Origin of the sequence: Streptomyces sp. NPDC050433, from assembly GCF_044458565.1 — a bacterium.
Taxonomy (GTDB): domain Bacteria; phylum Actinomycetota; class Actinomycetes; order Streptomycetales; family Streptomycetaceae; genus Streptomyces.
In genome coordinates, this window is record NZ_JBITIB010000029.1 from 1 (window position 1) to 57,671 (window position 57,671).

45 protein-coding genes (1 of these 45 running past the window's edge) are annotated in these 57,671 nt (G+C 70.1%); 12 read left to right on the forward strand and 33 right to left on the reverse strand.

Features of this window, described 5'->3' with window-relative positions; all coding sequences use genetic code 11:
* Positions 1-119: 119 nt before the first annotated feature.
* The 3 genes from pyk to pta all read right to left on the reverse strand — a co-directional run bounded on the left by pyk (position 120) and on the right by pta (position 4,997).
* Positions 120-1,556 carry a pyruvate kinase gene (gene pyk / locus ACIBLA_RS29300; RefSeq protein ID WP_363243348.1) on the reverse strand — a complete coding sequence of 479 codons (1,437 nt, stop codon included), beginning with the start codon at positions 1,554-1,556 and terminating at the stop codon, positions 120-122.
* Positions 1,557-1,630: 74 nt separating this feature from the next.
* Positions 1,631-2,857, reverse strand: coding sequence for an acetate kinase (locus ACIBLA_RS29305; protein WP_399200365.1), 1,227 nt, complete (start codon positions 2,855-2,857; stop codon positions 1,631-1,633).
* 52 nt (positions 2,858-2,909) lie between these two features.
* Positions 2,910-4,997 carry a phosphate acetyltransferase gene (pta, locus tag ACIBLA_RS29310; protein WP_363243346.1) on the reverse strand — a complete coding sequence of 696 codons (2,088 nt, stop codon included), beginning with the start codon at positions 4,995-4,997 and terminating at the stop codon, positions 2,910-2,912.
* A gap of 204 nt (positions 4,998-5,201) precedes the next feature.
* Between pta and ACIBLA_RS29315 the strand changes: the two genes are divergently transcribed.
* Positions 5,202-6,227 carry an ATP-dependent 6-phosphofructokinase gene (locus ACIBLA_RS29315; protein WP_363243345.1) on the forward strand — a complete coding sequence of 342 codons (1,026 nt, stop codon included), beginning with the start codon at positions 5,202-5,204 and terminating at the stop codon, positions 6,225-6,227.
* 38 nt (positions 6,228-6,265) lie between these two features.
* On the opposite strand, the gene ACIBLA_RS29320 is transcribed toward ACIBLA_RS29315, so the two are convergent.
* The 6 genes from ACIBLA_RS29320 to ACIBLA_RS29345 all read right to left on the reverse strand — a co-directional run bounded on the left by ACIBLA_RS29320 (position 6,266) and on the right by ACIBLA_RS29345 (position 12,901).
* The gene (locus tag ACIBLA_RS29320; RefSeq protein ID WP_363243344.1) at positions 6,266-7,090 is read right to left on the reverse strand and encodes a carbohydrate ABC transporter permease; all 825 of its coding nucleotides are present in this window, start codon (positions 7,088-7,090) and stop codon (positions 6,266-6,268) included.
* A 23-nt stretch (positions 7,091-7,113) separates the two neighbouring features.
* On the reverse strand, positions 7,114-8,013 hold the full coding sequence (locus ACIBLA_RS29325; protein ID WP_363243357.1) for a sugar ABC transporter permease: 900 nt from the start codon (positions 8,011-8,013) through the stop codon (positions 7,114-7,116).
* Between the two features lie 94 nt (positions 8,014-8,107).
* Positions 8,108-9,460 carry an extracellular solute-binding protein gene (locus ACIBLA_RS29330; protein ID WP_363243343.1) on the reverse strand — a complete coding sequence of 451 codons (1,353 nt, stop codon included), beginning with the start codon at positions 9,458-9,460 and terminating at the stop codon, positions 8,108-8,110.
* A 67-nt stretch (positions 9,461-9,527) separates the two neighbouring features.
* Positions 9,528-10,442, reverse strand: coding sequence for an LLM class flavin-dependent oxidoreductase (locus tag ACIBLA_RS29335; RefSeq protein WP_399200366.1), 915 nt, complete (start codon positions 10,440-10,442; stop codon positions 9,528-9,530).
* A gap of 81 nt (positions 10,443-10,523) precedes the next feature.
* Positions 10,524-11,234: a response regulator gene (locus ACIBLA_RS29340; RefSeq protein WP_363243341.1), complete on the reverse strand. Its 711-nt coding sequence runs from the start codon at positions 11,232-11,234 to the stop codon at positions 10,524-10,526.
* Entirely contained in the window at positions 11,231-12,901 is a 1,671-nt protein-coding gene (locus tag ACIBLA_RS29345) for an ATP-binding protein (RefSeq protein ID WP_399200367.1), read from the reverse strand. Before ACIBLA_RS29345 ends, ACIBLA_RS29340 begins: the two co-directional genes overlap by 4 nt.
* 136 nt (positions 12,902-13,037) lie before the next feature.
* Between ACIBLA_RS29345 and ACIBLA_RS29350 the strand changes: the two genes are divergently transcribed.
* Positions 13,038-14,426 carry a cation:dicarboxylate symporter family transporter gene (locus ACIBLA_RS29350; protein ID WP_399200368.1) on the forward strand — a complete coding sequence of 463 codons (1,389 nt, stop codon included), beginning with the start codon at positions 13,038-13,040 and terminating at the stop codon, positions 14,424-14,426.
* Between the two features lie 242 nt (positions 14,427-14,668).
* Here ACIBLA_RS29350 and ACIBLA_RS29355 read toward each other — a convergent pair whose 3' ends face one another.
* The 19 genes from ACIBLA_RS29355 to ACIBLA_RS29445 form a co-directional block, all read right to left on the reverse strand.
* Positions 14,669-15,967, reverse strand: coding sequence for an amidase (locus tag ACIBLA_RS29355; protein WP_399200369.1), 1,299 nt, complete (start codon positions 15,965-15,967; stop codon positions 14,669-14,671).
* 27 nt (positions 15,968-15,994) lie between these two features.
* The gene (locus ACIBLA_RS29360) at positions 15,995-16,942 is read right to left on the reverse strand and encodes a PDR/VanB family oxidoreductase (RefSeq protein ID WP_399200370.1); all 948 of its coding nucleotides are present in this window, start codon (positions 16,940-16,942) and stop codon (positions 15,995-15,997) included.
* Between the two features lie 8 nt (positions 16,943-16,950).
* The gene (locus tag ACIBLA_RS29365) at positions 16,951-17,457 is read right to left on the reverse strand and encodes an aromatic-ring-hydroxylating dioxygenase subunit beta (RefSeq protein ID WP_363243336.1); all 507 of its coding nucleotides are present in this window, start codon (positions 17,455-17,457) and stop codon (positions 16,951-16,953) included.
* The gene (locus ACIBLA_RS29370; protein WP_399200371.1) at positions 17,447-18,727 is read right to left on the reverse strand and encodes a Rieske 2Fe-2S domain-containing protein; all 1,281 of its coding nucleotides are present in this window, start codon (positions 18,725-18,727) and stop codon (positions 17,447-17,449) included. The genes ACIBLA_RS29365 and ACIBLA_RS29370 overlap by 11 nt, the downstream gene beginning before the upstream one ends.
* Complete coding sequence (locus ACIBLA_RS29375; RefSeq protein WP_363243334.1) at positions 18,724-19,035, reverse strand: hypothetical protein; 312 nt, start codon at positions 19,033-19,035, stop codon at positions 18,724-18,726. The genes ACIBLA_RS29370 and ACIBLA_RS29375 overlap by 4 nt, the downstream gene beginning before the upstream one ends.
* The gene (locus ACIBLA_RS29380; RefSeq protein WP_363243333.1) at positions 19,032-19,502 is read right to left on the reverse strand and encodes a nuclear transport factor 2 family protein; all 471 of its coding nucleotides are present in this window, start codon (positions 19,500-19,502) and stop codon (positions 19,032-19,034) included. The genes ACIBLA_RS29375 and ACIBLA_RS29380 overlap by 4 nt, the downstream gene beginning before the upstream one ends.
* Positions 19,503-19,554: 52 nt before the next feature.
* On the reverse strand, positions 19,555-20,907 hold the full coding sequence (locus tag ACIBLA_RS29385; RefSeq protein WP_399200372.1) for an MFS transporter: 1,353 nt from the start codon (positions 20,905-20,907) through the stop codon (positions 19,555-19,557).
* Between the two features lie 145 nt (positions 20,908-21,052).
* Entirely contained in the window at positions 21,053-21,808 is a 756-nt protein-coding gene (locus tag ACIBLA_RS29390) for an IclR family transcriptional regulator (RefSeq protein WP_363243331.1), read from the reverse strand.
* Between the two features lie 28 nt (positions 21,809-21,836).
* On the reverse strand, positions 21,837-22,475 hold the full coding sequence (locus ACIBLA_RS29395) for a TetR family transcriptional regulator (protein WP_363243330.1): 639 nt from the start codon (positions 22,473-22,475) through the stop codon (positions 21,837-21,839).
* Between the two features lie 15 nt (positions 22,476-22,490).
* Positions 22,491-24,887 carry a glycoside hydrolase family 3 C-terminal domain-containing protein gene (locus ACIBLA_RS29400; protein WP_399200373.1) on the reverse strand — a complete coding sequence of 799 codons (2,397 nt, stop codon included), beginning with the start codon at positions 24,885-24,887 and terminating at the stop codon, positions 22,491-22,493.
* A gap of 3 nt (positions 24,888-24,890) precedes the next feature.
* Positions 24,891-26,165, reverse strand: coding sequence for an MFS transporter (locus ACIBLA_RS29405; protein WP_363243328.1), 1,275 nt, complete (start codon positions 26,163-26,165; stop codon positions 24,891-24,893).
* 551 nt (positions 26,166-26,716) lie between these two features.
* Positions 26,717-27,532: an alpha/beta fold hydrolase gene (locus tag ACIBLA_RS29410; protein ID WP_399200374.1), complete on the reverse strand. Its 816-nt coding sequence runs from the start codon at positions 27,530-27,532 to the stop codon at positions 26,717-26,719.
* 25 nt (positions 27,533-27,557) lie between these two features.
* Entirely contained in the window at positions 27,558-28,772 is a 1,215-nt protein-coding gene (locus tag ACIBLA_RS29415; RefSeq protein WP_363243326.1) for a thiolase family protein, read from the reverse strand.
* Positions 28,769-29,416, reverse strand: a complete 648-nt coding sequence (locus ACIBLA_RS29420) for a CoA transferase subunit B (RefSeq protein ID WP_399200375.1) — start codon at positions 29,414-29,416, stop codon at positions 28,769-28,771. The genes ACIBLA_RS29415 and ACIBLA_RS29420 overlap by 4 nt, the downstream gene beginning before the upstream one ends.
* Positions 29,416-30,174: a CoA transferase subunit A gene (locus tag ACIBLA_RS29425; protein WP_363243324.1), complete on the reverse strand. Its 759-nt coding sequence runs from the start codon at positions 30,172-30,174 to the stop codon at positions 29,416-29,418. The genes ACIBLA_RS29420 and ACIBLA_RS29425 overlap by 1 nt, the downstream gene beginning before the upstream one ends.
* Complete coding sequence (gene catC, locus ACIBLA_RS29430) at positions 30,171-30,467, reverse strand: muconolactone Delta-isomerase (RefSeq protein WP_363243323.1); 297 nt, start codon at positions 30,465-30,467, stop codon at positions 30,171-30,173. Before catC ends, ACIBLA_RS29425 begins: the two co-directional genes overlap by 4 nt.
* 6 nt (positions 30,468-30,473) lie before the next feature.
* Positions 30,474-31,334: a catechol 1,2-dioxygenase gene (gene catA / locus ACIBLA_RS29435; protein WP_399200376.1), complete on the reverse strand. Its 861-nt coding sequence runs from the start codon at positions 31,332-31,334 to the stop codon at positions 30,474-30,476.
* A 51-nt stretch (positions 31,335-31,385) separates the two neighbouring features.
* Positions 31,386-32,489: a mandelate racemase/muconate lactonizing enzyme family protein gene (locus tag ACIBLA_RS29440; RefSeq protein ID WP_399200377.1), complete on the reverse strand. Its 1,104-nt coding sequence runs from the start codon at positions 32,487-32,489 to the stop codon at positions 31,386-31,388.
* Complete coding sequence (locus tag ACIBLA_RS29445; protein ID WP_363243320.1) at positions 32,486-33,394, reverse strand: LysR substrate-binding domain-containing protein; 909 nt, start codon at positions 33,392-33,394, stop codon at positions 32,486-32,488. The genes ACIBLA_RS29440 and ACIBLA_RS29445 overlap by 4 nt, the downstream gene beginning before the upstream one ends.
* A 251-nt stretch (positions 33,395-33,645) precedes the next feature.
* Between ACIBLA_RS29445 and ACIBLA_RS29450 the strand changes: the two genes are divergently transcribed.
* From ACIBLA_RS29450 to ACIBLA_RS29460, 3 genes are all read left to right on the forward strand, one after another.
* The gene (locus tag ACIBLA_RS29450; protein ID WP_363243356.1) at positions 33,646-34,065 is read left to right on the forward strand and encodes a MerR family transcriptional regulator; all 420 of its coding nucleotides are present in this window, start codon (positions 33,646-33,648) and stop codon (positions 34,063-34,065) included.
* Positions 34,062-34,394 (forward strand): thioredoxin domain-containing protein, encoded by a 333-nt coding sequence (locus tag ACIBLA_RS29455; protein ID WP_363243319.1) that lies wholly within the window; start codon positions 34,062-34,064, stop codon positions 34,392-34,394. The genes ACIBLA_RS29450 and ACIBLA_RS29455 overlap by 4 nt, the downstream gene beginning before the upstream one ends.
* A 166-nt stretch (positions 34,395-34,560) precedes the next feature.
* Complete coding sequence (locus ACIBLA_RS29460; RefSeq protein WP_399200378.1) at positions 34,561-36,867, forward strand: HelD family protein; 2,307 nt, start codon at positions 34,561-34,563, stop codon at positions 36,865-36,867.
* Positions 36,868-37,098: 231 nt separating this feature from the next.
* On the opposite strand, the gene glgB is transcribed toward ACIBLA_RS29460, so the two are convergent.
* The 5 genes from glgB to ACIBLA_RS29485 all read right to left on the reverse strand — a co-directional run bounded on the left by glgB (position 37,099) and on the right by ACIBLA_RS29485 (position 46,415).
* Positions 37,099-39,486, reverse strand: coding sequence for a 1,4-alpha-glucan branching enzyme (gene glgB / locus ACIBLA_RS29465; protein ID WP_399200379.1), 2,388 nt, complete (start codon positions 39,484-39,486; stop codon positions 37,099-37,101).
* A gap of 45 nt (positions 39,487-39,531) precedes the next feature.
* A complete protein-coding gene (locus tag ACIBLA_RS29470; protein WP_399200381.1) occupies positions 39,532-40,992 on the reverse strand; it encodes a maltokinase in 1,461 nt (486 codons plus the stop codon).
* A gap of 365 nt (positions 40,993-41,357) precedes the next feature.
* Positions 41,358-43,082 carry a maltose alpha-D-glucosyltransferase gene (gene treS / locus ACIBLA_RS29475; RefSeq protein WP_363243316.1) on the reverse strand — a complete coding sequence of 575 codons (1,725 nt, stop codon included), beginning with the start codon at positions 43,080-43,082 and terminating at the stop codon, positions 41,358-41,360.
* The gene (locus tag ACIBLA_RS29480; RefSeq protein ID WP_363243315.1) at positions 43,079-45,091 is read right to left on the reverse strand and encodes an alpha-1,4-glucan--maltose-1-phosphate maltosyltransferase; all 2,013 of its coding nucleotides are present in this window, start codon (positions 45,089-45,091) and stop codon (positions 43,079-43,081) included. Before ACIBLA_RS29480 ends, treS begins: the two co-directional genes overlap by 4 nt.
* 406 nt (positions 45,092-45,497) lie before the next feature.
* A complete protein-coding gene (locus tag ACIBLA_RS29485) occupies positions 45,498-46,415 on the reverse strand; it encodes an NmrA family NAD(P)-binding protein (RefSeq protein ID WP_363243314.1) in 918 nt (305 codons plus the stop codon).
* A 119-nt stretch (positions 46,416-46,534) separates the two neighbouring features.
* Here ACIBLA_RS29485 and ACIBLA_RS29490 point away from each other — a divergent pair, with 119 nt between their 5' ends.
* From ACIBLA_RS29490 to ACIBLA_RS29520, 7 genes are all read left to right on the forward strand, one after another.
* On the forward strand, positions 46,535-47,500 hold the full coding sequence (locus ACIBLA_RS29490) for an AraC family transcriptional regulator (RefSeq protein WP_363243313.1): 966 nt from the start codon (positions 46,535-46,537) through the stop codon (positions 47,498-47,500).
* Positions 47,501-47,697: 197 nt separating this feature from the next.
* Positions 47,698-49,173 carry a 4-hydroxyphenylacetate 3-hydroxylase N-terminal domain-containing protein gene (locus ACIBLA_RS29495; RefSeq protein ID WP_363243312.1) on the forward strand — a complete coding sequence of 492 codons (1,476 nt, stop codon included), beginning with the start codon at positions 47,698-47,700 and terminating at the stop codon, positions 49,171-49,173.
* Positions 49,170-50,750 (forward strand): MFS transporter, encoded by a 1,581-nt coding sequence (locus ACIBLA_RS29500; protein ID WP_399200382.1) that lies wholly within the window; start codon positions 49,170-49,172, stop codon positions 50,748-50,750. Before ACIBLA_RS29495 ends, ACIBLA_RS29500 begins: the two co-directional genes overlap by 4 nt.
* 210 nt (positions 50,751-50,960) lie before the next feature.
* Positions 50,961-52,151: a monodechloroaminopyrrolnitrin synthase PrnB family protein gene (locus ACIBLA_RS29505; RefSeq protein WP_399200383.1), complete on the forward strand. Its 1,191-nt coding sequence runs from the start codon at positions 50,961-50,963 to the stop codon at positions 52,149-52,151.
* Complete coding sequence (locus ACIBLA_RS29510) at positions 52,148-53,446, forward strand: flavin-dependent oxidoreductase (RefSeq protein ID WP_399200384.1); 1,299 nt, start codon at positions 52,148-52,150, stop codon at positions 53,444-53,446. The genes ACIBLA_RS29505 and ACIBLA_RS29510 overlap by 4 nt, the downstream gene beginning before the upstream one ends.
* Positions 53,447-53,650: 204 nt before the next feature.
* The gene (glgP, locus tag ACIBLA_RS29515; protein ID WP_363243308.1) at positions 53,651-56,248 is read left to right on the forward strand and encodes an alpha-glucan family phosphorylase; all 2,598 of its coding nucleotides are present in this window, start codon (positions 53,651-53,653) and stop codon (positions 56,246-56,248) included.
* Between the two features lie 243 nt (positions 56,249-56,491).
* Positions 56,492-57,671, forward strand: partial view of an alginate lyase family protein gene (locus ACIBLA_RS29520; protein ID WP_363243307.1) — the 5' portion only. Its footprint extends 62 nt past the window's final position; only the first 1,180 of its 1,242 coding nucleotides appear in the window; its start codon is at positions 56,492-56,494; the stop codon falls past the right edge of the window.

Sequence of the window (57,671 nt, forward strand, 5' to 3'; positions counted from 1 at the left end):
CCGCCCCCCGGCTCCCGCTTCCCAAAAAAACCCCCCCCGCCCCCCCCCCGGGGGCCCCCCCCGCGGCCGGCGGGGGGGCCCCCCTTTTTGGGGGGGGGCCCCCGCCCGGCGTCCGGCGTTCAGCTCTGGGCGGTGCGCATGTCGCCCAGGTGGTGGACGCGCACCATGTTCGTCGTGCCGGGCACACCGGGCGGCGAGCCGGCCGTGATGATCATGATGTCCGACTCGTTGTAGCGCTGGAGCTTCAGCAGCTCCGCGTCCACGAGATCGACCATCGCGTCCGTGGTGTTCACATGCGGGACGACGAAGGACTCGACGCCCCAGCTCAGCGAGAGCTGGTTGCGTGTCGCCGCGTCCGTCGTGAAGGCCAGGATCGGCTGGCAGGTGCGGTAGCGCGAGAGCCGGCGGGCCGTGTCGCCGGACTCGGTGAAGGCGATCAGCGCCTTGCCGCCCAGGAAGTCCGCGATCTCGCAGGCCGCGCGCGCGACCGAACCACCCTGCGTACGCGGCTTCTTGCCCGGTACGAGCGGCTGGAGGCCCTTCGACAGCAGCTCGGTCTCGGCGGCCACGACGATCTTCGACATGGTCTTGACGGTCTCGACCGGATACGCGCCGACGGACGACTCCGCCGACAGCATGACCGCGTCCGCCCCGTCCAGGATCGCGTTCGCCACGTCGGACGCCTCGGCACGCGTCGGACGGGAGTTGGTGATCATCGACTCCATCATCTGGGTCGCCACGATCACCGGCTTGGCGTTGCGGCGGCACAGCTCGATGAGGCGCTTCTGCACCATCGGGACCTTTTCGAGCGGGTACTCCACCGCCAGGTCGCCACGGGCCACCATGACGCTGTCGAACGCCGCGACGACCGCCTCCATGTTGGCGACGGCCTGCGGCTTCTCGACCTTCGCGATGACGGGGACCCGGCGGCCCTCCTCATCCATGATCTTGTGGACGTCGTTGATGTCGTCCGCGTCGCGCACGAAGGACAGCGCGACCATGTCGCAGCCCATCCGCAGGGCGAAGCGCAGGTCCTCGACGTCCTTCTCGGAGAGCGCCGGGACATTGACCGCCGTACCCGGCAGGTTGATGCCCTTGTGGTCGGAGATGACCCCGCCCTCGATGACCAGCGTCCTGACCCGCGGACCGTCGACCTCGGTCACCCGCAGCTCGACGTTGCCGTCGTTGATCAGGATCTGGTCGCCCTTGGCGACGTCCCCGGGCAGGCCCTTGTAGGTGGTGCCGCAGATGCCCTTGTCCCCGGCGACATCCTCGGTGGTGATGACGAACTCGTCACCCCGCACCAGCTCGACGGGACCCTCGGCGAAGGTCTCCAGCCGGATCTTCGGGCCCTGGAGGTCGACGAGCACGCCCACGGCCCGGCCGGTGGCCTCGGCCGCCTTCCGGACGCGGTGGTACCGCTCCTCGTGCTCGGGGTGGGACCCGTGGCTCATATTCAGTCGGGCCACGTTCATACCGGCCTCGATGAGCGATTTCAACTGCTCGTACGAGTCGACGGCGGGGCCTAGGGTGCAGACAATTTTGGAACGGCGCATAAGGCGGATCCTATCGTTTTGTTTCCGCGCGGAATATTCCGTCTGGCGGAAAGCACAAATGGGCGGAGTGACGCTCAGGCGTCGACCGCGCCGACCAAGGCGAAAGTCTGGCGGGCGATCTCCATTTCCTCATCGGTCGGCACGACGGCGACGGCGACGCGCGCGTGCTCCGGCGATACGAGGCGCGGCTCGCCGGACCGTACGGCGTTCAGTTCCGCGTCCACGACCAGCCCCAACTCCCCCAGCCCGGCGATCGCCGCCGCCCGCACCGGCGCCGCGTTCTCGCCGACGCCCGCGGTGAACACCACCGCGTCCACCCGGCCGAGCACCGCGTAATAGGCGCCGATGTACTTCTTCAGCCGGTGGATGTAAATGTCGAACGCCAGCGTCGCCGCGGCGTCGCCCGCGTCGACCCTGCGGCGGATCTCCCGCATGTCGTTGTCACCGCACAGCCCCGTCAGGCCGCTCTTCTTGTTGAGCAGTTCGTCGATCTCGTCGGTGCCCATCCCGGCCACCCGCTCCAGATGGAAGACCACCGCCGGATCGATGTCCCCCGAGCGCGTACCCATCACCAGGCCCTCCAAGGGCGTCAGCCCCATCGAGGTGTCCACGCAGCGCCCGCCCGCGACGGCCGACGCCGACGCCCCGTTACCCAGGTGCAGCACGATCAGATTCAGCTCCTCGGGCGCCCGGCCCAGCAGCTCGGCGGCCCGCCGGGAGACATACGCGTGCGACGTGCCGTGGAACCCGTAGCGCCGGATCCGGTGCGCGTCGGCCGTCTCGACGTCGATCGCGTACCGCGCCGCGTGCTCCGGCATCGTCGTGTGGAACGCGGTGTCGAAGACGGCGACCTGCGGCAGATCGGGGCGCAGGGCCCGCGCCGTCCTGATGCCGGTGATGTTCGCCGGGTTGTGCAGCGGCGCCACCGGCACCAGGCGCTCGATCTCCGCGAGCACGGCGTCGTCGATGACCGTCGGGGCGCTGAACTCCAGCCCGCCGTGCACCACTCGGTGGCCGATCGCCGCCAGCTCGGGGGAGTCGATGCCGATGCCGTCCCGCGCCAGCTCCTCGGCGACGGCCTTCAGCGCCGCGTCGTGATCGGCGATCCGCTCCGTACGCTCGCGCTTGCCGGCGTCCGCCCCCTCGCCCGACGGCGTGTGCACCAGCCGAGACGCGCTCTCGCCGATGCGCTCGACGATTCCGGCGGCGAGACGGCTGCCGTCGCGCATGTCCAGCAGCTGGTACTTCACGGACGAGGAGCCGGAGTTGAGCACGAGGACTCGGGTGGCCTGGGAGGTCACGGGCGGGATGCCTTTCGGGGAGGGAGCTGTGTACGGAAGCGGGGGAGCGGCGTCAGGCGTCGTCGCCCTGCGCCTGCACGGCCGTGATGGCGACGGTGTTCACGATGTCCTGCACCAGGGCGCCGCGCGACAGGTCGTTCACCGGCTTGCGCAGCCCCTGCATCACCGGACCCACCGCCACCGCGCCCGCCGAACGCTGCACGGCCTTGTACGTGTTGTTGCCGGTGTTCAGGTCCGGGAAGATCAGCACCGTCGCGCGCCCCGCCACCTCCGAGTCCGGCAGCTTCGTCGCCGCGACGCTCGGCTCCACCGCCGCGTCGTACTGGATCGGCCCCTCGATCCTCAGCTCCGGCCGCGCCGCGCGCACCAGCTCCGTCGCCTCACGCACCTTGTCGACATCCGCGCCCGAGCCCGACGTGCCCGTCGAGTACGACAGCATCGCGATCCGCGGCTCGACCCCGAACCGCGCGGCGGTCGCGGCGGCCTGCACCGCGATGTCCGCGAGCTGCGCGGCGTCCGGGTCCGGGATGACCGCGCAGTCGCCGTACACGAGCACCTTGTCGGCCAGGCACATGAAGAAGACGGAGGAGACGCTGGACGAGGGCGTCAGTTTCTTGCCGGCTTTGATGATCTCGAACGCCGGGCGGATCGTCGCCGCCGTGGAGTGCACCGAACCCGACACCATGCCGTCGGCCAGCCCCGCGTCGACCATCAGCGTGCCGAAGTAGTTCACGTCGGCCACCACGTCGTACGCCAGCTCCACCGTCACGCCCCGGTGCGCGCGCAGCTGCGCGTAGCGCTCGGCGAACCGCTGCCGCAGCTCGTCCTTCGCCGGGTCGACGAGCTGGGTGCCCGCCAGGTCGATACCGAGATCGGCGGCCTTCTTGGCGATGATGTCGACGTCCCCGAGGAGCGTCAGGTCACACACGTCGCGGCGCAGCAGCACGTCCGCCGCGCGCAGCACCCGCTCCTCCGTGCCCTCCGGCAGGACGACCCGGCGGCGTACGGCACGGGCCTGCTCCAGCAGGTCGTGCTCGAACATCATCGGTGTCACCCGGCCACTGCGCGCCACCGACATCCGGGCCAGCAGATCGCCGGTGTCCACGTACCGCTCGAAAAGACCGAGCGCCGTCTCCGCCTTGCGCGGCGTATCGGCGTTCAACTTCCCTTCCAGCGAGAAGAGTTCACCCGCCGTCGGGAAGGAACCCGCGACCACCGAGACGACCGGTGTGCCGGGCGCCAGCTTGGCGGCGAGGGCCAGGACCGAGTCGGCCGGCCGCTCGTCCAGCGTCAGCAGGATGCCCGCGATGGGCGGCGTCCCCGCCGAGTGCGCGGCGAGCGCGCCCACCACCAGATCCGCCCGGTCGCCCGGCGTGACCAGCAGACAGCCCGGCGTCAGCGCGCCCAGCAGATTGGGCAGCATCGCGCCGCCGAAGACGAAGTCCAGCGCATCGCGAGCCAGCCCCGCCTCGTCCCCGAGCAGCACCGTGCCGCCGAGGGCGCGGGTGATCTGCGCGACGGTCGGGGCGGCCAGCGCGGCCTCGTCGGGGAGTGTGTAGCAGGGCACCGGCAGCTGCGCCCCGAGCTGTGCGGCGATCGCGTCGCGGTCCTCGGGGGCGACCCGGTTCACGACCATCGCGAGGACGTCGCAGCCCAGCACCGCGTACGCCCGGTGGGCGTTGCGCGCCTCGGCCTGTACGGACTCGGCCTGCTGGCCCTTGCCGCCGACCACGGGTATGACGGAGGCGCCGAACTCGTTGGCCAGCCGGGCGTTGAGCGCCAGCTCGTCGGGCAGCTGGGTGCCGGCGAAGTCGGTGCCGAGGACCAGGACGACCTCGTACTCCCGCGCGACCTCGTGGAAGCGCCGCACGAGCTGCTGGACCAGCTCGTCCGTACCCCCGTCGGCCTGGATCCGGGCGGCCTCCGCGTAACCGAGGCCGTAGCCGGACGCGGGGTCCTGCGAGAGCCGGTAGCGGGCCCGCAGCAGGTCGAAGAGACGGTCGGGGCCGTTGGCATGGACCAGCGGACGGAAGACGCCCACCCGGTCCACCTGCCGGGTCAGCAGCTCCATGACCCCCAGCTCGACGACCTGCCGGCCGTCCCCGCGTTCGATCCCGGTCACGTACACGCTGCGTGTCACGCGTGCTCTCCTGTTCGACTTCGGCTGTTCGGCGACGATGGTGGGCTGGGGGAATTCCTGTTTCTGCCGTTAGGCCCGTTAGGGTGGCAACGCCCTCTTGACAATACCTGTGGGGGTGGGTACGGCGCCTCCGAGGTGGGTAGGCGGTACGGCCCGTGGCACGGCTCGTAGGCGACACCCCTAGCGACCAGGAGACACAGCTCGATGCGTATCGGAGTTCTCACCGCAGGCGGAGACTGTCCCGGCCTGAACGCCGTGATCCGCTCGGTCGTCCACCGCGCGGTCACCGGGCACGGGGACGAGGTCATCGGCTTCGAGGACGGATTCAAGGGCCTGCTCGACGGCCACTACCGCCCGCTCGACCTCGACTCCGTCAGCGGCATCCTGGCACGCGGCGGCACGATCCTCGGCTCGGCCCGGCTGGAGCGCGGCCGGCTGCGCGAAGCGGCCGAGAGCGCGGACGAGTTGGGCCGCAGGTACGGCATCGACGCGCTCATCCCGATCGGCGGCGAGGGGACCCTCACGGCGGCCCGGATGCTCTCCGACGCGGGCATGCCCGTCGTGGGCGTGCCGAAGACCATCGACAACGACATCTCGTCCACCGACCGCACGTTCGGCTTCGACACCGCCGTGATGGTCGCCACCGAGGCGATCGACCGGCTCAAGACCACGGCCGAGTCGCACCAGCGCGTCATGGTCGTCGAGGTGATGGGGCGTCACGCGGGCTGGATCGCGCTGGAGTCGGGCATGGCGGGCGGCGCGCACGGCATCTGCCTGCCGGAGCGGCCCTTCGAGGTCGACAGCATCGTGAAGATGGTCGAGGAGCGCTTCGCGCGCGGCAAGAAGTTCGCGGTCATCTGTGTCGCCGAGGGCGCGCACCCGGCCGAGGGCTCCATGCACTACGCGAAGGGCGAGATCGACCAGTTCGGCCACGAGCGCTTCGAGGGCATCGGCAACCGCCTCGCGGGCGAACTGGAGCGCCGCATGGGCAAGGAGGCCAGGCCGGTGATCCTGGGGCATGTGCAGCGCGGAGGGACGCCGACGGCGTACGACCGGGTGCTGGCGACACGCTTCGGCTGGCACGCGGTGGAGGCGGTGCACAACGGCGACTTCGGCAGGATGACGGCGCTGCACGGCACACGGGTGGCGATGGTCCCACTCGCCCAGGCGGTCACCCGCCTCAAAACGGTGCCGGAGAACCGGATGTTCGAGGCGGAGTCGGTGTTCTAGGCGGTGTCTTGTCGGTCAGGCCGGGTCCCGTCCGGCGCTCACCCCTTCACCGCGCCGCCGAGCGCGAAGCCCCCGCCCAGCCTGCGCGAGATCAGGATGTAGAGCAGCAGCACCGGTGTGGAGTAGAGGATCGAGAACGCCGCCAGCTGGCCGTAGATCACCGAGCCGTAGTTGCCGAAGAACGTGAAGATCGACACCGACGCGGGCAGTTGGTCGGGGGAGAGCAGCAGCATGAACGGGACGAAGAAGTTCCCCCAGAGCTGGATGAACGTGTAGATCATCACGACCGTCATGCCGGGCCCCATCAGCGGCAGCACGATCCGGGTCAGCGTCTGGAGCATCGAGGCCCCGTCCGTCCACGCCGCCTCCTCCAGGACCGTCGGCACCCCGTCCATGAAGTTCTTCATCAGCCAGATGGAGAAGGGCAGTTGGGACGTGGCGAGGAACAGCGCCGTGCCGTACATCGTGTCGACCAGATTGACCTGGACGAACAGTCCGTACACCGGGACCATGATCGCGGTGATCGGCAGACACGTCGTGAACAGGATGGTCAGCAGATAGGGGCGGCTGAACCGCGAGCGGTAGCGGGACAGCGGATACGCCGCCAGGGCCGCGCACGCCACCGTCAGGAGCGTCGCACTGCCGCACAGCAGCAGGCTGTTGAGCATCGGCGTGAACGTGATCTCGTCGGTCAGGACCGCGCTGAAATTCTCCGTGGTCGGCGACGACGGCAGCCGTACCCGCAGGTCCGCCTCCGCGTCGACGGAGGACAGCAGCAGCCACAGCAGCGGGAGCAGGAACGCCGCCGCCACCGCCACCAGCGCGGCGTCCGAGGCGAGCCGGACGCGAGTGGCGCGCTTCATCCCGCGGTTCATCCCCCGCTTCATCACACCTCCACCTTGAGCAGGCGCACATAGACGACGGAGAACAGCGCGCCCACGAGAAGCAGCAGCAGCGCGACCGCCGTGCCGTAACCGATCAGGCTCTTGAGGAACGCCTGGTCGTACATGAACACCGGCAGCGTCTGGCTCCGGTTGCCGGGACCACCTCGCGTCATCGCCCAGATCAGTCCGAAGACGGACAGCGTGGAGAGCGTGTTGAGCATGAGATTGGTGCCGATGGAACGCCGGATCATGGGCAGTGTGATGTGCCACAGCCGCCGTACCCCGTTCGCGCCGTCGACCTCCGCCGCCTCCGTGATGTCCTTCGGGATCTCGGACAGCGCGGCGGAGTAGATCAGCATGGAGAACGCGGTGCCGCGCCATACGTTGGCGAACGACACCGCCAGGATCGGAAGCGTGAACAGCCAGTTCTGGGACGGCAGATGGAACCAGTCCAAGATGGCGTTCAGCGTCCCCTCCCGGCGGAAGAACGCGTACAGCAGGAACGCCGCGACGATCTCCGGCAGCACCCACGCCGCGATCACGACGGCGCCCGTGACGGTGCGCACCGGCCTCGACGCGGCCCGCATCAGGCCGGCCAGCGCCAGCCCGATCGTGTTCTGGCCGACGATCGACGACACGAAGGTGAAGACGAGCGTCAGCCAGACCGCGTTGCGGAAGTTGTCGTCAGCGAAGGCCCGGCGGAAGTTGTCCAGGCCCACGAAGTCCGACGTGGACGAGCCGGTCAACTGCGTGTTGGTGAAGGCGATCCAGACGCAGTAGCCGATCGGCCCCGCCAGGAACAGGAGCAGCAGCACCGTGGCCGGGGCCAGCGGCAGCCAGCGCAACGGCCGCGACTTGCGGCCGCGACGGCCTTCATCACCGCCGCGGCCCCCCGCCGGCAGCGCGGGCCCGCCCTTGCCGACCGGCCCGCCCGCCGTGCTCACCGCGCTCACGGCGCCGCCGCCGTCACCGCCGGGGCGGCGTCCGCGCCGGTGCTCACTTCTCGACCACCGCGCCGTCGGCGATCGTCTTCAACTGCTCGTCGTACGCCTTCGCCGCGTCCGCCGCGGACGCGTCCCCCGTCGTCACCGACTCCATCGCCTCGCCGATGGCGGACGAGACCTGCGGGTAAACAGGCAGCGCGGGGCGGTAGTTGGTCACCTCGACCAGCTTGGTGAAGAAGTCGATACCGGGCATCGACTTCAGATACCTCGGATCGGCCGCCACATCCTCGCGGACGGCGATCTGCGCGCCGACGACATCCCACTCGACGGCGTTCTCCTTCGTCTGCTGCGTCTTGATGAACTCGAAGGCCAGGTCCGGGTTCTGTGCCTTCTGCGGGATAGACCACGCCCACCCGCCGGACATCGACACGCTGCCGGGTGCCTGCCCGTTCTGCGTCGGCATCGGTGCCTGGGCCAGTTCGGTGGACCATTCGGGCCACTCCTTGGGGCCCTTGTTGATCCAGTTCTGCCCCATCCAGGACCCGTCGAGGGAGATCGCCAACTTGCCCTCGGGGAAGAACTCGGTCGCCACGCGCGTACCGATGTTGGGGTCGAGCGCGTCGGAGACGTCGGGCCCCAACTTCTCGGAGTACACGGTCCGTACGAAGTCGAGCGCGTCCACGAAACCCTTGTTGCCGGCCACCCACTTCTTCGCCGCCGGGTCGTAGAGCGGGTCCGCGCCCGTGCCGTACAGCAGCATCTCGAAGCCCTGCATCACCGCGGCCTCGCCGGGGCCCTTGCCGGTGTAGACGTTGAGCGGGATCGCGTCCGGGACCTCGCGCTTGACGGTGCGCGCCGCTTCCAGGACCTCCTCCCAGTTCTTCGGCTGCCAGTCGGCGGGCAGCCCCGCGTCGGCGAAGATCTTCTTGTTGAACCAGAGGCCGCGGGTGTCGGTGCCGTCCGGGACGCCGTACGTCTTGCCGTCCTCCGCCTTCGCGGCTGTCTTCGCCGTGTCGACGAACTGGCCCCAGTCCTCCCACTTGTCCAGGTACTCGTCCAGCGGGCGCAGATAGCCCGCCTTGATGTCGGAGTTGATCCGGAAGGTGTCCTCGTAGACCAGGTCGGGCGCGGTCTTCGGGGAGCGCATCATCTGCTGCGCCTTGGTGGCGTAGTCGTTGTCCGGGGCCTGGATCGGGATCAGTTCGACCTTCTTGCCCGGATTGGCCTCCTCGAACTGCTTCTTCACGGACTCCAGATAGTTGTCCTTGAAGCGGATCTTGTTGTCCGTCGATCTGTTGTAGGCCACCTTGACGGTGTCCGGATCGCTTCCGGACCCGCCGCCGCACGCCGTGAGCGCACCGGCGGCCAGGACCGTGACGAGGATCAGTGGGGCGGTGGGGCGCACGGGCACGACCTCCTCTTTTAGCCGCGAAGGGCTGCCCGGCGACCGTAGGTCTGCCCCAATATCAAGGTCAATCCCCGTGCACCGCCGACTCGTTGCGGGGTACGAGCGGGCGGACCCCGGCGGCCGTGAAACGTACGAAGCCCTCCGGGTCCGGTTCGTCGGGGGTCGGCTGGAGCACCACGGTGTCGGCCCCGGCCTCCGTGAGGGCCAGCACCGCCTCGGCGACGGCCTCGGCCGGGCCCGCGACCCCGTACGGACCGTCAGGCCCCCAGGCGTCGCCCATGGCGTCCAACTCGGCCCTCAGCCGCGCGGCGGCGTCCGGGCCGGTCGCCGTGTGGAGGTAGACGACCACCGGGTGATGACCGGTGCGCCCGGCCGACTCCCGCCCCTCCGCGATGAGTTGGCGCGAGCGGCGCACCAGGTCGGGCGACGTGCCGCCGGTCAGGATCGTGCCGTCGGCGGCCTCGCCCGTCAGCCGCATCGTGCGCGGACCGGTGGCGCCCGCGAACACGGCGGGAGGCGCGGGCGTGGTGGACGGCGGCCAGTCGAGCGCGACGGCGTCCAGCTTCACGTAGCGCCCGTCCGTCGTCACCCGCTCACCGGCCAGCAGCGCGCGCAGCGCCACCAGGTGCTCGCGCAGCAGCGTCATGGGCGACTCCACGCGCGTACCGGTCTGCGCCATCCAGTCCTGGACGCCGTGGCCGATCCCGAGGACGGCCCGCTCCGGGAACAGCCGGTGCAGGGTGGCGGCCTCCATGGCCGTCAGCGCGGCGTTGCGCAGGGGTACGGGGAGCAGACCGACGCCGACACGCAGCCGCTCCGTCCAGGCCAGGGCGGCGGACGCGGCGGCGATACCGCTCTCCAGGAAGCAGTCCTCCCAGAGCCACAGCTCGTCCAGACCGGCCTCGTCCGCGGTGCGGGCGATGTCGCGGAGTCGTTCGGGGGGCAGTTGGGGGCGGAACACGGCGCCGAGAACAGTCATGGCGGCATTGTTCACCGCGGGGTGCGGGCGCGACCAGGGGTCGCCCGGGCGCCACCGGGGGCCACCGTGGCCCACCGGGTGCTACCGGGTCACGATGATCCACCGGTACTGCAGCTCCGGGCGTCCGATCTGGCCGTACTGGGGACTGCGGTCCGCCTGCCCGGCGCTGACCAGGTGCTCCAGATAGCGGCGCGCGGTGATCCGTGAGATACCGAGCCTGGCCGCCGCCTCCGTGGCGGTCAGCCCCTCCCGCGTATCGCGCAGCGCACGCGTCACCGACTCCAGCGTCGGCCCGCTGAGCCCCTTCGGCAGCGACGCGGGCTGCGGCGCCCGCAGCGCGCCCAGCGCCCGGTCCACCTCGTCCTGCCCGGTGGCCTCACCGGCGGCGGCGCGGAACTCGGCGTAACGGCTGAGCCGGTCACGGAGCGTGGCGAAGGCGAACGGCTTCAGTACGTACTGCACGACGCCCAGCGACACCCCTTCGCGTACGACCGTGAGATCGCGCGCCGACGTGACGGCGATGACGTCCGCGTGGTGGCCGGCGGCCCGCAGGCTGCGCAGCAGATGCAGCCCGTGCCCGTCCGGCAGATAGAGGTCGAGGAGGATCAGGTCCACGTCCGTACGCTCCAGGGCGCGCCCCGCCTCGACCCGCGAGTGGGCGACCCCGGCCACCTCGAAGCCGGGCACCCGGCCCACGTACAGCTGATGGGCGTCGGCGGCTACGGGGTCGTCCTCGACGACGAGGACGCGAATGGGGCGAGGCGCGCCGTCCGTGGTCCCGGTCCCGGTCATGATCCGCCGTGCTCCCCACCGTCGGTCGTGGCACCGGTGTCGGCCGTGGCACCAACCATCGATTGTGCCCTGCCCGCGCCCGTCGCGGCACCCGCGCCCAGCGGAAGCCGCACGGTGAACTCCGCCCCGCCGGCCCGCCCCGGTGTCAGCTCCACCGTGCCGTGCGCCCGGTGCACCGCCTGGCGTACGAGAGCCAGGCCCAGCCCGCGTTCCGCGCCCCTGGTCGACCAGCCGCGCCGGAACACCTCCTCCATGTCACCGGGCGCGACGCCCGGCCCCGTGTCCCGTACCCGCAGCAGCAGCCCGCCGTCCTCGACCAGCGCGGTGACCGTGACCCGCGCGCCCTCCGTGCCCTGGGCGGCGTCCATCGCGTTGTCGATCAGATTGCCGAGCATCGTCACGAGATCGCGCGCCGCGAGCGACGGCGGCAGCACCCCGTCGTCTATGCGGCTGTCCTCGGCGAGCACCAGCTCCACGCCGCGCTCGTTCGCCTGCGCCGCCTTCCCCAGCAGCAGCGCCGCCAGCACCGGCTCCGCCACCGCGCCGACGACCCGGTCCGTGAGCACCTGAGCCAGCTCCAGCTCCGCCGTGGCGAACTCCACGGCCTCGTCGACACGCCCCATCTCGATCAGCGACACGACCGTGTGCAGCCGGTTCGCCGCCTCGTGCGCCTGCGAGCGAAGGGCCTGGGTGAAGCCCCGCTCCGAGTCCAACTCGCCCGACAGTGCCTGGAGTTCGGTGTGGTCACGGAGCGTGGCGACCGTACCGCGCCGTTCGCCGCCGATCACCGGTCGGGTGCTGACGACCACGATCCGGTCGGCCGTCATATGGACCTCGTCCACGCGCGGCTCCGACGCGAGAAGCGCGCCGACGAGCGGGGCGGGCAGCCCCAGCTCGTCGATGTTGCGGCCCACCGCGCTGTTGTCCAGACCCAGCAGCTCCCGCCCGCCGTCGTTGATCAGCGCGATCCTGCGCCGCCCGTCCAGCATGAGCAGCCCCTCGCGCACGGCGTGCAGCGCGGCCTCGTGGTAGTCGTGCATCCGGCTCAGCTCGGCCGCGTTCATCCCGTGGGTGTGCCGGCGCAGCCGCGCGTTGATGACGTAGGTGCCCACACCGCCGAGCGCGAGGGCGCCACCGGCCGCCAGCGCCAGGATCTTGACCTGCTCCTCCAGCTGGCTGGAGATCCGGTCGACGGTGATGCCGACGCTGATCAGCCCGGTGATCCGCCCGTCGTCCTTGATCGGGGTCACGGCGCGGGTGGAGGGTCCGAGGGTGCCGGTGTAGGTCTCGGTGAAGGTCTTGCCGAGCAGCGCGGGCTCGGTGGTGCCGATGAAGGGCAGCCCGATCAGCTGGGGATTCGGGTGCGTCCAGCGCGTCCCGTCCGGCTTCATGATCGTCACGAAGTCCACGCCGGTGTCGATCCGTACGTGCTCCGCGTACGGCTGGAGCGCCGCGGACGGGTTGTCGGACCTGATGGCCTCCCGTACGGACGGGGAGTCCGCCATGGCGCGCGCCGTGGCCGTCACCTGGCGCTTCGCGGTCTCCTCGGCCTGCGCCCGGTCCGTGAAGTACGCGAACAGCGCGCATCCGGCCACGACGACCGCGACCAGTACGACCTGCATCGCGAAGAGCTGGCCTGCGAGGCTCCGGGGACGGGGTAGCTGCATGACACAAGTCTGCCTGGCCGAAATCGTATGAACGAAATGCACGTAAGGGTGACCGGCATCACAGGCTGATGGATAGTCGCCGGGACCCCCTCGGGACGGGAGGGTCGCGTAGGGACAAACGAGTCAAGGAGGACCCGTGGCCGCTACTCGGGACCGTACCCATTATCTGTATCTGGCCGTGATCGCCGCAGTGATTCTCGGAATCACGGTCGGATTCGCTGCCCCGGGGGTGGCCGTCGAGCTGAAGCCCATCGGGACCGGCTTCGTCAACCTCATCAAGATGATGATTTCCCCGATCATCTTCTGCACGATCGTGCTGGGCGTCGGATCCGTCCGCAAGGCCGCCAAGGTCGGCGCGGTCGGCGGTCTGGCCCTCGGCTACTTCATGGTCATGTCGACCGTGGCGCTGGCCATCGGCCTCGTCGTCGGCAACATCCTGGAGCCCGGCGCCGGACTGCACATCACCGACGCGACGGCGGACGCCGGCGCGGCGCAGGTGTCCGGCGAGGCCGAGAGCACCGCCGAATTCCTGGTCGGCATCATCCCGACCACGCTCGTCTCCGCCTTCACCGAGGGTGAAGTGCTCCAGACGCTGCTCGTGGCGCTGCTCGCGGGCTTCGCGCTCCAGGCGATGGGCTCCACCGGCGAGCCGATCCTGCGCGGTATCGGGCACATCCAGCGCCTGGTCTTCCGCATCCTCGCGATGATCATGTGGGCGGCCCCCGTGGGTGCCTTCGGCGCCATCGCGGCGGTGGTCGGCGAGACCGGCATGGACGCGCTGAAGTCACTGGCGGTCATCATGATCGGCTTCTACGTGACCTGTGCGCTGTTCGTCTTCCTGGTGCTCGGCGTGCTGCTGAAGCTTGTCACCGGCATCAACATCTTCGCGCTGCTGAAGTACCTGGCGCGCGAGTTCCTGCTGATCGTCTCCACCTCGTCGTCGGAGTCGGCGCTGCCGCGTCTGATCGCGAAGATGGAGCACCTGGGTGTCAGCAAGCCCGTCGTCGGCATCACCGTGCCGACGGGCTACTCCTTCAACCTCGACGGCACCGCGATCTACCTCACGATGGCGTCGCTGTTCATCGCCGAGGCGATGGGCGACCCGCTCGCCATCGGTGAGCAGATCGGGCTCCTGCTCTTCATGATCATCGCGTCGAAGGGCGCGGCGGGTGTCACCGGCGCCGGCCTGGCGACCCTGGCGGGCGGCCTTCAGTCGCACCGGCCCGAACTGGTCGACGGTGTCGGCCTGATCGTCGGCATCGACCGTTTCATGAGCGAGGCGCGTGCCCTGACGAACTTCGCGGGCAACGCGGTCGCCACGGTCCTCGTCGGGACGTGGACCAAGGAGATCGACCGGGCCAGGGTGGACGAGGTGCTGGCCGGCCGGATCCCGTTCGACGAGAAGACGCTGGTCGACGACCACGCGCCGGCCGGCGACCAGGGTCCGAGCCTGACGAAGGACTCCGGCGGTTCCTCGGACCTGCCGGAGCAGCGAGACGCGGACGAGGCGCCGGCGAAGGTCTGACCCGAGCCGCCGTAGCCCCGCCCGACCCAGGTCGGGGGTTGATCCCCCTTCCCCCGGCCCTTCGATGACCGGCCCGTACGGAGACGTCCGTACGGGCCGGTCTTCCGCGTGCGGGCCGCTCTCCTGTCAGCCGAAGGGGATCCGGACGACCGACTGGTTGCCGATGCCCAGCCTCAACTCACAACGCAGCCACATCTGCAGCTGCCGCGTCAATGGTGACCTGGACGATCTCTCAACACGATCTACATGGGTCGGCGCCGCGCGCCTGTGGCATGTTCCATGGCGCTGCTGAGCGCGAAGAGCTGTTCCAGGCGGTCAGGGTGGCCGATGAGTTGCAGGCCCAGTGGCATGCCCTGACCATTGCGGTGGCCGGGGATGGTCACGACCGGTAGACCCAGAAGCTGCCACGGGCGGCTCAGGACCGGTGATCCGGTGGCGGTCAGCCCCTTCGGCGCGGGTCCGGGAGCGGCGGGTCCGAGGACGGCGTCAACGTCGGCCAGCAGAGACAGCATCGCGGCGCGTTCCCGCTCGGCAAGGGCAAGCGCCTGCCGGTAGTCCGTGGTGGAGATCGCTCGGCCGTGTGCCAGGAGTTCGTTGAGCGGGGTGCTCAGCTGATCCGGGTGCGTTCCTTCCGCAGCGAGTTCGCGCGCAGCCTCGTAGGCCATGATCGTGCTGTGCGTGTCGACGAGTCGGGGTGTCAGGGCGGACCAGTCGACATCGACGAGTACCGCACCACGGGCCACGGCGTCTTCGGCGGAGCGGATCAAGGCCGCCTGCATGTCCGCTGCGACCGCGGTCAGCTCGGTACCCGACCACAGTGCCAACTGCGGGCGGGTGGGCGGTTCCAGTGGTCCGGGGAGGCGGCCCGCGGTCAACGCCTCGTGGACGAGGTGGAGATCCGTGACGGAGGGGGTCAGTAGCCCGACCGTGTCGAGGCTGGGAGAAAGGCCTGCGAATCCCTTGGTGTCGAGTGGCCCTCCGACGGGCGCCGCGAACCCGGCAACTCCGCAGTAGGCGGCCGGCCGGGTCAGCGAGCCGGCGGTCTGGCTGCCGAGGGCGAGAGGGACCACGCCCGCGGCGACGGCGGCCGCTGAGCCGCTGGAGGAACCGCCGGGCGTGTGCGCCGGGTTGTGTGGATTCCTGGTGGGGCCCGGCGAGAAGTAGGCGAACTCCGTGGTGACCGTCTTTCCCAGCGGGATCGCGCCCAGTTGCCGAAGCCTGGCCACCAACGGAGCGTCCGTCTCCGCCAAGCGGCCCTGTCGCAGTGGTGATCCGCACTCGGTGGGCAGGTCGCGGACGTCGATGATGTCTTTGACGCCGAACGGAATGCCCCGCAGGGGACCGCCGGCCGGCTCGCCGTCGAGCTGCCGTGCGGCGTACTGCGCTCCGTGCCGGTCGACCCGCACCCATGCCCGTACGTCGGGCTCCCTGCGGTCGAGGCGTTCCAGGGCGTCGCTGACGGCCTCGCTCGGGCTCGACTCCCCCTCGGCGATCCGGGTCACGAGAGCGGACAGGGTGGTGTCGCCGTCCAGGGTCGGCATCGATGTCACTCCTTTCACGGGGGCGGGCTACAGCTCCAGGACGAGCCGGGCCGTTCGGGCCCGTGACACGCACGTGGCGATCTGGTCGCCCGCCGCCTTCTCCTTGCGGGTCAGGCAGTTGTCGCGATGGTCCGGCACACCGTCAATGATCGTGAGCACGCACGTGCCGCAGATGCCCTCACGGCACGATGTGTCGACCTCGATGCCGCCGTCCGCCAGTACCTCGACGATGCTGCGCCCAGGCGGGACCTGGAAGACCTCACCCGTGTCCAGTTCCACCTCGAACGCGTCCCCTGCCTCGGCCGTGGGCTCCAGCGGCTGGAAGTGTTCGACGTGGATGTTGTCCTCGGGCAGGGTCCGGAGCGCCGTGTCGTGGACGCGTTGCATGAACTCCTTGGGGCCGCAGGTGTACACGTGGGTCGTGGAGTCCACGTCCGCCAGTGACTCCACCAGGACTTCTGGTTGTGCGCTGCGGTCGATGCCGAAGTGGAACTCGACGTCGGCAGCGAACTCCGGACTCTCCAGCAGGGACACGAACGCCGCCTGCTCGCGGCTGCTCGCGAAGTAGTGGAGCCGGAACTGGGCGCCGCTGCGCCGCAGTTGGTACGCCATGCTCAGCAGCGGGGTGATCCCGATGCCGGCCGCGACCAGGACGTGCCGGCTTGCGGCGGGCTCGATGCGGAAGAGGTTGCGGGGTTCGCTGATGGCGAGTTCGTCACCGACCGAGACCTGTTCGTGCAGAGCCGCGGAGCCGCCTCTCGAGGCGTGCTCTCGTTTGACGGCGATAAGACAGGAGCCGGTGTCTTCGGGCGGACCGCACAGCGAGTACTGCCGAGTGATGCCGCTCGGGCCCAGGACGTCTACGTGCGCGCCGGCCTCATACGGTGTGAAGGGGCGTCCGTCGCTGCGCCGAAGCCGCAGGTACCTCACCGTGCCGTGTTCGGTCGTCGTCTCACTGACCGTGACTGTGATCATCGTTGCCCCTACAGCAGGAAGCCGGAGGAGTCGACGGCGTCCGTGGAGTTGATCAGCCGGACGACCTTCTCCTGGATCAGCGGCCGGGGGCCGTCCAGCCGGATGCGGTGGGTGACGTCCGCGGCGAGAACGAACGTGTCCTCGCGCCGGTGACCGACCAGGATCTGCGCCGAGCTGAGTTCGACGGACTCCTCGTCGCATCGCTGGACCACGAATCGGGACAGCGTCCGCACGGTGCGTGCGGCGGCGGTCGCCGATATCGAGTAGCCGGACGTCAGGCGCTCGATGCGCATCCGGCGCATCCGGTCGTCGTCGTAGACCATGTTCAGCGCGGACGCGAAGTCCTCGGTGTCCGGGTCGATGGGGATGACGTAGAGGCCGCCGGGGGCCCAGAGCCGGTCCCATTCCTGGTACTGCTTGAGGTCCAGCAAGTGGGCCTCGTGCCAGACCAGTTCGAGGGCCGGAGCGATCCGGGCATCGGCCAGGTGCGGGGTTTCGGTCGTCTCAACGGACATCGGTCATCATCGCCTTCCACATCGCGTACCCCTCACGCATTCCGGTCTCGTCGGTGGCGTGCGAGACGCGCCCCTTCGACTCGTCCGCTTCGTCCTGCTCCCGCGCCAGTCCGCGGTTCACCATGATCGGCAGCCCGGGGCCGGCGGCCGCGCCGCGCTGTACCCGGTCCCATGCCTCGGAGTCGTCGGTGGTGCCGAACCCGAACGGCCCCTGGAAGTGCTCGTGCATGCGCAGGCGTTCACGGTTGACGATCTCCGGGCCGCCGTCCAGGCCCAGCGCGAGGTGGCGGATCTCCGTTTCGGTCGCGGAGACCGGGCGCAGCACACGGAAGAAGGACATCGACATCGCCACGTTCGGGAACAGGTTGAGGTTGAAGCCGGCGCCATGCATCGACCGTACGATGCGCCGTACCTGGGCCGGTTCGAAGTCCTTGGACAGCTCTTCGACGATGTGGCCGAACCGTTCCTGGAGCTGCTCGGTGCCGTCGTCCTCGTCGAGGTCGACGTGCTCGGGCACCATGATCATGACGCTGTGTCCGTTGCCCAGGGAGTGGGTGACCGCCTTCTCGTCGGTCATGAAGGACAGCATCTCGGCGGTCTCCGCGTCCACGGAGGACATCCAGGAGCGGTGCACGATCGGGAAGTGGTAGCCGTCGGTGGTGTTCTCCAGCTGGATTTTCCAGTTGCCCTTGAAGCGGAACTTGTGCTCGCCCTGCACCTTGATCGGGTAGCCGGCTCCCTGTTTCATGAACAGGTCCATCCAGTGGCGGGCCGGGCCGAGGAAGTCGGTCAGGGGTTCCACGTCGGGGTTGAAGCTGGCGAAGACCATTCCGGCGTACGTGTCCACCTTGAGGCGGTGCAGCGGGAGGTCCTTCTTCTCCAGGACATCCTCGTAGCCGTCCGGGTAGGGAATGCCGCGCAGCTTGCCGTCGAGGGCGTACGACCACGCGTGGTACGGGCAGGTGAAGCCGTTGGCGTTGCCGCGGGGGGCCTCGCACAGGCTCGCCCCGCGGTGGCGGCAGCGGTTGAGCAGGACGTTGATCCCGCCCCGGCGGTCGCGGGTGACGATCACGGGTTGTCGGCCGACCATCGCGGTCCGGAAGTCCCCGGCGTTCGGGATCTCGCTCTCGTGCGCCACCCATACCCAGGTGCGGTTGAAGATGCGGTCCATCTCCAGCTCGAAGAGTTCCGGGTCGGTGTAGAGGGAGATGTCCACGCGGTCGGGCTGGACCAGCCCTGCGATGTCGGTGGTTGCGGTGGGTGTGTTCATGGGGTCGCTTCCTGCGGGGGGTTGGTTTCGGCGGGGGCGTCCCAAGCGGCGCCGGCGGTCCAGTAGTCGCTGCCGTCGGCGCGGATGCCGTGCTGCCACTCGGTGGTCCGGATCAGGGTGGGTTCGACGGCCGCGCAGGCGGCGTCGGCGCCGTCCGGGCCTTCTTCGGCGGCTCCCCAGTGGACCCAGTTCAGTTCTTTGCCGTCGTGGTCGTGCAGGAACAGGTCCACGTGGAGCCAGCCGTAGCGGCGGATGTCCCGGTAGCAGGTCAGTTGCATGGTCCGGCCGGTCCGGGCAGGTGCTGTCACGGTTCCGGCACCCCCAGGTCCGCCGCGAAGACGCGCTCTGTGCGGAAGCGGGAGATGCTTATGCCGGATCCTTGCCTGCGGAAGGTCAACTCCAGCCTGGCGACCACGGCTTCGGCGGCGCCGGAGTCGTAGCGGGACAGCTGCTGCATCAGCCACCGCCCGCGGATCTCGTCGCCGTCGACGTGCGTCGTGCCGGGGTGGAGCAGATGGACGTTCGCCCGGAAGTGCCCGTGGGGAGGCAGGTGGGCCGAGAGCATCTTCTCGATCGCCGCCGATCCAGTGGTACGGCCGAACTTGGCTGCGTAGAGCGGTCCGACGCCCTCCCATACGGCGTCAGGAGTGAACAGCTCGGCCAGGGTGCCGGACGCGTGGGACGGCCGGGGGACGTCACAGAGTTCCAGGTAGCGGGTCAGCACCTCGTGCGCCAGATGGTCGGGAGACCGTGAAACGGTGCCGGTGTAGGACATGGGTGACCAGCCTCCTTTCGATGAATACCGTGAAGTGGGGGAGGGGTGAAGGTCAGATCGCTGGTACGTCGGCGGCCGGTTCGATCTCCCGCCGCGCTCCGCCTGCCTCGACGGACTTCGTGCGGGTCTCGGGAGCCAGCGCCACGGAGACGACCGTGATCACGCCCATACCTATGAGGAACAGGGAGACGGGCCAGGACGCGCCCGCCCAGGCGAACAGCGCGGTGGCGATGATCGGTGAGAAGCCGCCGGCCACCACGGAGGCGACCTCGTGTCCGAGGGCGACGCCGCTGTAGCGCACCCGGCTGTCGGTGAAGAGTTCGGTGATGAACGCCGGCTGGGTGCCGATCATCGCGCCGTGGCAGATGACGACCGCGACGAACACCGCGACGAAGATCAGTACGGGGTCGCGGGTGTTGAACAGCCAGAAGAACGGGAACGCCCAGGCGATCACCGCGATCGCCCCGCCCAGGTAGACCGGGCGGCGTCCGACACGGTCGGAGAGCGCTCCCCACAGTGGCATCGCGAACGACTCGAAGAGCATGCCCACGACGACCGCGATCAACGCCAGATCACCGTCCACGCCGATCTTCGCGGCGTAGGAGAGGCTGAAGGTGAGGAAGAGATAGGTCGCGCCGTTCTCGGCGATGCGTGCACCGAAGGTGATCAGCACCGCCTTGGGCTGTGTGCGCAGAACCTCGATCACCGGCAGCTTGCTCTTCTCCGCCGCCGGGGACGGAGCCGACGCGGCCTGTTCGTACGCCGGAGTCTCCATCACCCGCAGTCGGATCAGCAGTCCTACGGCGGTGAGCAGAATGCCGGCCAGGAACGGGATCCGCCATCCCCAGGCATGGAAGGCCTCCTCACTGGTCGTCGCCTGGACCAGCCAGAACGCCGCGGCGGAGAGTACGAAACCGAGCCCCACACCGGTCTGGCTCCAGGCGGAGTAGTAGCCCCGGCGGTGCTCGGGCGCCTGTTCACTGACGATCAGGACACCGCCGCCCCACTCGCCGCCGGCGGCGATGCCCTGCACGATCCGCAGCGTCAGCAGCAGCACCGGCGCCCACACCCCGATGGCGCCGTAAGTGGGCAGGACACCGATCAGGAAGGTCGCCACACCCATGATCATCAGGGTGGTCACCAGGACCGACTTGCGGCCCACCCGATCGCCGAAGTGCCCGAAGACGACACCGCCGAGCGGTCGTGCCAGAAACCCGGCCGCGTTGGTGCCGAATGCGGCGATCGTGCCGATCAGCGGGTCGACGTCGGGGAAGAACAGAGTGTTGAAGACGAGCGCGGCCGCTGTGCCGTAAAGGAAGAAGTCGTACCACTCCAGCGCGCTGCCGACCAGACTCGCGGTCGCGGCGCGACGCACAGCGCTCGGCGTGCGGTTGGTTCCTGCCACGTTTGCCTCCCTTGCGCTTTTCAGATGGACGGCCGTGACTCGGCCGTGCACAGGAATGCCGTTCAGATGTTCACGGATTGTTCGCGACGGCGCTGCCGGGCGAAATGCCATTGGCCCGGTCACCGGACCGAAAAGTTCGCGAAGCTCAGTCGTTTACCGGCTCGAAATCCCGCGTCAACGCGCGGCCGGCCGCCGTGACCACGGGAGCCAGCCGCGGCACGTCCAGCCGGTCGATCGGGCCGGTGACGGTCAGCGCGGCGACTGCGATGCCCGCGGAGAACACAGGGGCGCCGACCGCCCCGTAGCCCGCGACGAGCTCTTGGCGGTCGACTGCGTATCCCTGCTGACGCACCTGCTCCAGCTCGGCCGCCAACTGGGCCGGGTCCGTGGTCGTCCAGTGGGTGCGGCGGCGCAACGGAGCGGCCAGAACCCGCCCGCGGAGCGCGGGGTCACCGAAGGCCAGCAGGGCCTTGCCCGAAGCGCCGCAGTGGAACGGCACCCTGCCCTCGACCTGCGTGACGGCCACGCCGCCACCACGCTGGCTGAAGTACTTCTCCAGGAAGAGGACGTCCTGGTCCCCGGGGAACGCCAGCACCACGGTCTCCCGGGTGGTGAGCGCCAGGTCCTCCAGATAGCGGGCCGCGATCAGGCGCAGACCTCTGGTCCGGGGCACCCGTTGGCCCAGCTCGAAGAGCAGCGAGCCCAGTTCGTAACGGCGGCCGTGCCGGTTCAGCAGGCCGACGTCCACCATCTCAGTGGCCACGCGATGGACCGTGGTCTTCGCGAGCCCGGTGCGCCGCGCCAGCTCCGACAGGCCGAGCACCGGCGTACCGGTGTCGAATACGCCCAGGATCAGCCGCGCTTTGCGCAGCAGGGAGTCGCCGTTCGGCTCGGACTTCATCGCGGTCACCCTCTCGCAGCGCGCACGGCTACGCCGTGCCCCATCGGGCGCGCAGTTCGGCCGTGTACGCGCCGAACTCCTTGACCATGGAAACCCGCTCCGGTTGCAGCAGCCACTGCTGCTGCAACCCGTCCACCACCGCGATCGTGTTGTGCACCAGCACGGCGACCGGGGCGTCGGCGTGGATCTCGTCGCGTACCTGACCGATGCGGACGGCGTCGGTCAGCCACGCCGCCATCCCGGTATAGCGGTTCTTGAGCCAATCGTGGGCGGGGTGGCTCTGCTCCATCGCCTCCGCCGAGAGCCGGACGTAGAGGCCCACGAGGTGCGGCCGTGTCGAGTTGCGCGCGACCAGCGCCTCCAGGGCCTCGAACGCGTCCCAGCCCAGTGGCGCCTCCCCGTTCTCTCCGGTGAGGAATGCGCCGTCCTCGGTATCCCGCTCCTCCAGCACGGCCGACAGCAGCACAGCCTTGCTCGGGAAGTGGTGCAGCAGCCCGGACTGCGACAGCCCGGTCCGCTCCGCCACCTTCGCCACCGACGTGCCCTTGAACCCGGTGGTGGCGAACAGCTCCAGCGCGGCCCGTACGGCTTTCACGCGCGAAGCCTGGCCTGCCTGCTCATGCCGGGACAGAGTCCGTGGTGTGCGGTAGCGCGAGGGGAAGGACATACCTGCTCCTGATCTTCAGTTGGCTGCGGGCAGTGTCGCGCGGATGTCGCCGAGGCCGCGAGCGATGAGTACCTCGCCGGTGCGTGGAAGTTGTTGCCAGGCGCCGTCCTGCCACCTTCGCAGCAGCCTCGCGTCCACGGGCACGTCGACCGACGCGGTTCGGCCGGGTTCGAGGTCGATACCGGTCCATCCGACAAGCCGGACAGGCTCGGCCTCCGGCCGCCAGTACACCTGCACGACCTCGCGGCCGGCACGCCCTCCGGTGTTGGTGACCTCGACACGCACCGAGCGGATCATGTCGTCGGCTACGGCCAACTCGGCCTCTCCGTAGGCCCATTCCGTGTAGCCGAGCCCGTGTCCGAACCAGAAGAGCGGCTCAGCCCGCGCGCTGTGCCACCCGCGGTGTCCGACGGCGATCCCTTCGCCGTACGACACCTTTCCCCGCACGGGCACCGGCGACCAGACCGGGCCGTCCCCGTCCCGGGCCGGGAAGGTGGTGACCAGTCGGCCGGCGGGTTCGATCTCGCCGGTCAGGGCCGCCGCCACCGCGGCCCCCGCCTCCTGACCGGGCAACCCGGCCCACAGCACGGCGTCGACCCGGTCCAGCCAGGGCATCAGCACCGGTGTGGCCGCGTTGACCACGACCACGGTCCGCTTCGCCGCGGCGGCGACCGCGGCGACCAGGGCATCCTGCTCGCCGGGCAGAGCCAGGGTGAGCTTGTCGACCTCCTCGGTCTCCTGCTCCGGCGTGAGTCCGACGACGACCACCGCGACATCGGCCTCGCGGGCAGCGCGGACGGCCGCGCCGATCGCCACCGCCGGGGGCTTCGGGGCCCTGCGGGCGGCCAGGCCGATGACCCGTTCCTCCGGTTCGGCGGTCGCGACCGCGGTGATCCGCGCGCCCGGTTCCAGGCGGAGGGTGACGGTGCGGTACGGCAGCCGCAGCACCTCGCCCGCGTCGTCCACCCGCTCCAGACGGACCCGCTCGAAGTGCCCGGGCGCGCTGAACGTCCACTCTCCCCGGCCCCGCACACCTACCTGCATGCGTGCCGGCTCCGCCAGGGCGACCTCGGCGGTCAGCTCGATGGTCACCGCCGACCGCACCCACGGGCTCTCCCGGGTGAAGAGTTCGGTCCAGCCGACGTGCCGGGACTCGATCACCTCGCCGACGGCGTCGCGGGTGACGACCCGAATGCCGAGCTCTCCCGTCTCCGGATCCCGCAGGGAGCCCTCGACGGCGGTCAGCGGATCCCTGCGGACCTCGACCCCGTCAACGACGGTCACCCGGTCCGCGCCGAGCGCCTGCGTGATGCCGTCCGCGATGCCGACCACGTGCGGCGGCCGGACCTCCGCCGAACCGGCGCCCTGGGTGACGGTCTCCAACGCGTGCCGGCCGATCACGGCGATCTTCCCCTCGGCTGCCAACGGGAGGGTCGAGGCGCGGTTGACCAGTACGGTCATGCCTCCCGCGGCCAGCCGCCGCAGCACCTCGCGCCGCTCCGCGCTGTCGGGTGCCGGGCCCTCGGACGGCCACTGCCGCTGCGTACCGAACGCGCCGACCCGGTCAGCCAGGCGCAGCAGTCGGCGCACCTGCTCGTCGACGGTGGACTCGGCCACCTCGCCCCGGCGGACGGCGGCGACGAGCCGGTCGCCCCACGGCCCCGCAGGGCCCGGCATGATCAGGTCCAGCCCGGCGTCAGCGCTCTCCACCGTGGACGTGGCGGCGTACCAGTCGGACATGACCAGCCCGTCGTACCCCCACTCCCCCTTCAGGACACCCGCGATCAGTTCCATGTGCTCGGTGGCGGGCGTGCCGTTGACCCTGTTGTACGCGGCCATGACCGCCCACGGGTTGGCGTCGGCCACCGCCATCTCGAACGGCAGGAGGTACACCTCGCGCAGAGTCCGCTCGTCCAGCAGGGAGTTGACGGTCTTCCGGTCGGTCTCTGCCTCGTTGGCCACGAAGTGCTTCAGCGTCGCGGCGACGCCGTGTTCCTGCAGAGCGTTGATGTACGCCGTCGCCAGGGCGCCGGTGAGCAGTGGATCTTCGCTGAACTCCTCGAACAGACGCCCGTTCAGTGCGGTGCGGTGCAGGTTGACCGTGGGGCCGAGCACCACGTGGACGCGCTGTGCAGCCGCCTCTTCGGCGAGCAGTGCGCCGGCCTGCGCCGCGACCGTGGTGTCCCAGTGCTGGGCCAGCAAGGTCGCGTTGGGGAGTTGGCAGGCGATGCGCCCGCCGGTGAAGAGGGCGCCTCGCACACCGGTCGGACCGTCGGAGAGCACGACTTCGGCGAGGCCCGCCGACGGCTCCGGGTGGAGGGTGAAGTTGGTGGCGCCGGTCAGCAGGCGGACCTTGGCTTCCAGGCCCAGGGTGGCGATCGCCTTGTCCGTACGGACTTCCAGGTCCGTCATGGTCTAACGCACCTTCCTGATCGGGATGATCATGACTGCGCCGACCACCGCGACGGCCGCGGCGGTGCCCAGCAGCAGGTCGTAGTTGTGTCCGCCGCCGATCCCGACAAGCACCGCACCGACCGCCGGAGCGAGGCTCTGCGGCACGACCTGGGCCATGTTGAGCACGCCCAGATTCTTCGCCGAGTCGTTGATCCCGGGCATGACATCCATGACCAGCGCCAGATCGACCCCGATGTAGACGCCGAAGCCGAGCCCGAGCACCACCTCTGCCACGTAGAAGCCGGTGACGCTGTCGGCCTGCACGAGCAGCGCCATGCCGAGTCCGAAGATCAGGGCCGAGGCGATGACGAACGGTTTACGGCGGCCCACCTTGTCCGAGAGCCATCCGGCCACCTGCCCGGCCAGCGCGAGCGTGATCGTGTACACGGTGACCGCGGTGGCCAGCACCGCGACCGCACGCTCGACCGACAGACCCAGTTCGTACTGCATGTAGAGCAGCCGGTACGTCATGAACAGGTACAGCGACAAGGTGATCAGGAACCGTGAACCCCAGGCCCAGGCGAAGTCGGGGTACTTGCGGGGAGAGAGCCAGAACGTCTTCAGGACCGCGCGCAGCCCCTCTCCCGGAGGGCGCTCCGTGAGCGGCTTGTCCGGCAACAGCAACAGGAACGGCACCAGGAACAGCACCCCGATCAGGGCGGGCACCACGAACATCAGCAGCAGGCTCCCGATGAGCCATTGGGCGACATAGGCCGCACCGAGCTTGCTGCCCTGCTGCATGAGGCCGATCAGGCCGGTGACCTTGCCGCGCTGAGTCGTCGGTATCTGGTCGGCGACCGACGCCAGCAGAGCCGCCTGCGCGGCATTGGCGAAGGCTTGCGCCGCGAACCAGGCGATCGCGATTCCGACGACATTGGGCACGAGGGCGAGGACGAGCTCGCTCAGGGCGAGTCCGACGACGCCCAGGAGAAGCCAGGGACGGCGGCGGCCGAAGCGTCCGGTCGTGCGGTCGCTGATCCGCCCGAAGACGGGGTTGGCGACCAGCGCGGCGATGGCACCGATGCTGCTGACCATGCCGAACACGGCGACCACGTTGTCCTCGCCGACGACCGACTGGACCTTGATCGTGAGGCTGGCCGTGACGGGCGTGATCAACGCGATGGAGAGGCCGAGCTGAGCCAGCGCCATCGTTCCGACGACCTTGGCCGGCGCCTTCTCGGTCGGCGGGGAGACGACGTCCTCTACGACGGGCACTGCTTCGCCTGTCGTGGTCATGGATCCTCCTTCAGGCCCACGGGGGATGCGTGGGCGGAGTGACGGGATATGAGAACACGCGACAGACCGAGTGCTTGGTCTGTATATCGGAGCGTGATGTTCCTGTATCTGCTGCGTTGCGAGAGGGGACTGTGCCGTGGGCTTGCGGCAGAGGACGCCTACGCGGCCCGCCGAGATGCCCGGCATCGACCGGAGTGTGGCCATCGCATGAAGGGAAACCAACCGCATTGGTCCGCTGGCCGGGCCGAATTCTTGGACGCGATGACTCTTTTACCGGCCCGAAACCCTGGGGCGGTGACAGGGAATGTTCTCGGCCGGTGCTGTGACCGCACCAGGCTTCCACGGCTGCCATTCGGTCGGCGACGACACCCTGTGGGGTGTCGACCGGCGCAGGAAAGGCGCCACCAGCACACAGGCCGCGCTGAAGCCGATCCGCGGGCCCCGTTGTCGTAGGTGGTGAGTACGGATGCGCCGGTACCGTGGTCCAGACGGGAGATCGGTCCGTCCTGGAAACGCATGTGACGCCGTCGGCAGTTGGTGCGCGGGGGCGCTCAAGCCGGAGTCGAGTTCGTACCGGCCGTATGGAGATGAGAGTTCAGCACCCTTGACAGCGCCTCTGGATCCTCCACCGCGAGATGGCCTGCGGCGACTGTCCTGAGTGTGGCTCCGGGTATCCCCTCGGCCAGCTCCCGCGCATGATGCAGTGGCGTGGCCGTGTCGTGCGAGCCGCCCACGACGAGCGTGGGGGCGGTGATCCCGGCCAGCGAGGCTCGCAGATCGCACGTGGCGAGGGCGTCACAGCAGGCCGCATATCCGTGCGACTCTGCGGCGGCGAGGCTTCGCAACAGGTCCTTGCCGAATGAGGTGTCCGCTGTTCCGGCGTGGGCGAACCAGCGGTCCGGCATGGCCTTGATCAGCGCGGCAGTGCCCTCCCGTCGTACAAGGGCAGCACGTTCCTGCCAGGGTTCGGGCGGCCCGAAGTGGGCGGAGGAACAGACCAGGGCCAGCGAGGCCACTCGCTGCGGGTGCCGACTCGCGAGGCAGGCCCCAAGCACTCCGCCCAAGGAGATGCCGATGTAGTGGAAACGCTCCGCACCATGGTGGTCGACCAGATCGAGCACGTGGGAGGCAAGGTCCGCGACAGTCGTGCGGCCGGCACCCGAGCCGTCCTGAGGGCCCGCGAGCGGGGCTGATGGTGTGCCGCCATGCCCGGGGAGGTCGTATCTCAGGACCCGGAAGTGCTGGGCGAAGTTGGCCACGTACGGGTCCCAAACGGTCATCGACGTGCCCAGAGACGGCCCCAGGACCAGCAGCGGAGCGTCGGCCCGACCGTCGAGGCTGTGATGCGGCAACATGGCGGTGGTCAACTGCGGCTCCTACGGTGTGCTCTGCTTAGCGTTTGAGGACCAGGGCGAGGCCCTGGCCCACGCCGATGCATAGGGTGGCGACGCCAACTCCCTTGCCCTTGCGGGCGAGTTGGTGAGCGACGGTCCCGGCGAGGCGGGCTCCGGAGGCGCCGAGCGGATGGCCGAGGGCGATGGCGCCGCCCTGGGGGTTGAGGATCGTGGGGTCGAACTCGGGCCACTCGGCGACGCATCCGAGAACCTGGGCGGCGAACGCCTCGTTCAGCTCCAGGATTGACAGGTCGTCAAATCCCTTGCCTGCCTTGGTGAGTGCGCGGTTGACGGCTTGGACAGGGGCGAGTCCGAAGTACTGCGGGTCGACTGCGGAGACGCCGGTGGCTGACACGCGGGCGAGCGGTTGGTGGCCGGTGGCCTTCAGGCCTTCGTCGTCGACCAGGAGGAGGACGGCCGCACCGTCGTTCAACGGGGACGCGTTGCCCGCGGTCACCGTCCCGTTCTCCTTGCGGAAGGACGGCTTCAGCCTGGCCATCGCCGCCAGGGACGCGTCCGGTCGTACGCATTCGTCGGTACCGAAGACGACCGGGTCGCCCTTGCGCTGCGGGACCGGGACGGCGGCGATCTCGCCGTCGAAGAGGCCCGCGGCCTGCGCGTCGGCCGCCTTCCTGTGGCTGTCGAGCGCGAACTCGTCCTGCTGCTCGCGGCTGATCCTGTGCTTGTCGGCGATGAGTTCGGCGCTCTCGCCGAGCGGGATGGTCCACTGCGGGTCCATGGCCGGGTTGACCATGCGCCAGCCGAGCGTGGTCGAGTACAACCCGGCATCCCCGGCCGGGAAAGGGCGCTCCGACTTGGGCAGCACGTACGGCGCCCGGGTCATCGACTCCACACCGCCCGCCACCGCGATGGAGGCGTCCCCGACCGCGATGGCGCGAGCCGCCTGGATGACGGCTTCGAGGCCCGACGCGCACAGTCGGTTGACCGTCACGCCCGGCACGGAGGTGGGCAGGCCGGCGAGGAGGGCGGCCATGCGGGCGACGTTGCGGTTCTCCTCGCCGGCGCCGTTGGCGTTGCCGAAGTACACGTCGTCGATGCGCGACGGGTCCAAGTCCGGGGTGCGGGCGAGGAGTTCGCGCAGGGCGTGTGCGGCGAGGTCGTCGGGACGGACAGTGGCCAGCGAGCCGTTGTACCGGCCGACGGGGGTGCGGACGGCGTCGACGATGTAGACGTCCTTGAGTCCGTTGCTCACGACTGGATCTCCTCGGGGATACGGACCTTGGCGGCGGTCTTCGCTACGATCTCGGTGACCTCGACGCCCGGCGCGGTCTCCACCAGCACCAGACCCTCATCGGTGACGTCCAGCACGCCAAGGTCGGTGATGACCCGGTTCACACACGCCTTGCCGGTCAGTGGCAGCGCGCACTCCTCAAGGATCTTCGGGCTGCCGTCCTTGGCGGTGTGGGTCATGACGACGACGACAGTACGGGCGCCGTGGACGAGGTCCATCGCCCCGCCGATCCCGGTGATGAGTTTGCCAGGGATGGCCCAGTTCGCCAGGTCACCGGCGGCCGACACCTGCATGGCACCGAGGACGGCGACGTCTATGTGCCCGCCCCGGATCATCGCGAACGACAGTGCGGAGTCGAAGAAGGACGCACCCGGCAGAACGGTGACGGTCTCCTTGCCGGCGTTGATCAGATCCGGGTCGACCTGGTCCTTGGTGGGATACGGGCCGGTGCCCAGGATGCCGTTCTCGGATTCGAGGATCACCTCGACGCCGGGCGGGAGGTGGTTCGGGATCAGGGTCGGCAGTCCGATGCCGAGATTGACGTACTGCCCGTCGGTAAGATCGCGGGCCGCGCGGGCCGCCATCTCCTCGCGTGTCCAGGCCATCAGCTGCTCACCGTCCGCTGCTCGATCTGCTTCTCGGCGGCCTGTTCGGGGGTGAGGGCCACCACCCGCTGCACGAAGATCCCGGGCAGGTGTACCGCGTCCGGATCGATCGCGCCGGGCTCGACCAGTTCCTCCACCTCGGCGATCGTCACCCTGCCCGCCATCGCGGCGAGGGGGTTGAAGTTCCGGGCGGACTTGTTGAAGACGACGTTCCCGTACCGGTCGCCCCTGGCGGCGCGGACCAGGGCGAAGTCGGTGCGGATGCCGCGCTCCAGGACGTACTCGGTGCCGTCGAACTCCCGCACCTCCTTCGATGGCGAGGCGAGAGTGACGCCGCCGGAGCCGTCGTAGCGCCAGGGCAGTCCGCCCTCGGCGACCTGCGTGCCGACCCCTGCCGGGGTGTAGAAGGCGGGAATTCCCGCACCGCCCGCCCGGAGCCGCTCCGCGAGGGTGCCCTGGGGAATCATCTCGACCTCCAGCTCCCCGGCGAGGTACTGGCGGGCGAACTCCTTGTTCGCGCCGATGTAGGAACCGGTCACTCGGGCGATCCGCCCGGCCGACAGCAGGACCGCCAGGCCGGACTCCATCGCCCCGCAGTTGTTGGACACCACGCCCAGATCGCCGACCCCACGCTCGTACAGGGCCTGGATCAGCACATTCGGTACACCGCTCAGCCCGAAGCCGCCGACCGCGAGCGTCGCTCCGTCCGGCACATCGGCCACCGCCTCCAGGGCTGTGGCGACCACCTTGTCCGTCATGCCGCGACCTCGCCGGCGGCCAGGTCGGACGGGTGCTGGGCGAGCGGTGTCACGTCGACCTTCATGTAGGGGAACAGGGGGAGGTTCCACAGGACGTGGTGCAGCGCCTCGTTGTCGGCCACGTTGAAGACGCTGATGTTGGCGTACTGCCCGACGCACCGCCAGATGTGCACCCACTCGCCCGACTTCTGCAGTTCCTGGCAGTACGCCTTCTCACGTGCCACCAGGTCCGTGCGTACCCCGGGGTCGAGGTCGCGCGGAATCTCGACGTCCATCCGTACCGCGAAGAGCATCGTGCATCACGCCTTGTCGAGGACGAAGTCGTAGGTGACCTCGTTGCCGTCGCCCTTGCCGTCCGCGACCGGGATGGGGGCCAGGATCAGTTCGGGCTTCACGGCCTGGGCGATGTCGTCCTCGACGTGGTTGCCGCCCCGGAAGTACAGCTGGGTGGTGATGAGTTGGTGGCCCGGCGCCGACACCTTCAGGTGGAGGTGCGCGGGGCGCCAGGCGTGCCAGCCTGCGGCGGTGATGAGCCGGCCGCAGGAGCCGTCGGTCGGTATCTGGTACGGCGCCGGCTCGATGGTGTTGATCCAGAAGTGGCCGGTCTCGTCGGCGACCACGTGACCGCGCAGGTTCCACTCGGGCAGGCCCGGCGCGAACTGTGAGTAGTAGCCGTCGTTGTCGGCATGCCAGATCTCCACCGTTGCGCCGGACAGCGGCGTGCCGTCCACGCTCGTCACGTGTCCCTGGAAGAGCAGCGGCGTGCCCTTCTCGCCGTCCCGCATCGGCAGGGTCGCCTCGGCGGGCAGGCGCGGGGAGCCGGGGACGTAGTACGGGCCCTCGATCGTGCCCTTGCTGCCCTCGCGGTTCTCGTTCGCGACTTCCTCCACGACGTGCTCGATCCACACGTCCAGGAAGAGCGGCCACTCACTGTCCTGGCCGACCTGGATCAGCCAGGCCTTGAGCGCGTCGTACTCGGCGTAGGTGACCTGGTGGCGGCGGACGATGTCGTGGACGGCGGTGATGAGTTCGGTTGCGAGGGTGTCCACGCGTTCGGTGCCGGCAGAGGTGTGGCCGGACTGATGCCTGCTGCGGAACCGTTCGGTGGCGGCGGCGCCGGAGGCTGCGGCGGTGGCCTGCTCGGTGGTGATGTCAGTCACTGTCTTCCCATCCCTAGAAAGGCTCTTGATGGTGCGTCAACCGGTTGCGTGTCAGCGGTCCTGGCGGTAGCGGGCCAGCTTTTCGGGGTCGATGTCGATGCCGAGTCCGGCGCCCTCGCGGATGTGCAGGGTGCCGGACTCGATGGTCAGCGGCTCGGTGAGGAGGTCGTCGGTCATGTCGAGGAAGTTGGACAGTTCGCCGGGCTGCCGGGAGGTCGTGCGGTGCGCGGCGCCGAAGGCAACCGTGCACAACGTGCCGATCTGGCTGTCGATCTGATTGCCCATCACCACCTCGACCCCCAGGCCCTCGCACTGGTGCAGCACGCGCTGGGAAGCGGTGAATCCGGTGCGCGCGGTCTTGATGCTGATGGCGGTGGCAGAGCCGCCGAGAAGTTCGCGGGTCACCTCGGAGGCGCGGGTGGCACTCTCGTCCGCGATGAAGGGGATGGGGCTCTGGGCAACCAGCCAGCGCCTGCCCAACACGTCGTCGGCGGGACAGAGTTCCTCCGCAAAGGTCAGGCCGAGGTCGGCCATTTCACGCAGGGCCCGGGCCGAATCGGAGGCGCTCCAGCCCCGGTTGCCGTCGATGTAGAGGTCGACGTCCGGGCCGAGGGCCTCGCGCAGTGACCGGCAGGCCTTGACGTCATCGCGGTACGGGTGCCGCCCGACCTTTACCTTGAAGGTTGTGATGCCGTACGTGTCCCGGATCCGTTCCGCCTCAGCGACCATCTCGTCGGCGGGCGCGAAACCGACCATGTGGCTCACCCGCATGCGGTCGGTGTAGCCCCCGAGCAGTCCGGAGACCGGCATGCCGGCGGCCTGGCCGAGGATGTCCCACAGCGCCATGTCGACAGCCGCTTTGGCGGTCGGATTGCCGACGGTCCGGTCGAGCCGCTCGTGGACCGCCTCCCGCTCCAGGGCCGTCAGCCCCAGGATCTGGGGCGCGAAGAGCTTGTCGATCACCGCGATGATCGACTCCTGGGTCTCGCCGTAGGTGTAGGGGCGGGGCGGCGCCTCGGCGGTCCCCGTCAGACCCTCGTCCGTGTGCACCCGTACCAGGACGTGATCGGCAGTGTGCACCTCGCCGCTCGCGAACTTCAGAGGCTTCCGGTATGGAATGGCGAAGGGTATGGCCTCCACCTGGACGATTTTCATTCCGCTCCCTCGCGGGCCTCTAGGAATACATTGTTCTGCTCCAGCACCTTCAGGAGATTCCGCAGCAGCGGCGATTCGTCGTCCGCGCGCCAGGCGAGGTCCAGCCGTACGGTCAGCGCGTCCTCTATCTCCATGCAGACCACGCCCTCACGGGGTGCCGAGCGGATCGAGTCGGGCATCACGGTGATGCCGAGCCCGGCGGCAACCAGTGCCAGGGCGGCCGAGGTCTCGGTGACCTCGTACGCGCAGTGCGGGTAGAAACCGGAGGCGAGGCAGCTGCGGACGACGGCGTCGTTGAGCACGGAGCCGAGGGTGGCGCCGTACATGATGAAGTCCTCGTGCTTCAACTGCTCGACGCGGACGGTGGCCGCGTTGGCGAGCGGGTGCTGGTCGGGTACGGCGACGACCAGGGGCTCGGTGGCGATGGGGCGGTGGGCTATGCCCTCCTGGCGCACCGGCGGACGGAGAACACCGACGTCGAGGCGGCGCTCGAGTAGTCCGCTCTCCTGTGCGGGCGTGAGCATCTCGGTGTGCACCTCCAGCATCACTTGGGGCATCTCGCGCTTCACCAGACGTGCGAGTGTGGGTAGTTGGCGATACGAGGCGGCTCCGGTCAGGCCGATCCGCAGCACCCCTTCGGCTCCGGCGGCGAAGCGTCCGACTCTCGCGACCGCCTCGTCGACGGCTTTGAGGATGCGTTCCGCATCGGTACGGAACACCTCACCGGCACCGGTCAGAGCAACGTGCCGGGTGGTGCGGGTGAACAGCTCGACGCCCAGTTCCGTCTCCAGACGTCGGATCGCCTGGGAGAGCGGGGGCTGGGCCATGTGCAGCCGCTTCGCGGCCTTTCCGAAGTGCCGCGTCTCGGCGACGGCCACGAAATACCGAAGGTGCCTGAGCTCCATCGGAAACTCCCTCGAATGAACATCAGCGTAAGGAACGAATCCCATACTCCACAAATACTTTAATGCAGCTCATTAAGACGCTGTGCATATTAGTCACTCCAAGATAGGGCAAGAGAGCCGAGACGATTTGCCGACGCCTCGGGGAGGGCAACCCTGCGGCGCGTCACCGCGCCGGCCGCGATCCGGCACGCCCTCGCGACCGGGGGCCGGCCGTTGCCTTGACGTCGGCGTCAAGGATTACCGTCGTGGACATGCGCATCGGCGAGCTTGCGGAGCGGGCCGGGACGAGTACCCGCGCGCTGCGTTACTACGAGTCCCGCGGGCTGCTGCCCGCCCGGCGTGCGGGGAACGGCTACCGCACCTACGACGAGGACGATCTGCGGCTGATCCAGCAGATCCGGACCCTTCAGGACTTCGGGTTCGATCTGGAGGAGACGCGGCCGTTCGTCGAGTGTCTGCGGGCCGGGCATCCGGCCGGGGACTCGTGCCCCGGCTCGCTCGACGTGTACCGGGCCAAGCTCGCGGAGCTGGACGGGCTGATCGGCCGGCTCGGGGCGGTACGCGCCCAGGTCGGCGAGCAGCTGGCGCGGGCCGAGGCCGCCGTACCGGTGCCGTTGTGCGAGCTGACCACGCACGAACAGCCCGAACTCCGAGAGGGAGAAGACAGATGATCCAGGCAGAGGGCGTCGCCGAAGTGACCGACGCGACCTTCGACGACGAGGTGCTGAAGGCCGGGCTTCCCGTGCTGGTGGAGTTCACCGCGGACTGGTGCCCGCCGTGCCGCCAGCTCGCGCCGGTGCTCAGTGCCGTGGCCGCGGAGGAGGCGGCGCGGCTCAAGGTCGTCCAGCTGGACGTGGACACGAACCCGGAGACGATGAACCGGTACGGCGTCCTCGCGATGCCCACCCTGCTGGTGTTCCGCGCCGGCGAGCCGATCAGGTCGATGGTCGGCGCCCGGCCCAAGCGGCGGCTGCTCCAGGAGCTAGAGGACGTTCTCTAGGCCGTCTCCGGCCCAGCGGCTCCGACGCACAAAAATACCCCGGCACCGAATTGACGGCCGGGGTATTGCTCTGCGTATATTTGGTGTTTCGACTTTCGCGACTTCCAGGCTTTACTCGAAAGTCGTAATCAATTCACTGAGCAGAGCTTATCGGACAGGGGCTGAATTGTCAACCGAGGAATTGCGGAGCGAGCAGCAATTCGTCTCGCTCCTGCATGAGCGCCTCGACGCGCTCAGGGACCAGGCCGAGGCCGCGGTGCGGATGTCGATCGGGCAGGTCAGCACCGGTCGGCAGGCCATGGTGGAGCGGGACGTCCGGGTCGCCGAGTACTCCGGCACCGCCACCACGCTCAATGCCGTGGAGACCGGGCTCTGTTTCGGCCGTATCGACCTCGTCGACGGTCTCACGTACCACATCGGTCGTATCGGAATCCGTCAGGACGACGCGGAACGCACCCCGCTGCTCATCGACTGGCGCGCTCCGGTCGCCCGGCCTTTCTATCTCGCCACCGGCTATTCCACGATGGGTCTGCGCCGCCGCCGGCACATCACCACCGTGGGCCGGCGGGTCACCGCGCTCCATGACGAGATCATGGATCTCACCGACACCACCCGCACCGGTTACGAGGACCCCGACGGCGACGCCGTGCTCCTCGCCGCGCTCGACTCGGCCCGCACCGGTCGGATGACCGACATCGTGCGGACCATCCAGGCCGAGCAGGACCGCATCATCCGCGCACCGCACCGCGGCGTGCTCGTCGTGGAGGGCGGGCCCGGTACCGGGAAGACCGCCGTGGCGCTGCACCGGGCCGCGTATCTGCTGTACGCGCACCGTGAGCAACTGGCCCGCCGTGCCGTGCTGATCGTCGGGCCCAACCCGGCCTTCCTCGGGTACATCGGCGAAGTGCTGCCCTCCCTCGGCGAGACCGGCGTGCTGCTGGCCACGACCGGTGAACTCTTCCCCGGCGTACGTGCGACCGCGACCGACACCCCGGCCGCAGCGGGCGTCAAGGGGCGCGCCGAGATGGCGGGCGCGCTGGCCGCCGCGCTGCGCGACCGGCAGCGGGTGCCCGATCCGCACATCGAGATCGAGCACGACGACGGAACGCTCCATCTGGACCGGGCGATGGCGGAGGACGCACGCGCCCGCGCCCGTGACGCCGGCCTCCCGCACAATCTCGCCCGCCCGCACTTCGCCTTCTCCGTCATCGACTCCCTGACCGAGCAGCTCACCGACCGGCTCGGCGCCGACCCGTACGGCGGTCCGAACCTCCTCGACGCGACCGACATCGCGCAACTCGGCAAGGCCATCGCCACCAGCCCGGCGGTGCAGGCCGCGATCGACGAGCTGTGGCCCACCCTCACCCCGCAGGACCTCGTCGCCGACTATCTGGCCGATCCCAGCCATCTCCCCGACGGCGACGGTGAGTTGATCCGCCGTCAGGTCAGCGGCGCCGACCACTGGACCGCCGCCGACGTCCCCCTCCTCGACGAGGCCGCGGAGCTGCTGGGCGAGGACGACGCCGCCGCACGCGCCGTCGCCGAGGCCGAGCGGAACGAGCGGATCGCCTACGCGCAGGGGGTGCTGGAGCTGAGCCACGGCTCCCGTACCTACGAGTTCGAGGACAGGGAGGAGGAGGAGTCGGAGGTCCTGCTCGCCCACGACCTCATCGACGCCGAACGCCTCGCCGACCGCCAGGAGGAGACCGACACCCGCAGCGCCGCCGAGCGCGCCGCAGCCGACCGCACCTGGGCCTTCGGCCATATCGTGGTGGACGAGGCGCAGGAACTGTCCGCGATGGCCTGGCGGTTGCTGATGCGCCGCTGCCCCGCCCGCTCCATGACCCTGGTCGGCGACCCGGCGCAGACCGGTGACGTGGCAGGCTGCGACTCCTGGCAGGAGATCCTGCGGCCGTACGTGGGTGAGCGCTTCGAGCATGTACGGCTCGGCGTCAACTACCGTACGCCCGCCGAGATCATGGCCTTCGCCGCCGAGGTCGGACGACTTCAGGACCCGGACTTCGAACCGCCGCGTTCGGTCCGCTCGACGGGAGTCGGCCCGTGGGTACGGGAGGTGAAGCCGGACGACCTCGTCCCGACGGCCGCCGCGTGCGCCGTCGAGCACGCGGCCTCGCACGCGGCGGAACACGGCGCCGACGGACGGCTCGCGGTGATCGCCCCCGGCGCGCTGCTGCCCGCGCTCGCCGCCGAACTCACCGACGCCTCCTGGGGAGTGACCCCCGACCTCACCCGGCCGGTCGTCCTGCTCGACCCCCGGCAGGCGAAGGGCCTGGAGTTCGACACGGTGATCGTGGTCGATCCGGAGGCCGTACTGGAGGGCTCGCCGCGCGGCACCAACGATCTGTACGTGGCGCTGACCCGTGCGACGCAGCGACTCGGCATCGTCAGGAATGTCACTGTCCCGCCCCGGCTCGCTTACGAGAGCGCCACCGCCGGGCCGACCGGGTCGTGAACCCCGCCTCCGAACGGGCATGGTCGTCATGTCCACAACGGGGGAGACATGCGGCGAACGAGAAATCGCGGCAAGCGCGGACGAGGGGTCCCCGCCATGGTGGCGGGGACCCTTGCCGTGGCGGCGACGGTCGTGGCGCTCGTGCTGTCCGTGCAGAACGGGGCGGACTGCGACCCGTCCCCGGGGACCCGGCTCGGCGCACGCTGCTGAGCCGGGTCCGGGATCAACCGCTCAGACCGGCCGCAGCCACAGCGTCGCCAGCGGCGGCAGCGTCAGCTGGATGCTCACCGGGCGGCCGTGCGCCGGGACCGCCTCCGGCTTGAGGGTGTCCAGGTTGAACACGTCCCCGCCGCCGTAACGCCCCGCGTCGGTGTTGACGGCCTCCGTCCAGCCCGAGATCCCCTCCGGCACGCCGATGCGGTACTGATGCCGTACCACCGGCGAGAAGTTGGAGACGGCGAGCAGCGGCGCGCCCTGCGCGTCGAAGCGCAGGAAAGCGAACACGTTGTCCTCCCCGGCGTCCCCCTCCACCCAGGAGAACCCCTCGGGAACCGTGTCGCGCTGCCACAGCGCCGGAGTCCGGCCGTAAACCACGTTCAGTTCACGCACGAGGTCCCGCACGCCGCGGTGGTCGGCCTCCGCCTCGTACGACGGGTCCAGCAGCCACCAGTCCGGGCCGTGGCTTTCCGACCACTCCGCGCCCTGGGCGAACTCCTGCCCCATGAAGAGGAGTTGCTTGCCCGGATGCGCCCACATGTAGCCGAGATACGCCCGGTGGTTGGCCCGCTGCTGCCACCAGTCGCCGGGCATCTTGGAGACCAACGACCGCTTGCCGTGGACGACTTCGTCGTGCGAGATCGGCAGGACGTAGTTCTCGCTGTACGCGTACACCATCGAGAACGTCATCTCGCCGTGGTGGTACTTGCGGTGCACCGGCTCCTTGGAGACATAGTCCAGGGAGTCGTGCATCCAGCCCATGTTCCACTTCAGCCCGAAGCCGAGACCGCCGAAGCCGCCGGGCCCGACATGGTGCGTGGCGCGGGTGACGCCGTCCCAGGCCGTGGACTCCTCGGCGATCGTGACGACGCCGGGGCAGCGGCGGTAGACGGTCGCGTTCATCTCCTGGAGGAAGGCGACGGCGTCCAGATTCTCCCGGCCGCCGCGCTCGTTCGGCGCCCACTCACCGGCCTCGCGCGAGTAGTCGAGATAGAGCATCGACGCGACCGCGTCCACCCGCAGGCCGTCGATGTGGAACTCCTCGCACCAGTACACGGCGTTGGCGACGAGGAAGTTGCGCACCTCGGTGCGGCCGAAGTCGAACTCCAGCGTGCCCCAGTCGGGATGCTCGGCGCGCGACGGGTCGGAGTGTTCGTACAGCGGCCTGCCGTCGAACTGCGCCAGTGCCCACTCGTCCTTCGGGAAGTGCGCGGGCACCCAGTCCACGATGACGCCGATGCCCGCGCGGTGCAGCGAGTCCACCAGGAAGCGGAAGTCGTCGGGCGTGCCCATCCGGGACGTCGGCGCGTAGAAACCGGTGACCTGATAGCCCCAGGAGCCGCCGAAGGGATGCTCCGCGACCGGCATCAGCTCGACATGGGTGAAGCCGAGGTCCTTGACGTACGCCGGTAGCTGCACGGCGAGTTGACGGTATGTCAGGCCCGGTCGCCAGGAGCCGAGATGGATCTCGTACACGGAGAACGGCGCCTCGTGCACCGGCACGCCGCCCCGGCGCGCCATCCACTCCTCGTCGTGCCACACATGGTGCGACTCGGTGACGATCGACGCGGTCGAGGGCGGCACCTCGGTGCGGCGGGCCATCGGGTCGGCGCGCAGCGTGTGCGACCCGTCGGGCCGGGTGATGTCGAACTTGTAGAGCGCGCCCTCGCCGACACCGGGCACGAACAGCTCCCACACACCGGTCGAGCCGAGCGAGCGCATCGGATAGACCGTGCCGTCCCAGTAGTTGAAGTCACCGCAGACCCGCACCCCCTGCGCGTTCGGCGCCCAGAGGGTGAAGCGGGTGCCGGTGACGCCCTCGTGGACCATCGGACGGGCACCGAGCGCCTGCCACAGCTCCTCGTGCCTGCCCTCGCCGATCAGATGCAGATCGAGATCGCCGAGCGTGGGCAGGAAGCGGTACGGATCCTGCACCTCCAACTCGTCGACGTCGCCCGCGACCGCCCCGCTCTCTTCGGCGGTGGCCCCGTAACGCACCAGCAGCGAGTACTCGGGAATCGTGCGCCACGGCAGTACGCCGGAGAAGAACCCGTCCCCGTCGTCGTGCAGTTGGGCCCGCAGCCCCTTGGCGAGGACGGTCACGGCCTTCGCGTACGGCCGCAGCGCGCGGACGACGACTCCGCCCTTGCCGGGGTGGGCACCGAGCACGCCGTGCGGGTCGTGGTGCGAGCCGCCGAGCAGCCGGTGCCGGTCGGACTCGGCGAGCGGCGGCGCGGCCCGTACGACATGGCCGCCGGATCCCGCGCGGGACTTCGCCGCGGGCTCGGCCCGCTTGCGGCGCGCACCGGCGGGCCTGGCCTCACCGGCGGGGGCCGGCACGCCGTTGGCGGGGAGCTGGGGTTGGGGCTCTGATGGATTCTCGGACGGCGGGCGGGCGCTCACGGGGGCTGCCTCCTCGGCGGGATGACGGTGTCAGGGTGTCGGGTGTCAGGGGCGGCGGCCGGCCAGTCGCCGGATCGCCGCCATCGGGACGGGCAGCCAGTCGGGACGGTTCCTGGCCTCGTACAGCACCTCGTACACCGCCTTGTCCGTCTCGTACGCCCGTAGCAGCGCGGCGTCTTCGTGCGGGTCGATGCCCGTCGCCTGCGCGTAACCGTCGCAGTACGCCGCCCGGCAGCGCTCCGCCCAGTCGGGGCTCCATGGCTCGTGGGAGCGCGCGGCGTAGTCGAACGAGCGGAGCATGCCCGCGACATCTCGCACCGCGGGCTGCGGGCGGCGGCGTTCGGTGAGGGGTCTGGCCGGTTCGCCCTCGAAGTCGATCAGGGACCACTCGCCGTCCGGTGTCCGCAGCGTCTGGCCGAGATGCAGATCACCGTGCACCCGCTGCGCCCGCGTGACGAGCCCGTTCCCGCCCCCCTCGCCGCTCCCGGAGCTGGCGAGCGCGTCGAATGCGGTGCGCAGCCCGGCGACGTACGGCAGCAGCGACGGCACCGCCTGCGCGGTGGCGTCCAGCCGCCCCGACATCGCCTCGGCCAGATGCGCCGTCTGCCGCGGCCCGAGGGACACGGTCGGCAGCGCGGCGGCGAGCGCGAGGTGCACCTCGGCGGTGGCCCGCCCCAGCGCGCGCGCCTCGTCGGTGAAGGCGCCGCCGTCGGCCAGCGTGCGCAGGGCGAGCTGCCAGCCGTCCTCGGAACCCTGGAGATACGGCTGGAGCACCCCGAGCGTCAGCGGCTCCTCGCCGGTCCCGTCGCCCACGGCCTCGAACCAGGCGACCGGCGACGGCACCCGTCGGCAGCCCTGGCGCGCGAGGGCGAGCGGCAGTTCCAGATCGGGGTTGGCGCCGGGGAAGACCCGGCGCAGGATCTTGAGGATGTACTCCTCGCCGTACACGACCGAGGAGTTCGACTGCTCGGCGCCGAGCAGCCGCGGCATCAGCCCCGGCGGAATCTCCACGGCCCGGTCGAAGCGCAGCGGCCCGAGCGCGCCGGGCGAGCGCAGCCGCTCCAGCAACAGGTCGGCGAGGTGCGGGTCGTGCAGCGCCTCGTAGACGACCCGGCCGGTCAGCGGCCCCTTGCCGACGACGCCGACGCGCGCGGAGGCGAGGTGGGGAGGCAGTGCGGACCGTACGCCCAGCAGCAGTTGGTAGCAGTCGTCGGTGGGCGGGACGGGGACGGGCGGCGCGTCCAGGTCGGGCGTGGAGCGCTGTTCGACGCGCACCAGCAGATGGAGCAGACCGGGTACGGGGCCCGAGACGGGGGGCGGCATCAGCTCGGTGGCGGCGACCGCGGAGAAGCCGGTGATGGGGCGGCCCTTGCCGGCGAACCACCGCTGTCGCGGCAGCCACGTGTGCAGCAACGGCGCGAGAGAGTCGACCAACTCCTCGGCGACGGCGGGCGAGAGTGCGGCACCGGAGCCGGGTGAGCTCCGGGTGGATGCAGCCTTCGACATGGCATCGCGTCCTTTCCCCGGGCACACCACAGGATGCGCAGAGTGTCCCGGATTGCGGCAACGGAGTCCGGCTGTGCGGGACGTGTCGGGTGAGGATGGTCCGTACGGACCGAAAGTCCGCCCGGCGTGGGAAGCCCGTTCGTACGGACCACTCGATGTCGGGGATGCTGCCCCGTGCGGGGCGGCGGTAACCGACCGCCCCGCACTTGGGCGTGTGTGGGAAGTAGCGTCGTCCGCCCGAAGGGCGGGGCCGACGCCCGCCGCGGAGCGGCTGATGACACGGTGGTGCGTGCGATCGCACGGCGGAGGATCAGCGTGCCAGGCGTCGTGGGCCGGACGGGACTTCTCAAACACGCCCTGGTCCGTCAGACAGGCGCGGGGTCCTTCCTGAGCCGGAACCAGTAGAAGCCGTGGCCCGCCAGTGTCAGCAGATAGGGCCAGTCGCCGATCGCGGGGAAACGTACCCCGCCGATCAGCTCCACCGGGTGGCGCCCGCTGAACGCGCGCAGATCCAGCTCCGTTGGCTGTGCGAAGCGCGAGAAGTTGTGCACGCAGAGCACCAGGTCGTCGCCGTCGCCTTCCTGCGACGGCGCCTCGCGCAGGAAGGCGAGCACGGCCGGGTTCGTCGACGGCAACTCCGTGTAGGAGCCCAGCCCGAAGGCCGGGTTCTGCTTACGGATCTCGATCATGCGGCGGGTCCAGTGCAGCAGCGACGACGGCGACGCCATCGAGGCCTCGACGTTGGTGACCTGGTAGCCGTAGACCGGGTCCATGATCGTCGGGAGGTAGAGCCGGCCGGGATCGCAGGACGAGAAGCCCGCGTTGCGGTCCGGGGTCCACTGCATCGGGGTCCGTACGGCGTCGCGGTCGCCCAGCCAGATGTTGTCGCCCATGCCGATCTCGTCCCCGTAGTAGAGGATCGGGGAGCCGGGCAGCGACAGCAGCAGAGCGGTGAACAGCTCGATCTGGTTGCGGTCGTTGTCCAGCAGCGAGGCGAGGCGGCGCCGGATACCGATGTTGGCGCGCATCCGCGGGTCCTTGGCGTACTCCGCGTACATGTAGTCGCGCTCTTCGTCCGTGACCATCTCAAGCGTCAGCTCGTCATGGTTGCGCAGGAAGATGCCCCACTGACAGCCGGTCGGGATCGCCGGGGTCTTGGACAGGATCTCCGAGACCGGATAGCGGGACTCGCGCCGTACGGCCATGAAGATCCGCGGCATCACCGGGAAGTGGAACGCCATATGGCACTCGTCGCCGCCCTTGGCGTAGTCGCCGAAGTAGTCGACGACGTCCTCCGGCCACTGGTTGGCCTCGGCGAGCAGCACGGTGTCCGGGTAGTGCGTGTCGCAGATCTCGCGGACCTCGCGCAGCAGGGCGTGGGTGGCGGGCAGGTTCTCGCAGTCGGTGCCCTCCTCCTGGTAGAGGTACGGCACGGCGTCGAGGCGGAAGCCGTCGATGCCCAGGTCCAGCCAGAACCGCAGCGCCGAGATGATCTCCTCGCGGACGGCCGGGTTCTCGTAGTTGAGGTCCGGCTGGTGCGAGAAGAAGCGGTGCCAGTAGTACTGCTTACGGACCGGGTCGAAGGTCCAGTTGGACGTCTCGGTGTCGACGAAGATGATCCGCGCTTCCGGGAACTGCTTGTCGTCGTCGGCCCAGACGTAGTAGTCGCCGTACGGCCCGTCGGGGTCCTTGCGGGACTCCTGGAACCAGTCGTGCTGGTCGCTGGTGTGATTCATGACGAAGTCGATGATCACGCGCATGCCGCGCTGGTGGGCGGCGTCGACGAACTCCACGAAGTCGGCGAGGTCGCCGAACTCGGGCAGCACGGCGGTGTAGTCGGAGACGTCGTAACCGCCGTCGCGCAGCGGGGACTTGAAGAACGGCGGCAGCCAGAGACAGTCGACACCGAGCCACTGGAGATAGTCCAGTTTGGCGGTGATGCCCTTGAGGTCTCCGACGCCGTCGCCGTTGCTGTCCTGGAACGAGCGCACCAGGACCTCGTAGAAGACGGCTCGTTTGAACCAGTCGGGGTCACGGTCCTTCGCGGGAGTGTCCTCGAACAGGTCGTGGACGGGCTCATTGATGATCATGGTGTGGGTGACCCTCCGATCGGCGGGGACGGTCGCAGAACGACGATGTGCGCGGGTGTCACACCCGGCTCCAGGCGCACGTAGTTGGCCCTGCCCCAGTGATAGATCTCGCCGGTGAGCTCGTCGCGCACCGGGGCGGTCTCGTGCCAGTCGAGGCCGAGCCGCGGCATGTCCAACGAGACCGTGGCCTCCTGGGTGTGGTGCGGGTCGAGGTTCACGACGACCACTACGACATCCGCGCCTGAGCCCGAGCCCGCGCCGGAACTCGCCCGCTTGCTGTAGGCGATGACCGCGTCGTTGTCGACATGGTGGAAGTGGATGTCGCGCAGCTGCCGCAGGGCCGGGTGCCGGCGCCTGATCCGGTTGAGCGCGGTGATGAGCGGGGCGATGGTGCGTCCCTCTCGCTCCGCCGATTCCCAGTTCCGGGGGCGCAGCTCGTACTTCTCCGAATGCAGATACTCCTCGCTCCCGGCCTTGGCCGGGGCGTTCTCCATGAGTTCATACCCCGCGTAGACGCCCCAGGACGGCACCATCGTCGCGGCGAGCACCGCGCGTACCTCGAATGCCGGACGGCCGCCGTCCTGAAGATAGGCGTGCAGGATGTCAGGTGTGTTCACGAAGAAGTTCGGGCGCATGTAGGACGCGGACTCGCCCGACAGCTCGGTGAGGTATTCCGTCAGCTCCTGCTTGGTGTTGCGCCAGGTGAAGTACGTGTACGACTGCTGGAAACCGATCGCGCCCAGGGTGTGCATCATGGCGGGCCGGGTGAACGCCTCGGCCAGGAAGATCACATCGGGGTCGGTGTCGTTGACGGCGGCGATCACCCGTTCCCAGAAGACCACCGGCTTGGTGTGCGGATTGTCGACGCGGAAGATCCGGACGCCGTGGTCCATCCAGTGACGCAGCACCCGCAGCGTCTCCGCGACCAGCCCGTCCATGTCGCGGTCGAAGGCGATCGGGTAGATGTCCTGGTACTTCTTGGGCGGATTCTCCGCGTACGCGATCGTGCCGTCCGCGCGGTGGTGGAACCACTCGGGGTGTTCCTTCACCCAGGGGTGGTCGGGCGAGCACTGGAGGGCGAAGTCCAGCGCGATCTCCATGCGCAGCGAGGCGGCCTTCTCCACGAAGGCGTCGAAGTCCTCGATCGTGCCGAGGTCGGGGTGGATCGCGTCGTGGCCGCCGTCCGCGGAGCCGATCGCCCACGGGACGCCGACGTCGTCCGGGCCGGGGGTGAGCGTGTTGTTCGGGCCCTTGCGGTGCGTGGTGCCGATGGGGTGGATCGGCGGCAGATAGACGACGTCGAAGCCCATGGCGGCGACGGCCGGCAGCCGCTCGGCGGCCGTTCTGAACGTACCGCTGACCGGCGGCTCGCCGGGCGTGAGGACCGCGCCCTCGGAACGCGGGAACAGCTCGTACCAGGATCCGTACAGCGCTCGTTCACGCTCCACCAGCAGCTTGACGGGCTTCGACGCGGAGACCAACTCGCGCAGCGGGTGGCGGGACAGGGCGTCGTCGGCCTCCGGGCTGAGGGCGGCGGCGAGCCGGGCGGCGGCGGGGCGGCGCTCGTCGCGCAGGGCGTCCACGGCGGCCAGGACCGCCTCGCGGCCGTCGCGCTTGGGGACGCCCGCCGCGGCCCGTTCGTAGAGCGCGGCGCCCTCGGTCAGTACCAGCTCCGTGTCGATCCCGGCCGGGATCTTGATCTCGGCGGCGTGGCGCCAGGTGGCGAGCGGATCGCTCCACGCCTCCACCTTGTACGTCCACCGGCCTTCGGACGTCGGTGTGACGTCGGCACCCCAGCGGTCGGTGCCGGGGGCCAGTTCGCGCATGGGGGCCCAGGGGCCGGGCCGGCCGTCCGGGCCGCGCAGGACGACATTGGCGCCGACGGCGTCGTGGCCCTCACGGAAGACGGTCGCGGTGACCTGGAACGTCTCTCCGCTCACCGCCTTGGCGGGGCGTTTGCCGCAGTTGACGAGAGGGCGTACGTCCAGGACAGGAATGCGACCGATCATGAGATCACCTGAGGGCTGAGCGGGCGTGGCAGACATGGGAGGTCGAGCTGATGCGAGCGGATGCAAGGATTTTTACAGAATTTGTAGTTTGCGGTTATTTGTAGCTGCTCTGGCGGTGACTGGCGGGCTCCGGGCATGGCCGCTCCTGTCCGCGTTCACTCGAATAGCGGTGGAATCGGGCGAAACGGGTGTGCTTGCCGTACGTACCGGATGAGCCTTCCCACGAATTTCGGGTGCACAATCCGCTGTTCCGTTAAGACCTGGGCAACTCTGCGGACGGGGCCGGAATCGGCCATGTGGCGCGGGAAGACGGACGCCCCGTCCTCACGGCCGCACGGGCGGCTTCCGCGAGAACGGGGCGGGAACAGGGGGACTTGCGGGGGTTTGCGGGGCGGGGCGGGGAGTGTCAGCTCGCTTCGGTCGACCAGACCTGCCACGGCTGGCGCGTCACCCACTCGTCCACCGGCGCCGGCTTCACGGCGAGCGCGTCGGCCGCCCGCCCGCCGTCGCCGGCCATCAGCAGCGGGTCGGTGCCGGTCGCCATGTAGTGGTAGATGCCCGCGACCCCGGCAGCCGCGTCCGGGCCGGCGACCTGGGACAGCGCCCGCTCGAACACCGGCGGAGGCAGCGGCAGATAGCGCACGTCGCGGCCGAGGCCGGTGCCGAAAGCCGAAGCCAGCTCGTCGCCCGTCAGCGACTCGCTGCCGCCGATGTCGAAGGTCTCGCCCTCCACGCCGTCCACCGTGAGCGCCGCGAAGACGGCCTCCGCGAGATCCCGGTGCGAGATCCAGGCGGCGGGGGTGTCACCGGGCAGCGGATAGGCCAGTATGCCCTCGCTGACCAGCGCCGGTCCGTTCCACGGGCTGAACAGGTTGTCCAGATAGACCGGCGGCCTCAGCACCACCAACGGCACACCGCTCGCCCGCAGTTCCTCCTCGGCGATCCGGCGCGTCTCGAAGGCGGCGACGTTCGTCGACTGCTGGGGGATACGGGTGTTGGCGTTGTAGACGAGGCGCCGGATTCCGGTCTCGCGCGCCGCGTCCGCGACATTACGGGCGTAGCGCCGGACCTGCTCCGTCCCGTACACCAGCGGCATCGTCACCGCGGCGTGCGTCGCGCCCTCCATCAGCCGCCGTACGGCGGGGAGATCGGCCAGGTCACCGCCGACGAACGAGGCGCCGGGCAGCGGCGGCCGGTCCCCTTCGGCGGCGCGGGTCAGGGTACGGACCCGCTGGCCGCGTTCGGCCAGCAGACGGGCCATGGCACCGCCCTGGAACCCGGTCGCCCCCACGACCGCGACGCGCATCGGAATCTGATCGGACATGTGTCTGAAGGCCCTTCGATAAGGTGTGTCTGCTGTCGATGACGGCTCTCTCACAAGGCTGGCGGCGGCGGCTTCGGCCGATCAATTAACAAACCGGGGCGGGGGTTGAAGGATCGTCCATGGAACCGATTGAGCCCATCAAGAGCGAAGGTGACGATCTCCTGAGCGAGCTGCTGAAGCCGCTCCGGCTCACAGGGGTCTTCGACAGTCGTTGGCACGTCGGCGCGCCGTGGGCCATCGAGGGCGACGCCGAGCAGAGTTGCGCGATCCTCCACTACATCGTCGAGGGCGGCTGCTGGATCACCGGCGAGGGCCAGACACCGACGGAACTTCGCGAAGGCGATCTCGCCGTTTTCCCCACCGGCACCGCGCACCGCATCTCCGACCGTCCCGACCGCATCGGCGGACTGCGGCTGGCGGCCGTGCTGCCCGAGCGACTGCCGGGCACCTCCGGCGAGTTGAGGATCGAGGGCGACGGGCCGGAAAGCCGGCTGCTCTGCGCCGGACTGCACTACGACGCGAGCGCCGCCACCGGCCTCTACACGGCGCTGCCGTGGGCGCTGGTCCTCGACCGTACCCAGGTCGACAACGAGCCGCTGCTCCGCGACACGCTGCGACTGCTCGCCTCGCCGCACCGCCCCGTCGGTCCCGGCGACCGCCTCATCACGCTGCGCGCGTTCGAGATGGCGCTGGTCCTGGCGCTGCGCCCGCTGCTGCGCGAGATCGCCGACAACCCGTCGTCGCTGCCGGTCCTGAGCCATCCGGGCATCAGCAGGGCGATGGTGATCATCGCGACGCGGTTCGCCGAGCCGTGGACGATCGAGTCCCTGGCGCGTGAGGTCGGCATGAGCAGGTCGGCCTTCACCGCGGCCTTCCGCGAACTCGTGGGGGAGGCCCCCGCACGGCATCTGACGGGCCGTCGGATGCAGGAGGCGGCGCGGCTGCTGGGGGAGACGTCGCTGCCGCAGTCGGCGGTGCCGCACCGGGTGGGCTACCGCAGCGCCGTCGGTTTCCATCTTGCCTTTCGCAAGTGGTTCGAGAAGACGCCGGGCGAGTACCGCAGCGGTGCGGTGCCCGCCGCGTAGGGGCCGCCGATGTCGCTCTCTGGCCGGTTATTAAGGACCGCTGGACGGTCGTTCATTGCTGATGGCGCTTGCGCCAGGGAAGGCTCTCAGGTGTGCCGGGTGCGTCGGGCGCGCTGAATGTGCGGGGCGCGCTGAATGTGCCGGGTGTGTCGCGCGTGCCGCATGAATCGTTTTGATCCGGATGAGGAGAAGAAGCGTTGACCAGATCGGGCCAGGAGTATCTGGAGTCGTTGCGCGACGGCCGCACGGTCTGGCTCGACGGCGAGCGGGTCGAGGACCTCACGCGCCATCCGGCGTTCCGGCACACCGCGGGCTCCATCGCCCGGCTCTACGACCTGGCACACGACTCCACGCACACACCGGTGCTCACACAGGACGGCGCACACCGCGCGTTCGCGGTGCCACGCGGCTACGAGGACCTGGTCGCGCGCCGGCAGGCGTACAAGGTGTGGGCCGAGGCGAGCTTCGGCTTCCTCGGGCGTACGCCGGACTACATGGCGGGCGGCGCGGCCGGATTCGCGGCGGCGCCGGGTGTCTTCACCACCGACGGCTTCGACGGCGCGGCGAACGCGCTCGCGTACCACCGGCGGCTCGCCGACGGCGACCTCTATCCGACCTTCACGATCACCAACCCGCAAGGCGCGCGCACCCCGTTCGACGCGGCCGGCGGGACGGCGGAGGACGACCCGGTGGTGCGGGTCGTCGCCGAGAAGGACGGCGGGATCGTCGTACGTGGCGCGAAGATGATCGGCACGGCGGCGGTCTTCGGCAACGAGGTCATCGTCGGCACGATCGAACCGCTCGCCCCGCGGGACGTGGAGCGGGCGGTCTGCTTCTCGATCCCCGTCGACACGCCCGGCCTCAGCTTCATCTCCCGCGTCTCGTACGAGGGCCGGGCGCGCAGCGTCTTCGACAACCCGCTGTCGTCGCGGTTCGACGAGAACGACGCGCTGCTCGTGTGCGACGACGTCTTCGTCCCGTGGGAGTCCGTGCTCACCTACCGGAACGTCGACGCGAGCTTCGGGATGTGGTGGCGGACACCGGCGTACGTGAACTTCGTCCACCAGGCGGCGACGCGCTTCTGGACCAAGCTCGAATTCCTCGCGGGGATCGCGATCCTGCTGACGAAGTCCAACGGGACGTACGAACTGCCGCCCGTCACCCAGGCGATCGGCCGGCTGCTGGGGAAGGTCGCGCAGGCGAAGGCGTTCGTACTGGCCGCCGAGGCGTCCTGCGAGGAGGTCGAGGGCGGGCGCGGCGGAGTGATGCCCGGCAAGGACATCTCGTTCGCGCAGCGCATCATGGCGGGCGAGCTGTATCCGCAGGCCGTACAGGAGATCAAACTCCTCGCGGGCGGCGGGGTCATCCAACTCCCCGCGTCGGGCGAGGACTTGCTCCATCCGGAGCTGGGCCCGCTGGTACGGCGCTACACACGGGCGCCCGGCCACTCGGCCGAGGACCGGATCAAACTGCTGAAACTCGCCTGGGACGCGCTGGGCTCGGAGTTCGCCTCCCGCCACGAGCAGTACGAGCGCTTCTACCACGGCGCGCCGCACGTCTATCTGATGCAGCAGGCATGGGAGGGCGACACGGCGTCCTGCGAGCGACTGGCGCGGGCGTGTCTCGACGGTTACACGCTCGGCGGTGAGCCGGAAGGAACGGATTCCCGGTGAGCGACACCGAGCCGACGACGGGGCCCGGCGGCCCCGGCGGGCCAACAGCTCCCGGCGCCCCGGGGTTTCGCGCCCCCGGCCCCGAGGCGTCGGGATCGTACCTGCGTAAGGCGGGGGCGGCGGGGACGGCGCGGAAAGCGCCGGCGCAGCGGGGTGGGCGCGGTCCCAAGGCCGCCCTCGCGCTGCTCGCGTCCACGCAGTTGCTGCTCATCATGGACACCGCGATCATCAACGTCGCCCTGCCGTCCGTCGGGCGGGATCTCGACTCCGGGTCCGCCGGGCTGTCCTGGGTCGCCAACGCCTTTCTGATCACCTTCGGCGGGCTGCTGCTCCTCGGCGGACGCGCCGCCGATCTGCTCGGGCACCGACGGGTGTTCCTCGGCGGGCTCGGGGTGCTCGGTGCCGCCTCCGCCGCCGGCGGGGCCGCCGGCTCCGTGGCGGTGCTCGTCGGCGCCCGAGCCGTCCAGGGTGTCGGCGCCGCGCTCGCCGCCGCCGCCGCGTTCGCGCTGCTGCTGAACCTCTTCCCCGACGGCCCCGACCGGCACAAGGCCCTCGGCGCCTTCGCCGCGATGGGCGGGCTCGGCGGCGTACTGGGCACCGTGCTCGGAGGCGTACTCACCGACCTCCTCGGCTGGCGCTCCACCTTCTGGCTCAACGTCCTCGGCGCGCTCGTCCTCGCCCTCCTCGCGCTACGGCTCTTCGACGGCAACACCCGCACCCCCGAACGCGGCTTCGACATCGGTGGCGCACTCACCGCGACCGCCGGACTCGGGCTCGTCGCGTACGGCCTCGTCGGCGCCGGCGAGGCGGGCTGGACCGGCGCGCGGACGCTGGGCGCGTTCGCCGGCGGGCTCGTCCTCCTCGCGGCGTTCGCCGTCCTGGAGAATCGCATCGCTCACCCGCTCGTGCCGCCCGCCGTCCTCCGGCGCCCCGCGCTGCGGCTCGCCAACTGCCTCAGCGCCCTGGCCCAGATGGCGCTCTTCCCGATGTTCTTCCTGGTCAGCCTCTACCTCCAGAGCGTCCTCGACCAGACCCCCCTCTACGGAGGGCTCGGCCTGCTGCCGCTCTCCCTCGCCGTCGTCGTCACCGCCCCACAGACCGGCCGCCTCATCCGCCGCCTGGGCCTGCGCCCCACGATGACGCTCGGCTTCGCGCTGCTGTTCCTCGGCATGCTCTGGCTGGCACTCGCCCTCGCCGCCGAGGGCACCTTCGTCTCCACCGTCCTCGCGCCCAGCCTCCTGCTGGGCGTCGCCCTGCCGCTCGTCATGGTCACCACCAACGTCGCCGCGACCGCCGACGCCGCGCCCGGCGAGACCGGGCTCGCCTCCGGACTCATCAACACCAGCCAGCAGTTCGGCTCCGTACTCGGCCTCGCCGTCCTCGTCGCGGTCGCCACCGCCCGTACCGACGCCCTCGGCGCGACCGGCGCCGCCGACGAGACCGCGGGCTTCAAGGCCGCCCTCCTCGTCGGCGCCGTCTTCGCCGCCTGCGCCGCGCTGCTCACCTTCCGGCTGCGGCTCCCCGCGCCCGCGTCCGCGCCCCCGCACCAGGACCGGGACGGCGGCGCCCTGGAGTAGACCCAGGAGGATGAGCGAGTGCGCAGGCGGGGCAGGGGCCCGGTCGAACGGTCCAGGTCCGGCAGGACCGAGGGGGGATCGCCGCGGCGGGGCAACGGAGCAGCCGGCCGGCCGGGGCCGCGTGATCGAGCGCGACCGGCGGTGCCGGCTCGACGCCGCCCGTCCCGTGTCCCACCACCCACCCGACCCACGCCCGAGGGGGGCACTTCCATGACGTTGTACGACCTTGTCGCGCCCGCGATCGAGGCGCGCTGCGAACCGCGCTACCGCATAGCCGGCATACGCGCCGCCGATCCGCTGGGCGCCGACGCGATACTCGCCGCCGTACCGGCGATGAACAGGGACGCGGACATCCCCGCGCTCACCGTCGCCCTGCGCTCGCTCGTCCCCGATCCCGACCGCACCGCCTCGCTGGGCGTGGTCGACGCGCTCGCCGCCGTACGCGACCTCGGTCTGCTCCTCGGCTCGCTGAAGCGGCACGGCGTCCAACCGCTCGCCGCCGTCCCCGAAGCCCTGCCGGTACTTCGGCAGTTGGGCCACCGCACCGACATGGTGCCGCGCGACACCGTGCACCACTACACGACGTGGAATCCGCTCGGCGCCCGCCAGCGCATGTACACCGGCGACCCGATGGAGGGGCACCTCCAGAACGCCGTACGGATGGTCTTCCCCGCGCTCGTCGCCGCGCTCGACACCTGCACGGAGCTGGCGGGCCTCGAACCGTACGACCCCCGCTTCGCCGACGCGCTCGACCGCACCGGGCAGCACGTCCAGGCCATGGTCGACTCCATCGACTTCACCGTCGCGGAGGTCTCGCCCGAGTTCTTCGCACGCGGGCTCCGTCCGTACTTCGAGGAGATCGACGTCGCGGGCCGCGACTATCTGGGCCCGGCGGCGGCGCAGGTGCCGCTCTGGCTGGTCGATCTGACGCTGTGGCAGAGCGACCGGAGCAGTCCGGAGTACGACGCGTTCCTCGACGAGTCGGTGCTCTACAGCCTGCCGTCGTGGCGGGCCTTCCACGCGGCGCACCGCGGTTCGACCTCCGCCGTGAGCAAGCTGTCCGCCGCGATCAGCTGGGAGTCGACGCCACGGCTGCCGCCGGGACTGGCCGCGTCGGCGGTGTCGCTGGCGCGGGTGCTGCGCATACTCAAGACGTTCCGGGCCCGGCACATCGGCATCGCGCGCAAGGCCTACAGCGACGACCTGCGGCTGTACGAGGCGGGGAGCGGCGGCGCGCCGATCGCGCTACTGCGGTCGGTGCTGGATCTGACGCGGGACAACGAGACGTTGGTGCGGCACGCCAACGTACGCATGCACGCGCCGGGGGTCGCGGCCTCCGCGTCGGCGCCCGTGCCCGCGTCCGCCACCTCATCGCTTCGCGAAAAGAGATACACCCCATGAGCCACATCATGATCGCGGGCGGCGGCATCGCCGGTCTCACCGCGGCCCTCTCCCTGCACGCCGCCGGATTCGACCGGATCACCGTCGTCGAGGCCGCACGGGAGATCCAGCCGCTCGGCGCGGGGCTGAACATCATGCCCAACGCCGTACGCGAACTCGACGCGCTCGGACTGCTCAGCCGCCTCGACGAGTGCGCCGTACGCACCGGGGAACTGCGCTACTACCACCGCGGCGGCGGGCTGATCTCCCGCGAGCCGCGCGGCCTGGCGGCCGGCTATCTGTGGCCCCAACTCTCCATCCACCGGGGCGATCTGCAACGCGTGCTCGCCGACGCGGTACGCGACCGGCTCGGCAGCGACGCGGTGGTCGCCGGAGTCCGGGTCGGCGGCCTGGAGACCTCGCCGGACGGCCGCGCGCGCGTCCTGCTCGCGCACCGCGACGGGCGGGGCCGGGGCGGCGGCGCGTCCATGGAGCCCGACGTGCTCATCGGCGCGGACGGCATCCGGTCGGCGGTCCGGGCCGCGCTCAACCCCGACGAGGGCGAGCCGCCGTGGAACGGCATGCTCGTCTGGCGCGGAGTCTCGCCCGTCCCCGCGCACCGCGCGGCCACATTCATGTTCATCGCGGGCGACGACCGGCAGAAGGCGGTCGTCTACCCGATGACGCACCCGACCGGATGCGGCGGCGATGACCGCCACGTACTGGTCAACTGGGCGCTGGCGATGCCCGCGACGGAGATCACCGGCGCCTCGCGCGGCGACTGGAACCGGCCGGTGCCGGTCGCGAAGTTCGCCCACCACTACGCGGGCTGGGAGTTCGACGGCGTCAGCGTCCCCGAGGTGCTGGCCGCGGCGGACCGCGCGTTCGAGTACCCGATGGTGGACCGCGAACCGCTGGCGCGCTGGACCCATGGCCGTACGACCCTGATCGGCGACGCGGCCCACGCGATGTACCCGATCGGTTCGAACGGCGCGACGCAGTCGATCGTCGACGCGCGTGCGCTGGCGCACGCCATGGCGACGCACCCCGACCGTTCGCAGGCCCTGGAGGCGTACGAGGGGGAGCGCCGCCCCGCCATGACGGAGCTGCAACTCGCCAACCGGCAGCTTGGCCCGGAGGTCGTCATCAGCCTGGCCCACGCGCGCGCCCCCGGCGGCTTCACGGACATCGCCGACGTGATCCCGCCGGCCGAACTGGCGGAGATAGCGTCGCGGTACGCGGCGACGGGCGCCTTCGACCCGCAGGCGGTGAACGCGGGCTCCCCGTACGAGGTACCCGAGCCCGCCCGGAGGTGACGGCCGCACCGACGGCCCCGCACCGATGGCCGCACCCCGATGGCAGCACCCCGGCGCGGCCCGCCCCGGCGCGGTGCGCCCCCCTCGTGTGCGCTCGTGCGCCGTCGATGGTGCGGGCGGCCGGGCGATAGCGTCAGGGTGATGGCGGGATGCACAGCGTGGTGCGGTCCGTCCGTCCGGATATCCCCTGCGAAGGTGGAACACGTGAAGGCAATCCGTCGATTCACCGTGCGCCCCGTCCTGCCCGAACCTCTGCGACCACTCAGCGGCCTCGCGCGCAATCTGCGCTGGTCCTGGCACCCCGAGACCCGTGAACTCTTCGAGTCCGTCGACCCCGGCGGCTGGGCCGCCGCCGGGCGTGACCCGGTGCGGCTGCTCGGAGCCGTATCCGCCACACGGCTGGCGGAGCTGGCCGGCGACCGGGTTTTCCTCGGCCGGCTGGCCGCCGTCGCCGCCGGGCTCGACGAGTATCTGCGCGGCAGCCGCTGGTATCAGGAAAAGAGCGGCCAGGGGGCCGAGCTGCCCGAGGCCGTCGCGTACTTCTCGCCCGAGTTCGGCGTCACCGCCGCCCTGCCCCAGTACTCCGGCGGCCTCGGCATCCTCGCCGGCGACCACCTCAAGGCCGCCAGCGACCTCGGCGTACCGCTCATCGGTGTCGGGCTGCTCTACCGGCACGGCTACTTCCGGCAGTCCCTGTCCCGCGACGGCTGGCAGCAGGAGCACTACCCCGTCCTCGATCCGAACGAGCTGCCGCTCAGCCTCCTCAGGGAGGAGGACGGCAGACCCAGCCGGGTCGCGCTCACGCTGCCCGGCGGCCGGTCGCTGCGCGCGTGTGTCTGGCAGGCGCGCGTCGGCCGCGTACCGCTCCTGCTGCTCGACTCGGACATAGAGGACAACGGGCCGACCGAGCGCGAGGTGACCGACCGTCTCTACGGCGGCGGCAGCGAGCACCGGCTGCTCCAGGAGATGCTGCTCGGCATCGGCGGCGTCCGCGCCGTCCGGGCGTACTGCCGCATCACCGGCCACCTCGAGCCCGAGGTCTTCCACACGAACGAGGGCCACGCCGGCTTCCAGGGCCTGGAACGTATCCGTGAACTCAGCGAAACGGGGCTCGGGTTCGACACCGCGCTGGAGGCCGTGAGGGGCGGCACCGTGTTCACCACCCACACCCCCGTGCCCGCCGGCATCGACCGGTTCGACCGCGAGCTCGTCGCACGCCACTTCGGCGACGACGGCGAACTGCCCGGCGTCTCCACCGACCAGATCCTGCGCCTGGGCCGGGAGACCTTCCCCGGCGGCGAGCCGAACCTCTTCAACATGGCCGCCATGGGCCTGCGGCTCGCCCAGCGCGCCAACGGCGTCTCCACCCTGCACGGCGCCGTCAGCCGGCAGATGTTCGCCGGGCTCTGGCCGGGCTTCGACCCGCAGGACGTACCGATCACCTCGGTGACCAACGGCGTGCACGCGCCGACCTGGGTCGCGCCCGAGATCGCGGCGCTGGGCGACGGCGGGGCGACCGATGTCCCGGACGCCGACCTCTGGGGCGTACGGCGCGCCCTGCGCGAGCAGTTGGTGTACGAGGTACGGGACCGGCTGCGCGCGTCCTGGCACCAGCGCGGCGCGGCCGACGCCGAACTGGGCTGGATCGACGGGGTCCTCGACCCCGACATCCTGACCATCGGCTTCGCCCGGCGCGTCCCCTCGTACAAGCGCCTCACGCTGATGCTGCGCGACCGCGAGCGTCTGACGGAGCTGCTGCTCCACCCCGAGCGGCCGATCCAGATCGTCGTCGCGGGCAAGGCGCACCCGGCGGACGACGGCGGCAAGCGGCTCGTGCAGGAGCTGGTGAGGTTCGCCGACGACCGGCGTGTGCGCCACCGCATCGTCTTCCTGCCCGACTACGGGATGGCGATGGCGCAGAAGCTCTATCCGGGCTGCGACGTCTGGCTCAACAATCCGCTGCGTCCGCTGGAGGCGTGCGGTACGAGCGGGATGAAGGCCGCGCTCAACGGCTGCCTCAACCTGTCGGTGCTGGACGGCTGGTGGGACGAATGGTTCGAGCCGGACTTCGGCTGGGCCATCCCGACGGCGGACGGATCGGCGGCCGACGAGGACCGGCGCGACACCCTGGAGGCGAACGCCCTCTACGCGCTGATCGAGGACCGCGTCGCACCCCGTTTCTACGACCGTACGGAGACCGCCGCCGCGTCCGCGGGCCCCACCGCCTTGCCCGGCCGCTGGATCGAGATGGTCCGCCGCACGATGACCTCGCTCGGTCCGAAGGTGCTCGCCGACCGCATGGTGCGTGAGTACGTGGAGCGGCTGTACGCGCCTGCGGCCCACGCCCACCGCGCGCTGGACGCCGCGACGGCACGGGAGTTGGCCGACTGGAAGAACCAGGTCAGGGCCGCCTGGCCGGAGGTGGCCGTCGACCATGTGGAGGCCGTGTCGGCGACCACGCCGGGCGGCAGCGCGGAGCTGGGCTCGACCCTCGCGCTGACGGTGCGCGTCACCCTCGGCCAACTGCGGCCCGACGACGTGGAGGTGCAGGCCGTCGCGGGCCGGGTGGGCGCCGACGACACGATCGCCGACGCGCAGATCTTCCCGCTGAAACCGGCGGGCGGACCCGACCGGGCGGGCCGTTGGGTGTACGAGGGCCCGCTGGCCCTGGACCGTACGGGGCCGTTCGGCTACACCGTACGGATCCTGCCCACGCACCCGATGCTCGCGGCGGCGGATCTCGGTCTGGTCGCGCTGCCGACGGAGGGGACGGGGGAGGGCGCGGGCGTGTTGTTGCGCTGAGGTTCAGCCGTGGGATCGGTCGCGGGATCAGTCGTCGAAGGGCCTGGCGGACACGTTGACACGTTCCGCCGGGCCCTTCGGCGTGTCCGGACGAAGCCTATTGGTCCAGACCTTGACGTGTTCATGAGATGGCCTTAAGTTCCTCACTCGACAAACATTCACAACTCCGCCCATTGTTCATGTGAATGAACTGGCGTGCTGTTCGGTGGAGTTGAGGAACACCCCCCAACCGGAAGGCACCCCATGCGCCCCGGAGTCATCCCCAGAGTCCTCGGCCTGTCCGCCGCGCTCGCCGGTCTGATCGGCGCGGTCTTCCTGGCCCCCGCCTCGGCCGGCGACCGGCCGGCGGATCCACCGGCCGCCACCTCCAAGACCCTCCCGGCGTCGGCCGTCGCCGCCCCCGCGGTCTTCACCCACCCCGGCGTCGGCGTCAGCCGCGCGCAGCTCGACTTCGTGCGCGGCAAGGTGCAGGCCAACGCACAGCCGTGGAAGGCCGCCTACGACCAGATGATGGGGAGCAAGTACGCCTCCCTGTCCCGGACGCCCAAGCCCCGCGCGATCGTGGAGTGCGGCTCGTACTCCAACCCGAACAACGGCTGCACGGACGAGCGCGAGGACGCGATAGCCGCGTACACCACCGCGCTCGCCTGGTACATCAACCGGGACGACCGCTACGCCAAGAAGTCCATCGAGCTGATGGACGCCTGGTCCAACACGATCCGCGACCACACGAACAGCAACGCGCCGCTCCAGACCGCGTGGGCCGGATCGTCGTGGCCGAAGGCCGCCGAGATCATCAAGTACACCTACAGCGGCTGGCCCAACTCCGCCCGCTTCTCCACCATGTTGCGCGACGTGTATCTGCCGGAGATCATCAACGGCTCCAACTCCAACGGCAACTGGGAGTTGAGCATGAACGAGGCCGCGATCGGCATCGCGGTCCACCTGGAGGACAAGGGCGCCTACGACAAGACGGTGGGCCGCTTCCGCAACCGTGTCCCCGCGTTCATCTATCTGCCCTCCGACGGGGCGCTGCCCAGGACGGTGCCCGGCAGCGGTCTCGACACCCGCGACGAGATCATCGGCTACTGGCACAACCAGTCCACCTTCATGCAGGGCCTCGCACAGGAGACCTGCCGCGACCTGACCCACACCGGCTACGGCCTCTCCGCCATCTCGCACGTCGCCGAGACCAGCCGCATCCAGGGCCAGGACCTCTACCCGGAGGTCGGCGACCGGCTGCGGCACGCGTTCGGGCTGCACACCAAGTACCAGAACGGCGAGCCCGTCCCCGGCAATCTGTGCGGCGGCACCCTGAAGGACAACCTCGGACCGATCAGCGAGGTCGCGTTCAACGCGCTGGGCAACCGGCTGGGCAACGCCATGACGAACACCCAGCAGTACACGGAGCGGATGCGCCCCC

Bases quoted from the DNA above. Each gene is read 5' to 3' on its own strand.
- treS (WP_363243316.1), bottom strand. From the start codon at position 43,082: ATGATCATCAATGAGCCCGTCCACGACCTGTTCGAGGACACTCCCGCG.
- ACIBLA_RS29390 (WP_363243331.1), bottom strand. From the start codon at position 21,808: ATGAAGTCCGAGCCGAACGGCGACTCCCTGCTGCGCAAAGCGCGGCTG.
- ACIBLA_RS29365 (WP_363243336.1), bottom strand. From the start codon at position 17,457: ATGTCCGTTGAGACGACCGAAACCCCGCACCTGGCCGATGCCCGGATC.
- ACIBLA_RS29380 (WP_363243333.1), bottom strand. From the start codon at position 19,502: ATGTCCTACACCGGCACCGTTTCACGGTCTCCCGACCATCTGGCGCAC.
- pyk (WP_363243348.1), bottom strand. From the start codon at position 1,556: ATGCGCCGTTCCAAAATTGTCTGCACCCTAGGCCCCGCCGTCGACTCG.
- ACIBLA_RS29505 (WP_399200383.1), top strand. From the start codon at position 50,961: ATGACGTTGTACGACCTTGTCGCGCCCGCGATCGAGGCGCGCTGCGAA.
- ACIBLA_RS29355 (WP_399200369.1), bottom strand. From the start codon at position 15,967: ATGCCGACCCTGGACGGCGACACCACCCTGTCCGCTCTCGTGACCCGG.
- ACIBLA_RS29370 (WP_399200371.1), bottom strand. From the start codon at position 18,727: ATGAACACACCCACCGCAACCACCGACATCGCAGGGCTGGTCCAGCCC.
- ACIBLA_RS29490 (WP_363243313.1), top strand. From the start codon at position 46,535: ATGGAACCGATTGAGCCCATCAAGAGCGAAGGTGACGATCTCCTGAGC.
- ACIBLA_RS29425 (WP_363243324.1), bottom strand. From the start codon at position 30,174: ATGACGGACAAGGTGGTCGCCACAGCCCTGGAGGCGGTGGCCGATGTG.
- ACIBLA_RS29510 (WP_399200384.1), top strand. From the start codon at position 52,148: ATGAGCCACATCATGATCGCGGGCGGCGGCATCGCCGGTCTCACCGCG.
- ACIBLA_RS29395 (WP_363243330.1), bottom strand. From the start codon at position 22,475: ATGTCCTTCCCCTCGCGCTACCGCACACCACGGACTCTGTCCCGGCAT.
- ACIBLA_RS29485 (WP_363243314.1), bottom strand. From the start codon at position 46,415: ATGTCCGATCAGATTCCGATGCGCGTCGCGGTCGTGGGGGCGACCGGG.
- ACIBLA_RS29345 (WP_399200367.1), bottom strand. From the start codon at position 12,901: ATGCAGCTACCCCGTCCCCGGAGCCTCGCAGGCCAGCTCTTCGCGATG.
- ACIBLA_RS29470 (WP_399200381.1), bottom strand. From the start codon at position 40,992: ATGTCGAAGGCTGCATCCACCCGGAGCTCACCCGGCTCCGGTGCCGCA.
- ACIBLA_RS29340 (WP_363243341.1), bottom strand. From the start codon at position 11,234: ATGACCGGGACCGGGACCACGGACGGCGCGCCTCGCCCCATTCGCGTC.
- ACIBLA_RS29320 (WP_363243344.1), bottom strand. From the start codon at position 7,090: ATGAAGCGCGCCACTCGCGTCCGGCTCGCCTCGGACGCCGCGCTGGTG.
- ACIBLA_RS29450 (WP_363243356.1), top strand. From the start codon at position 33,646: ATGCGCATCGGCGAGCTTGCGGAGCGGGCCGGGACGAGTACCCGCGCG.
- ACIBLA_RS29400 (WP_399200373.1), bottom strand. From the start codon at position 24,887: ATGACGGACCTGGAAGTCCGTACGGACAAGGCGATCGCCACCCTGGGC.
- ACIBLA_RS29360 (WP_399200370.1), bottom strand. From the start codon at position 16,942: ATGATCACAGTCACGGTCAGTGAGACGACGACCGAACACGGCACGGTG.
- ACIBLA_RS29420 (WP_399200375.1), bottom strand. From the start codon at position 29,416: ATGGCCTGGACACGCGAGGAGATGGCGGCCCGCGCGGCCCGCGATCTT.
- ACIBLA_RS29455 (WP_363243319.1), top strand. From the start codon at position 34,062: ATGATCCAGGCAGAGGGCGTCGCCGAAGTGACCGACGCGACCTTCGAC.
- ACIBLA_RS29440 (WP_399200377.1), bottom strand. From the start codon at position 32,489: ATGAAAATCGTCCAGGTGGAGGCCATACCCTTCGCCATTCCATACCGG.
- ACIBLA_RS29315 (WP_363243345.1), top strand. From the start codon at position 5,202: ATGCGTATCGGAGTTCTCACCGCAGGCGGAGACTGTCCCGGCCTGAAC.
- ACIBLA_RS29445 (WP_363243320.1), bottom strand. From the start codon at position 33,394: ATGGAGCTCAGGCACCTTCGGTATTTCGTGGCCGTCGCCGAGACGCGG.
- catC (WP_363243323.1), bottom strand. From the start codon at position 30,467: ATGCTCTTCGCGGTACGGATGGACGTCGAGATTCCGCGCGACCTCGAC.
- ACIBLA_RS29405 (WP_363243328.1), bottom strand. From the start codon at position 26,165: ATGACCACGACAGGCGAAGCAGTGCCCGTCGTAGAGGACGTCGTCTCC.
- ACIBLA_RS29480 (WP_363243315.1), bottom strand. From the start codon at position 45,091: ATGATCGGTCGCATTCCTGTCCTGGACGTACGCCCTCTCGTCAACTGC.
- ACIBLA_RS29335 (WP_399200366.1), bottom strand. From the start codon at position 10,442: ATGACTGTTCTCGGCGCCGTGTTCCGCCCCCAACTGCCCCCCGAACGA.